The following is a 57,671-nucleotide window of genomic DNA, read 5'->3' as shown; positions in this document are numbered from 1 at the left end:
TGGTGCAATATTTGAGATAGGAAGTTTTGAGTTCGATCCGATTGAGGATTTTCAAAGAAATCAACAGGGTTGTTCTCTTCGATGATCTCACCGGCATCCATGAAGATGACTCGATCTGCCACTTCTTTTGCAAAGCCCATTTCGTGGGTCACACAAATCATGGTCATGCCTTCTTCAGCAAGCTCAACCATTACATCCAGTACCTCACGAACCATTTCAGGGTCGAGTGCAGATGTTGGTTCATCAAACAGCATGACTTGTGGATTCATACAGAGTGAACGAGCAATTGCTACACGTTGTTGTTGTCCACCAGATAGTTGACCTGGAAACTTATCCGCTTGATCTGGAATCTTAACGCGTTCTAAGTATTTCATTGCAATAGCTTCTGCCTCTTCTTTAGGCATTTTCTTTACCCAAATAGGAGCAAGCGTGCAATTTTCTAAAACGGTTAGGTGAGGGAACAAGTTGAAGTGTTGGAAACACATCCCGACTTCTTTTCGAACTGCCTCAATGTTTTTAAGATCTTCAGTTAATTCGTTACCAGATACAAAAATGTCGCCTTTCTGGTGCTCCTCTAAGCGGTTAATGCAGCGAATCATTGTTGACTTACCAGAGCCGGAAGGGCCACAGACAACGATTTTTTCGCCTTTGTTTACAGTAAGGTTAATGTTCTTTAATACGTGAAATTCGCCATACCACTTGTTCATATCGTTAATCTGAATCATTGGTTGGGTAGTGTCTTGTTGTTGCGTCATAATACGTCCTTGAGCTTTAAATTATCGTTTGTGACCAGTGTTTAATCTGTTTTCAAGCCAGATCGAGTATCTCGACATGCTGAAACAGAACACCCAGAACACTAACGCGACAAATACATAACTTTCCGATGAAAAACCTAACCACTCTGGGTCGGTGTTTGCTGCTTGTCCTATCCCTAGTACATCAAACATACCAATAATTAGAACTAGACTGGTATCTTTAAATAAACCAATGAAGGTATTTACGATTGATGGAATTGTGATTTTAAGCGCTTGAGGCAATATGATAAGCCCGGTCTTTTTCCAATAACTTAGACCTAGCGCATCTGCTGCTTCATATTGGCCTTTAGGGATTGCTTGTAAACCGCCTCGGACCACTTCCGCCATATAGGCAGCACTAAACATAACTACACCAATCAGTGCTCTTATCAATTTGTCTGTTTCAGACCCTTCAGATAAAAACAGCGGTAGCATTACAGATGCCATGAATAACACCGTGATAAGCGGGACACCACGCCATATCTCAATATAAACAGTACACATACTGCGTATAATCGGCATATCTGAACGACGGCCTAACGCTAGTGCAACACCTATAGGGAGAGAAACTACGATTCCGACAAGAGCGATGATTAGAGTAACTAATAATCCGCCCCAACGGTGAGTAGACACAACCTCTAGCCCAAAAACACCACCGTAAAGTAACCCAGCAATAATAAATGGATAGATGTTTACAAAGAATAACCATATCCACATGCGCTTAGGCGTTTTCTCATAGGCCAATAGAACAGTGAAAATTGCTAATGTTGCGTAAAAGAACTTTGGTCGCCACAGTTCAGCTTCCGGGTAGAACCCGAACATGAACTGATCCCAGCGTACACTAATGAAGACCCAACATGCACCTTCACGGCTACAGTCATCACGTGTCGTACCAATCCAATCAGCATTGATAAATGCCCAATCTAGTACACCTAAAAGCATAGATCCGACTAAGTAGGCAAGTATGACGGTTACAACTGAATTTACTGGGCTATTAAATAGATTTTTTCTAAACCAGCCTACAACGCCAACGGTGTTACCAGGTGGCGGAAGATCAGGTTGAAATTGATGTATGCTCATATTATCTCTCCACCAGCGCCACTTTACGGTTATACACGTTCATCAATGCGGACGTTAATAGACTCAACGTTAGGTAAACACCCATAGTCATTGCAATGATTTCAATCGCTTGCCCTGTCTGGTTGAGGGTAGTACCTGCAAAGACAGAAACAAGGTCGGGGTAACCAATCGCCATAGCCAAAGATGAGTTTTTGGTTAAGTTTAGATATTGGCTTGTTAGTGGTGGGATGATAATTCTAAGTGCTTGTGGAATTACAACGAGTTTAAGCGTTCGTGAGCGAGGTAACCCTAAGCTCATTGCCGCTTCTGATTGACCGTGACTTACCGCATTAATACCTGATCTAACAATCTCCGCAATAAACGCTGCGGTATAGATGGAAAGGGCTAATAGAAGAGCGGCTAACTCAGGGATAATACTGATACCACCTTTAAAGTTAAATCCTTTTAGTTCAGGGTATTGAGCACTAATCGGTGAACCCATAAGGAAATAGACGATGACAGGTATTACGACACAAAGGAGCAGAATAATTCGGCCCATAGGTGTCTGTTGCCCTGTAAGCTTTTGTTTGTTTGTTGCCCAAATACTGATGAAAACAGTCGCAATGACGCCAATTATAAACGCAGCGATAACAATGCCACTGCCTTGCTCCATAACAGGAGCAGGGAAATATAATCCACGTACGTTAAGGAAAATAGCTTCACCCAAGCTCATACTTTGCCTTGGTGATGGTAAAGCTTGTAGTACTGCAAAATACCAGAAGAAAATTTGTAAAAGCAAAGGGATGTTACGGAAAATCTCTATGTATACAGCAGCTAATCGACTTACTAACCAGTTGGATGACAGGCGGGCGATACCCATTGAAAATCCAATAACTGTGGCAAGTATAATCCCCATAAATGAAACTAATGCCGTATTGAGTAACCCGATGAAAAAGGTTCGTCCATACGAGTATGTTTCGTCGTATTCGATGAGTGTAAGGCCAATCCCAAAACCTGCTTCTTGGTCTAGGAAACCAAAACCTGTCGCGATACCACGAGCATCAAGGTTGGTTAAGGCATTATTGACTATAGAGTAAAAGAAAAAGAATAGAGCCAGTACGGCAATGATCTGAAAGACAACAGACCTAAAAGTGGGATTGTATAGCAGGCTAGCACTCTTTCCCGTAGGAGTCGGTGCAGTACTTTGATTGGGTTTCATACAACAATAACCTCAAAATCCATTTTTATTATAAAACGTACTTATTTTCATAATAGTTTGTACTTTAAACTGTAGATTCAGTATTTAACTATAGACTTACTAATTAACTACAGATAGCAAAAGGGCGGCCTAGACCGCCCAATTTTATCGCTATTAACGGATTGGTGGAGCGTACATAAAGCCGCCAGCATTCCAAAGCGCGTTAACTCCGCGTGAAATCTTAAGCGGTGAACCTGTACCTACAGTACGTTCGAAGCTTTCACCGTAGTTACCAACTTGTTTGATTACTTGGTAACCCCAATCGTCACGGATACCTAAACCTTTACCTTTAGGACCATCAACACCAAGGATACGTTTAACGTTTGGATCGTTAGACTTAAGCATTTCATCTGCGTTCTTAGAAGAGATACCGTATTCTTCTGCGTTAATCATTGCGTTAAGTGTCCACTTAGCAACGTTGAACCATTTGTCATCATCTTGACGAACTACAGGACCTAGAGGTTCTTTTGAAATGATTTCTGGAAGAACGACAGCAGCGCTAGGGTCTTTTAGATTTAGACGAAGAGCATATAGACCTGATTGGTCTGTTGTTAGTACATCACAACGACCAGCATCGAACCCTTTAGAGGTTTGAGCTGCCGTATCAAATACTACTGGTTTGTATGCCATACCTTGATTACGGAAGTAATCGGCAAGGTTAAGTTCGGTAGTTGTACCTGATTGAACACAAACAGATGCGCCATCAAGTTCTTTTGCACTAGTTACGCCAAGGTCATTCATAACCATGAAACCTTGACCATCGTAGTAGTTAACACCAACAAAGTTTAGACCTAGAGCTGTATCACGGTGTAGCGTCCATGTTGTATTTCGCGAAAGAACATCAATTTCACCTGATTGAAGAGCAGTGAAACGTTCTTTAGCAGTTAGCGGTACATACTTGACTTTAGTTTTATCGCCTAGAACTGCCGCAGCTAGTCCTTGACAATACTCTACATCGATCCCTTCCCACTCACCTTTTGAATTTGGGTTAGAAAACCCAGGTAGACCAGTACTGACACCACAAGTTAGAAAACCTTGTTTAGTAACTTTATCCAGAGTGCTCTCTGCAGCAGAAACTGTAGTCGACATCAGGGCAGTCGATGCAGCTACAACAGAAGCAAGAAGTGTTAGTTTATTTGTCATTTGTATCCTTCCTGTATGATCCATGTTAAACCAGGTGACACCTGATACAACGTGCTAAAAATGTTGTTATTGTTTTTAGGTTGAAATTTCGCGACTTTCGTTCTACGGATTTCAACTCTTTTTAAGCGTAGGTAAGGTTTTGTATTTTCTCAAATATTTAATAGCAAAAGTTATTTGACAAGAATCACATTACCGAACAGTTGTTAGAATGACGAAATGTTACTAGCTTGTAAATAGTGCAACAGTGCACCTGAAAAACGCAACAGAACGAATGCAATTAACTTTCATGTAAACAAGGTGTAAAAATATGTGTATTCTTTTCTATGTGGCATTACGAGCTGGACTTGTGGGTAAATTCGGTTAAAAATAAATGCAAACAGGCTGTGGGATGAAATCATTGCCCCAATTCTGTTAGGATGTAATTAATAGATATATAACTAGTTCAGGGATTGAAATGCAGTATTTTCCACTTTTTATGGACTTAGAAAACAAACCTGTATTGGTTGTTGGTGGTGGTGAAGTCGCGTGTCGAAAAGTAGACGCGTTGCTTAGAGCAGGGGCATTGGTGACCATTACATCACCTAAAATAGATGATTTCCTACAAGTGCTTGTATCTGAAAATAAATGCCAGTGGGTTCAGCATTTTTATTCATCTGACTGTATTCGAAAAGAATATGTTCAGGTGTGGGCAACGACCGATAATCCAGAGTTAAATCATCAAGTTTATAAAGATGCAAAGAGTCATGGGATTCTTGTCAATGTTGTTGATGATCTCCCGTACTGCGATTTCATCACACCTTCCATGGTAAACCGCGGACGCATACAAATTGCTATTTCAAGTGGCGGAGCATCGCCAGTATTAGTCCGTAATATACGTGAGACACTGGAGACAGTGCTGCCTCATAATTTATCTTTGATTGCTGATTTCGCAGCATCAAAAAGAAATTCGATTAAAGAAAATCTGACGTCGGTGTCTCAAAGAAGAAAGTTTTGGGAGCAATTTCTAAACTCTTCGGCGGTATGTAATGCAAATAGTCGAGAACAACTTGAAAAATACTATGTAGAGTTATTTGAGTCGGGTATTGATGAGACTGGTTTCTGTTATTGGATCTGCTTTAACGACGATGTTGAGCTGCTTACAATGAAAGCTATGCGCTATATGCAGCAATCAGAGTTAATATTGCATCATGTAGATTGTCCACATGCGTTTATCGATTTATCTCGTCGAGATGCCGATCGTATCAGTTTTAAATCACCGATGGATTTGGCCGACAAACTACAAACTGCTCGAGAGCGAGATATGCGAGTTTGTGTCTTTATTTCAGAAAATAGTCACGAATACGCTTTGTTGATGAAAAATGATGAGTTTTTGCTTCCTGGAACTATTAAGTAATCAATAGGTAGGGTCTTGGGCTAGTAGTACGAATCTTTTATTATTCATTGACTACTGAAAATCTAAAAAGCTTCAGATACAAAAAAGCCGCTATTGTTTGGAATCACCAAGCTAGCGGCTTTTTATTTGAGACGATTAAGATAAGACGATACTAGTCTCTAAAGTTATCAAACTGAAAAGGCTGGCCAAGCTCGCCATTTTTTACCAAAGCCATCGCTGCTTGAAGGTCATCGCGTTTTTTACCGTTAACACGAACTTTCTCACCTTGAATAGAAACTTGAACTTTGATTTTTGAATCTTTCACAGCTTTAACAATTTTCTTCGCAACAGGTGTATCAATACCTTGCTTAAAAGAGACATTCTGATGCCAGCTTTTACCAGTTTGCTCTGCTGTTAAAGATTCCATCGACGCAGGGTCAATTCCACGCTTTGTTAGCTGTGAGCGTAAGATATCGCGCATTTGCTTTAGCTGAAAATCACTTTCAGTAGAGAGTTTTACGTTCTCATCTTTTAGAAGCTCAAAGCTAGCGGTAACGTTTCGGAAATCAAAACGAGTAGTGAGTTCTCTAGAAGCATTATCAACAGCGTTTCTAAGCTCAACAGTATCGATTTCTGAAATAATATCAAATGAAGGCATGTTTCTGTCCTTGTGTTAGGTTTTAACGTGCTTTAACCGCAGTAGCGAGCATATCAAGCATAGTCTTAGTATCATCCCAGCTTAGGCAAGGATCGGTTATCGATTGGCCGTAAGTTAGGTTGTTAAGGTCAGTCATTGGCTGATTGCCTTCAACAATGAAGCTCTCTGCCATGATTCCAGCAATGCGATTTTGACCAGATTGGATTTGTTGGCAAATATCTTTTGCTACGTCCAATTGCTTACGGTGCTGTTTTTCACAGTTAGCGTGACTAAAATCAACGACTAACCGTGGAGCAAGATCAACGTTACTAAGCTGGCTACATGCTTCTTCGACTGATTGAGCATCGAAGTTTGGACCTTTGTCACCACCTCGTAAGATAATGTGACCAAATGGGTTACCACTTGTACGGTACACAGTCATACGCCCATTTTTATCTGGCGAGTAGAAGTAGTGAGATGCACTTGATGCACGTATCGCATCAATGGCAATCTTAACATTACCATTGGTACCGTTTTTGAAGCCTACAGGACAAGATAGGGCCGAAGCCATTTCTCTATGTATTTGAGATTCTGTAGTGCGAGCACCAATTGCGCCCCATGAAATAAGGTCAGCAATGTATTGACCTGTAATCATATCGAGGAATTCAGTCGCTGTTGCAAGACCAAGCTTGTTGATATCGAGAAGTAGCTTACGAGCTTTATTTAGACCAGTTTCAAGCGCGTAAGAGCCATCAAGATTAGGGTCGGTAATCAAGCCTTTCCAACCAACAACGGTTCTTGGCTTCTCAAAATAAGTACGCATAACAATAAACAGTTCATCACTGTATTGTTGCTGAACTTCAGCCAGTTTCGCTGCATAGTCTAGTGCTGCTTCAGTGTCATGTACTGAACACGGCCCAACGATGACCAAAAGGCGTTCGTCTTGACCTGTTAAAATGTTTTCAATCTGGCGACGAGAATGAGCAATTTTGCTCGCAACGTCTTCAGTAATAGGATGAGCGCTTCCAAGCTCTGCCGGAGTCGGCATAGGACCCAAAGGTTGGGTTCTTAATTCATCTGTTTTTAATGGCATGCGATTGCCTGTACCTTTTATTTCGAAGCCGTAAAGATAACGGAAATGGGGCTAGGAATAAACTGTTTAGCTCGATTCTTTCCGACATATGACTATATAGCTTCCCCATGGCTTTACAGAATGATAATTTTGCTTGTGTTTCCAGTACTCAGTCGGTATTTTCGATAAAAATAGCCGGCAAATAGACATGGAGCAGTAATGAGTCTTCCAAATAACAACAGTTTAGTGAGCGATTTTGAACTGGGGGATGCATTTCCACTTTCTCAAGAACGAAGTACTGAAGAGCAGCAAAGTAGCGGTAATCATATTTATGTTTCTATCGCTGATCTGATCATGGATAAGGTGTTCTATCACCCTTCACTGGTTGATAACAACAATGATCTGCTTGATATTGAACAAGCTTCTTTGACTTCAATTCTTTCAAACCAAAGTGTTAAAGAACATTTTGTATCAACGATGTGCACGCACATTGAAGGTGCAATTAGTGAACAGCATAAAGCGGTACGTATTTGTTTAAGTAATAGTGATAGTAGAGGCTTTAGCTCTCTTATTGCTGGCACGCTTGAAGAGAAAGAAGAAAACCCTGCGCTTGGGTTACGTGGTGTTATTCGATTTGCATCAAGCTCGTATGCGTCTGCCTTTGCACTAGAATGTGAGGTGATCAAATCGCTACGTGAAAAAGACATTGATGTAGAGATTGTCGTACCTTTTGTACGGACTCTCGCTGATGCAGCGACTATTATAGATAAGTTAGCGGAGCAGGGGCTGCCAAGAGGATTAAACGGTCTGAAAGTACTGTTTAGTGTCGACGTGCCTTCTGCGGTTCTACTTGCTGATCGTTTACTGCATTACTTTGATGGTGCGGTGGTTAACTTGGATAACTTAACCCAGTTTACACTTGGTATAGATAGAACTGCTGAAAAGTTAGAGCATAGCTTTGACTCTGAAAATGAGGCTGTTATTCATCTTATTGAGTTAATTTCAAAAGCGACATTAACGGCTAAAAAACCATTAGTTCTGGTTGCTCACGCGATACAGCCACACAAAAAGCTTCACGCTTATCTTGTAGAGCAAAATCGTATCGAAGTGATTATTACAGGCTAGTAATGCGGGCTAGTGGTTTTTCGTAGATGCCAAAAATGCCACACTTTTAAGACCGTTTTTTAGACATGTGACATTGTAACTAGAAGCCTAGGTTTAATTGAACCTAGGCTTTTTATTGCCTTACTGTTTGCCAAAATCGGTAAGCTATCTCGTTATAAGACTGAGAACGTTGACAACTTGCTTTAAGTTGGATTAAGTGGTCGGATGACTTTTGTGAAAGGACATCACTATGTTATCCCAGCTTCAAAAAGCGAACATGTACTTGGCATTCTTTGGATTTTTCAAAGTTCCCTTTATTTGGCTATCCAGACCCAAGATAGTGCAACTAGACAGTTCACGTGTAGAAGTGAAAATCCCGTTAAAACGACGCAGTAAGAATCATCTAAACAGCATGTATTTTGGTGTGTTGTGTTTAGGTGCAGATGTCGCTGGTGGCTTTATGGCAATGAGTAAAGCTCAAGCTCGAGGAGAGAAAATCTCACTAGCGTTTAAGTCTGTAGAAGGGGAGTTTTTGAAGCGACCAGAAGCGGATGTGCATTTTCACTGTGAGGATGGGGCGCTCATTGATCAAATGTTAGATGAGACAATTGCAAGTGGCGAGCGTGTCAATCAAGCCGTAAAGATCACTGCGACCAGCCCAACCCTACATGGGGATGAGCCGATGGCGGTGTTTTATCTTACTTTGTCTTTAAAGCGGGTCTAGCTCTCTGTCGTCTCTTTAACTGACTTGTTGTTTTCGAGTTCAATTGATTCGATTGCAACAATCTTGCTTCGATTAAGAATGATCTTCCAGCGGTAGTAGCGGACCTCGTCATTATGGTTATTTTCCCTAACAATAAGGTTAAGTAGATGCCTTTTCTCTACTGACTCTTTGGTTACTTGCCCGTTATTGAGTTGGTAGAGTTTGTTAGAGCCTTTATCCATCAAGCGAGTCAGGCCACGCATGCTTAACTGCAATGTTTCTCGAGTCTCTTCGTAACCACTCATGAATCGAGAAGTCGACATTTCGGTTTCAGAGCGGTAATGAAGAATCTGCTCTTCACGTTGTACAACCCGTTTTTTACGAATTAATGAGATACGATCAGGAAGCTTACTCATTGCGGTGTAGTCGAGCCATTCATCCTTTTGTCCAACGGCTTTATTTGTCGTTGGGTCAATGTACTTCCGACGCCACTTTGCTTTCCCTTTTCGAATCACTCGCCATAAAACATCTCTTAAATCATCTTTAAATATTTCTCTCAGCGCATAGACAAATGACATAGCCACGATAAAGGAAGCGGTGATTTCTCCCCAATAGTCACGGGCTACGACGGCAATAATGGTAACGAAGACCATCACAAGCCCAGTCGCAATTCCTTTGACTGCGCGCTTCATATTTTTGCCTAAGGAGGTGACCTTTTCTTTTAGAACGATTGGGTGCTCAATTAAGCGACGTAGCAAGCGCATTTTATTACTCATGCGCGTTACGTCATCTCGGACTTTCTTTGAGTTGTAATTATTGAGCTTTCTATGGGCCGTTTCTTTTTCAACAATAGTGATAAGACGTTCTTTAACCGTCTTATAGTCACCATCTCGTGGCATGTGAGCCACCAAAGACATGAACTTTTGACCCGTATACCAAGATAAGTAATTATCGATGTTGGCGTAGTAGCGCTTTAAGCTCTCTTCAAAAGGGATAGCACGTCTAAGGCGCTTAAGTATATCAAGTGCAAGTTCAATAACTTCATCTACGTCATCAGCATTGACAGCATCAGTGTTGTGCTTGTTAAGCTCACCGACGGCTTTATCGAGTGCGATAACATATTGATATGCGAACAAACTCAAACTGACACGATATTGAGTTGTTGAGAGTCGACCACGCTTGGCAAGTCTACTATGTACCAGTGGCAGTAGTGTTTTGTCACTAAAATAGGTTCTTTTTTGATTAATAGAACTATAGTAAAAGGCACTTTCGCTTAAAACTTCAGGAGATAAACCGAGCTCACCAGGCACAAATAAGTAGAAATCTAAATCTGATTTTTTGGTCAAAGCCATAGCGTGAGAAATTTTGAGAGTGATTGCGTCATGTTTATCGACGGTGACCAAATAGTGCTCCTGAAATTTATCTATAAATTAATGAATAGAACTAGGGAAAGGATAACAGAGTTTAGTTATAATCTCCGTAAATTTAAAAAGAGACAGATAAAATGATTAATGTTGGTCAAGTGAACAACTTAGAAGTAGTAAGGAAGGCTGATTTCGGCGTATTTTTGGACGCTGGCGACTTCGGTTCGACGTTATTACCGAAAAAACATATGCCTGAAGGTGTAGAAATTGGCCAGTTCATCGATGTATTTTTGTATTTTGATTCAGAGAACCAACTAGCCGCCACCACTGAAAAGCCTATTGCGCAAGTAGGAGAGTGGGGACTAATGGATGTGGTTGGTGTTAATAGCACTGGTGCATTTGTTAATTGGGGTGTAGTAGCAAAAGATCTATTGGTTCCATATAGTGAACAGCGTGGCACTCTGCGTGAAGGCTCGAAAATTCTTGTTTATGTTTATTCAGATAAAGCGTCTGGTCGAATTGTTGGTACAACGAAATTCAATAAACTACTTGATAAGACACCTGCGGCATACACTGTTAATGAACAGGTAAATTTGATCATCGCTGAACGTAGTGATTTAGGCTATAAAGCGATCGTAAATGGTGAGCACTGGGGCATGATTTTCCCGTCGGACGTGTTTGGTAAACTATTTATTGGTAAGCAGCTTAAAGGTTACATCAAATCAGTAAGAGATGATGGCAAAGTGAATTTATCTTTGCAAAAGATTGGTGTTGCTAAGATGGATGAATTGAGTACTAAGGTACTTGATTTACTAGAGAAGAAAGGTGGCTTCTTGCCGCTAAACGATAAGTCTTCTCCTGATGCTATCTTTACGACATTTAGAACGAGTAAAGGCACGTTCAAAAAAACTATCGGTGGCTTGTATAAGCAAGGAAAGATTGTTATTGAAGCTGATGGGATCCGTATGGCTGATTCTTCTGCATCTGAACAATCGGCTGCGGATTAGAAAGTGCGGCTGTAGGTAAGAAGAGCTAATTTCGAAAAAGGGCCCAAAACATCCTGTTCTGGGCCTAGGGGAAGGGCTCTATAGGAGCCTACGCTAATTGTTTCGTACCTTTAATTCACTATAAATTATAGTACAAGATATTGGGTATATGCGTAGGCACTAGAATTTCATACTATCGTTTTACGGTTTAAAACAGATTTTTATCTCGGACTAGTTCTCGAGGTAAGCCATTTTTAACTCGATTGCCAACCCATTTACCTAATCCAATCACATCGTTACCTAGTTTAACTATGACTTCACCTTTACCCGGCGTCATATCTGGTCGAACATCTCTACCCATAAACCAATCGCGAGCTTCCTCAATAGAAAGAACTACATAATTTTTTTCATGACCTAGTGTAAGAGTTGTAGCCACTTGATGTTGCCAGCGATAACCTTTTTTATGGGTTTCAGCAATTTTTATACCCATGCGAGAGAAACGGAACTGTCCAATCATTGGCTCTAGAGCGTTTGGAAATAACCAAACATCTTTCTCTCTTAGCCAAACACTGCTGTCGTTGGGAAGATCAATGTCAAGTGTTTCTTTAAGTTGCTTTCCTATGTCCACTTGAACTTTATTCACTGCTTTTTCGAAGGGGAACTTACCCATGCGCTTTTTAACTTCTGGAGGTGTTGATTCTCCAGTCTTACGAATGCGAGCAACAAAGAAGCCTTCACAGTCATAAACTTGTGGAAATATGTGTAAAAAGCCCTCTGACGTTGTTGCTAGTGAAGCATTAGGGAATAAGCCGCTTAAGTCTTCAAATTCAACTAAGTCACCAAAAGTCTGTTTTAAATGATGGCAAACCTGTTGGTTCTCATAAGTACTCAAAGTACACGTTGAGTAGACTAGTACGCCATTTGGTTTCAATGCATGAAAAGCACTTTCGATGAGTTCTTTTTGAGTATCAGCAATACTCTTTACTGAAGACAGGCTCCAGTTCTTCATAGCATCAGCATCTTTGCGAATTGTGCCTTCACCAGAACATGGAGCATCAATCAATACAGCGTCAAACTGAGCTGGTAGCCACCCGCCAAATACCTTGCCATCAAAATTACTAAGAGCCGCGTTTTTAATACCACAGCGCTCAATGTTTGCGTGCAACACTTTCACTCGGCTCGCTGAATATTCGTTGGCAACTAAGATGCCACTGTTATTCATTAAGGCGGCTATTTGAGTTGTCTTTGAACCAGGAGCTGCCGCCATATCAAGGACACTTTGATAATTGGCTGAAGCGTCATCAAAAAGAGCGGTGACAGGCATCATTGAGCTAGCTTCTTGAATATAGAAAAGCCCAGACATGTGCTCAGCCGTATTTCCAAGAGGAACAACAGACTCATCGACGGTTATCCAAAAACCTTCCTTGCACCATGGAACAGGTTCCAATTCCCACCCTTTGACTTTGGCTCGTTCGATAAAATCAGTGACTGTAATTTTTAAGGTGTTGACACGAATGCTTTTGCGTAAGGGACGCTTACATGCATCAATGAAGTCCTGCATGTTAAGTGAGGATGGAAGAATAGCCTCAATTTCGCTTAAAAACTCTTCAGGTAGTTGGATGTTGGAATGCACAGCAGTAGCTCAGATATAGAAGTTGGGCGGATTATAACTAAATTCTATACCGAAGAATAAAAAAAGCAGCGAATTCGCTGCTTTTTATTGGGATAAACGCTAAGGCTTAGGGATAGGCGTTCGCCATTTAGTCCATTTATCTTCTGGGCTAGGGTATAGGAAGAAAGATTGGTCTTCCGTTGCAATTGGCTGAAGTTGCTTACCTTCTGGTGTTGCAAAGGTAATCCCACCCTTCAAAATACTATCAAGTGTCCCTGACTTAATATTTGCACCAGTGATTCCGATTGAAACATCTAACCCCGAAGTATTCCAAAAAACGCTGTTAGCACGAACAAGATGAGCGTATTGGCTGTCGATTCGAAGCGTCGAGATGATTCGGTCTGCGAATTCACCTAACTTAATATCAATGACCTGACCCACTTGCATGTCACGGTAAAGAATTGGTGTTCCAACAGACACTGAACCGCGATTTTCGCTTTGCAAAGTGAAGGTCACTCCTGGTTGATCTTTAGGAGTTTGTTGTAGAGTAAACTGGTTTGATTTTTCACCGTGCCCTGGTTGTACCAAAATGGAAGGGCTTAAGATACTTTCGAGGTTTTCTACACCGGATAAACCAATTTTCGCTTTGGAAACCCAGAAGTAGCTACCATCCCGTGCGATATGTTGTGAATACTCAGGAAGGACACGCGCTTTCAACTCAACCTGTTGATTGGAAAAGTTGGGAGTTACGAGCGTTACTTCACCAATTTTAACACCATTGTATTTCAGAGATGTCCCTTTAGTGACCACATTCTTATCGTTGGTTAACAGCGTTATGACGTGTCCGAACTTACGAGCTTGATTAAAGTCTGAGTACAGCTTCCAGCTATCACTGATTTTATTTTCAACTCCTGCAAGGTTATCAAAAGCGATACCACCTTGGATAAGCGTTTTTAAAGGGGCTGCTTTTACACTGATTCCGGCTAGAGACGCATCGATTTCGACTCCAGACCTATTCCAAAATACAGTTTGATCGGTTAACAAGTGTTTGTACTGGTTTTCAATAGTAGCTTTAATTTTGATACCACCATCGACAAGCATGAAGTCTGCAATGCTACCGACTTGTAAGTTTCGGTAGAGTAGAGGACTTCCTTTTGAAATCGCTGGCAGCTCTTTAGCAAATAGAGAAATGCTTTTTGAGCCAGATAAGTTATATTTGGCAAGTTCCGCTAATGATTGGCTCGCGTAGAGTTGGTAGCTTTGATTTGCCTTTTTATTTCCTTCACTAACAAAGCTGATTGAACCGGTTAATAGCTGTTTCGCCGGTGGAACTGAGATGCTCAAGCCGGATTCTGTAAGTTCGGCTGAAGCACTTCCTGTTACGTAGAAGCGATTTTTAGAACGGATTAAATGCGCATAGTCATTGTCGATTAATGTACTGAGATGAACGTTATCATCAATTAATTGAACGTTTGTAATCGAGCCGACACTAATCCCTTTATAAAGAATACCCGCTCCAACATCTAGTCCATAAGAATTGTCAGCAATTAGGTTAATCGCGACAGAGCGTGATTGGTCTTTATTGAATTCATTTTTTCTAATAGCAGTGAAGCGTCTAGAACGTTCGCCTTCTTCCGGGATAATGGATAAATAATTCCCTTTGATTAGATTACCAATGTTCTCGACGCCAGTTAGAGATACCTTCGCTTCTTCCAATAGGAACGAGCTTTTAGCGGTTAACATATCACTAAAGGCAGGTTGAATCGCAGCGGATGCAATTATCTGTTCACGCCCCTCGCTAAGTTGGAGACTAGTAATTTGACCAACCTCCAAACCGCGGTACATGATAGGTGCACCTGTTGAGCTGATATTGCTGTCATCTGGTAATACGATTTTGATCGGAATACCTCGACCAGCTGTTTTTAGGTCTTTATACAATCTGTATTCGGTAGTCTTGGATATTGCTTCGCCACCCCCGGGTGAATCTACAGCTATAGATCCGGATAAAAGAGCACTAAAGCTCTCTAGACGAACATCAACGCCTTCAAATCCAATGTTGGCGCCGATACCACTGACGTTCCAGAATCGACTTTCATCAGTAATGATATGTCTATATTCATCTTGTATCGATGCTTTGATAATGACGCTTTTCAAATCATCATCGAGTTGATAATCGTAGACTTCGCCAATGGGGATCTTTTTATATACGATTTGAGAACCGATGGAGATGCCACCGAGATCTCGAGCCTTTAAACGAATATTCAGACCTTTACTGGTGAGCAAATCAGAAGGGGGCCTATCAAGGGCCGTAAACTCTGTTTCAAGCTCTTTTGAGGTGTCACTTGGATAAATGGAGATATAGTTACCCGAGACCAAAGCATCAAGGCCTGATACACCGGTTAAACTCGCTGTTGGTTTAACTAACCAAAATTTGGTCTCTTTAGATAAAAGCTTGGTGGCTTCAGGGTAGATATCAGCGTCGACGTAAATACTTTCTAAGTCTTCCGAAAGATTAATGTCTCTAACCATACCGACTTCAAGACCCTGATAGCGAATAGTCGTACGGCCTGCGACAAGTCCCTGAGCATCTGAGAAGTATATCTCGATTCGTTGTCCTGCATCTTGAATCGACTTTACAACAAGCCAACCAGCCAGAACGAACGTGAGAATAGGCAATAGCCAAAGGGGAGAGATACCTTTGTTGCGTTTAACATTGGGCGAAAACGACGGTTGTGTTGCTCCATTACTCATTATCTGACTCTTTTTTCTTTGATTCAGGGAGGTTATCCCATATCAATCTAGGATCTAAGCTTTCTGCAGCTAGCATGGTCATAACCACAACTACGCCAAAAGCAACGGCCCCGAATCCCGGGGTGAAATTTAATATTTGTCCTCTATCAACCAAGGTTAACATGATGGAAATAACGAACAAATCGAGAACTGACCACTTTCCGATCCACTTGACTGCGTAATACACCATCATTCTTTGACGATTGAAAACGCTTCTCTTTAAGTGAATGGCTAACAATAGATAGGTAAGGCCAATAATTTTTGCAATTGGAACGACGATACTCGCAATAAATAGGATCGCGGCTATTCCGTACATATCGCTATTTACCAGTTCAATAACACCAGACATGATGGTGTCTTCTTGGCGTTGTCCATTAGTATATAAAATGGAGATAGGGATTAGATTAGCAGGGAACACAGCAACGGTTGCTGCTATTAAGAATGCCCATGTTTTTTGGATAGAATAGGGTGTACGGTGGTGAAGTGGTTGATGGCAGCGGACGCAAAGTTCAGCCTCTTCTTGAGACAAGTGGCAGTTGTGGCAGTGAATGTTTTTTTCCATAAAATGGTAATCTGATTCTTGATGCCATGATTCCCAATAGCGTCTAACACTGACCCTTGTAATTAGAAGAACGGTAAATAGCTGCAGAAGTACTAGGCCATATAACCCAGGCCCTATGTAGATATCTGAATAGTCTTGTAATTTAAAACACGATACAGCGATACTAACGAGGAAAACGTCGATCATCACCCAGTGCTTTAGCCCTTGAACTATCGTGAGAGAATAGCGGAGCAGTGTAAACGAGCGGATCTTCAACGCGATATGGGTCGTGACTACAGAAAGACACACCGTTAATGGTGCTAATGAGCTACAAAATAGAATAAGAAGTGCTAAGCCGATATAACCTTCATCGATTAAAATGAGCGTTCCTGAAGGTAGGGTCGCTGGAATTAATACCCCAACTAAACGGATACTAATAAAGTCGAAAAAGTGTGATGGGATAAACAGCACAAGGCAGGTGAGAGCGATTGCCAAGTTACCTGAAAGTGACGGAGTACCACCACGGTACAGTTGAGTACCGCATCTTGGGCAATATGCTGAGCTTCCTTGTTTTACGGCTACGACGTCAACTGGCAATTCACAGCCTTGACAGAGACGTACGCCTACCGGATTGGAAGAGTGTTTAGTCAGCGATCCCACCATTACTCCTATAAAAATAAGTTCTAAACAAGATTAAAAAATTAAGTTCTAAACAACACGAGTCGTTTGAAGTAATTAAGACAACAACGCATAGGTGACACTGTCACGTTAGGCATGGGATTGTACCGGCCCATACAGAGTCTGGTACAAACCTTGTTGCAACAGTAATTCACCATGAGTGCCTGTTTGGCTCACTTGACCGTCTTCTAAAACGTAGATTAGGTCAGCTTGTCTAACCGCAGAGAGTCTATGAGCAACAATTAAGGTTGTACGTCCATTTAAGAACTCATTTAACGCTTTATGCAGTGCAGCTTCAGTTGCCGTATCCAGTGCTGACGTTGCCTCATCTAATATGACGAATTTTGGGTTGCTTAAGATCATTCTCGCAATAGCCAACCTTTGGCGTTGTCCGCCGGAAAGCCTGATCCCGTTTCGACCAACTTGAGTATCTAGTCCGTGATTCAGTGTCTTGATGACGTCTTGCATCTGCGCAACTTCAAGAGCTCTCCATAGTGACAAGTCGTCAATATCACTACCAAGCGTGAGATTATGCCTCAACGTGTCGTTAAAGAGTATAGGTTGTTGTAAAACCACGGCAATTTGATCTCGAATTATCTCATAACTGATATCAGTTGCTGGAGCACCGTTAAACCGAATTAACCCAGAGCTAGGTTGGTACGCACCTATAAGTAATTGAATTAACGTCGATTTACCACCACCGCTAGCGCCAACAAGCGCTACTTTTTTTCCAGCTGGTATAGTGAGTGATAAGTTATTAAGCACTTGATTTTCATCATTATAAGAGAAATTAATGTTACTAATTGTGACGTCAACTTCTTGCTCATCGGTGAAAGGGTTAATTTTGCTTACTGGTCGATGCTCTTCTTCTATTGCCAATAACACGTTGATACGGGAAAGTGCAGCCTTGGCACTATACCAAGAAAATTGGATACTGAGCAGTTCTTGAACTGGGCCAAGCATAAACCAAAGGTAAGCAAAGACCGCGAATATTTGGCCAATCGTTAGGTCGCTAAATAGAACCATAAGCATTGCCATTGCTCTAAAAAGCTCAAACCCTAATAAAAATAGAAGAAATGAGAAGCGGCCTGCGGCCTCTGACTGCCAAGCGTACTTGTCGGCGTCGACACGGATCTGATCAGCGTCTTTTTTCAGCTGCTCAAGGAAAAGCTTCTCTTTATTGGCCGCTCTTAGTTGATAGATACCATCAAGTGTTTCGATCAGCCTGTTTTGAAACCGTTCGAAGGATTGGTTCTCGTACTTTTTCAAGTGTTTTACTGTGTTTCCTAATTTTCGAGAAAAGTAGATAACAATGGGGTTCACTAAGAGGATAAACAGCCCTAGCCGCCATTCGAGCCAAAGCAAAACCATGGCTGTGCCTAGAACCGTTAATAGGCTTATGATGAACTTACTTAACGTTCCGCCGATGAATTTGTCAATGGTCTCTATGTCAGTGACTAAGTGGGCGTTAATGCCACCACTTCCTTTCGTTTCGTACTGTTTGATACTGATGCGGCCAAGCTTATCAATCATCATAGTACGAATATTGTAAGTAATTGTTTTTGATACCAAGGTAAATTGACGACTTTGTAAGATATTTAGCGCCTGACTTAATGTACGCATCAATATGACTGCTAGTAAGGTCAAGACAATATAGCCAGTTGGGGTTTGAAGTTCATTAGGCAGTAGGTGGTTCATTATAGCCAAGCCTGAACCCGGCTGGTTAAGCAATACTTCGTCGACCATCAAGGGCATAAGTAGAGGAATGGGCACACTGATGAGTGCTGCGACAACAGCTATTGAATTTGCAAAGATGAGCAAGGACTTGTGCTTTTTTACTTGAATTAATAACCAAGAGCGGCTAATAGTATCGTTTGATGTTGTCATAGAGTCGAAATATCCCTATTTCAGTATTGAAAATTCAGCAGATTTTGTTGAGATTAAATTTAGATTTTCAATTGGAACCATTAATGAAAATAGAACATTACCACCGACTAACCAAGCAAGCGGTCGCACTTTTAGAGTCAGAATCAGACCTCGTCGCCAATTTAGCGAATTTAAGTGCATTGTTAAATATGGAACTGGTTGATTTAAATTGGGTCGGATTCTACCTGTTAAAAGAAGAGGAACTGGTATTAGGGCCATTCCAAGGTAATCCTGCTTGCGTTCGAATTCCTGTAGGTCGTGGCGTTTGTGGAACGGCAGCTGCTAGCAATACGGTCCAACGTATTTACGATGTTCATCAATTTGAAGGACATATTGCTTGTGATGCCGCAAGCAACGCTGAATTAGTTATACCATTCTCAATAGGCGGAAAAATAGTAGGGGTATTAGATATAGATAGCCCAACTATTGGTCGTTTTAATGAAATTGATGAGGAGGGATTAACATTTTTAATGCTAGAAGTAGAAAAGCTGCTCAATTCGCAGGCTAACAAGGCATAAATTATCTATCTGGAGTGGTTTTTCGTTTCTAGGTCACTATAATACCACCCATATTTACTTTATCGCTTGCGGATAGGCCGCAATAACCAGGAATCCTAAATGGAAAATACTGAAAAGTTAAAAAACAGCAAAGAAGTTATCGCATATATTGCTGAATGTTTCCCTAAGTGCTTTACTTTAGAAGGTGAAGCAAAACCTTTGAAAATTGGTATTTTTCAAGATCTTGCAGAACGCTTGAACGAAGATGAAAAAGTAAGTAAGACTCAGCTTCGCGCAGCACTAAGACAGTACACATCTTCATGGCGCTACCTACACGGTGCTAAAACAGGTGCATCACGTGTTGACCTAGACGGCAACGCATGTGGTGAACTTGAAGAAGAGCACGTAGAACACGCTAAAACTGCATTAGCAGAGAGTAAGGCACGAGTTCAAGCTCGTCGTAAAGAACAAGCGCAGAAAGCGCGTGAAGAAGGTAAAGCGGCTAAGCCAAAAGCTAAGAAGCCACAGGCTCGTCGTCCAGCACCTAAAGCACAAAAAACAGAACAAAAGCCAGTAGAAACGCGTGCTGTAACTGCCGATGATATGAAAGTTGGCAATGATGTAAACGTTAATATGGGCAAAGGAAACATGGCAGCGACCATTGTTGAAATTAATAAGGAAGATGTGCGAGTTCAACTAGCAAACGGCCTGCAAATGGTTGTGAAAGCGGAGCACTTGCGCGCATAAAGGAGATACTCCTACGCATGAAATGCCGTTCAAAATTGACTCTGATCGCTGCTGGCCTATGGCTAGCAGTGTCATCAGCTCAGGCTCTTGAAGCCAAATTAAGCAAAGAGGACTTACCCGTTCTCGCTCCTGAAGTTCAGCATGAAACCGCTAGCAAGCGCGTTACATCACGCTTTACTCGTTCTCATTACAATCACTTCACTTTAGACGATCAGTTTTCTCAAGCTATATTTGCTCGTTATGTTGAAATGCTCGACTACAATCGAAACATTTTTACCCAAGCAGATATCGACTCTTTCACACAATGGTCTGTCGGTCTCGATGAGCAGCTTAAAGCTGGTAAAAATCAGATAGCATTTGATGTCTATAATCTATCGATGAAAAAGCGCTACGAACTATTTGAATATGCGCTAACACTTCTTGAAACTGAAATGAAATTCGATGTCGATGAGTCTATCGAATTGGATCGCTCTGAAGCGGCTTGGCCTGCCGACATGGCAGAAGTTAAAGAGCTTTGGCGTAAGCGTGTTAAATACGATGCGCTTAATCTGAAAATGACGGATAAAGAGTGGCCTGAAATTAAAGAAGTTTTAGGTAAGCGTTATAACAATGCGATAAAACGCTTAAGTCAGACCAATAACGAAGACGCATTTCAGTTATATATGAATGCCTTCGCTCGTGAAGTGGATCCTCATACAAGTTATCTCTCGCCTCGTAATGCCGAGCAGTTCCAGTCAGAAATGAATCTTTCATTGGAAGGCATCGGTGCTGTACTGCAAATGACGGATGATTATACGGTTATTCGTTCATTGGTTGCTGGTGGTCCTGCTTCTAGCAGTAAACAATTAGGTGAAGGTGACCGAATTGTTGGTGTTGGCCAAGACGGTGAAGAGGTCGTTGATGTTATTGGTTGGCGTTTGGATGATGTTGTTCAGTTAATTAAAGGGCCGAAAGGAACTAAGGTTAATTTACAAATATTACCAGACGGTAAAGACGCCAAAAGTCACGTTGTAACAATTGTTCGAGATAAGATTCGCTTGGAAGATAGAGCGGTAAAATCTGAAGTTATTGAACGAGATGGAAAGAAAATTGGTGTTCTAGAAGTCCCGAGCTTTTATGTCGGTCTTGCTAAAGATACTGATAAGTTAATTGTTGAACTGGTTGCTGACGGTGTTGACGGAATCATTGTTGATTTACGTAACAACGGTGGCGGTGCGTTAACAGAAGCAACAGCGTTATCTGGGTTGTTTATTGAAAGTGGTCCTGTCGTTCAAGTTCGTGATAGCTATGGACGTGTCAATGTAAACAGTGATACTGACGGTAAAATTAGCTATGAAGGCCCGCTAACAGTATTAGTGAACCGATACAGTGCATCAGCTTCTGAAATTTTTGCGGCAGCATTGCAAGATTATGGTCGAGCAATCATTCTTGGCGAAAACTCTTTTGGTAAGGGTACAGTACAGCAGCACCGCTCTTTGAATCATATTTATGATCTGTTCGAAAAAGAGTTAGGTTACGTACAATACACCATTCAAAAGTTCTATCGAATTAATGGTGGTAGCACTCAAAACAAAGGCGTCATTCCTGACATCTCTTATCCAACCGCAATTGATCCTGCGGAAACCGGTGAGAGTGTAGAAGATAATGCTTTGCCTTGGGACCGTATTGATCGAGTTAAGTACGATATCCTTAAAGATAATGCAGCTAAGATCGGTAAACTGACAGCACTGCATGATGTTCGTATCGCTAAAGACATGGAGTTTCAGTTTATTGCTGAAGATATTGAAAAATATCTGGCAGATAAAGATGACAACACCATTTCACTGAGTGAAAAGGCGAGACAAGAAGAGAGTGATAGAGCTGACGATTTGCGACTTGCTCGTGTTAATCAGCGTCAAAAAGTACACGGTGAAGAGCTTTTTGAAACGCTAGACGACATTCCTAAAGATTATGAAGCACCTGATGCTTATCTTGATGAATCTGTCGCTATTATGGTTGATATGATTCGTTAGATTGCCACTTTAAAAGTCAATTTAAACCAAAAGCGAGCACTAGTTGCTCGCTTTTTTTATGGATAAAATAATGTGATCCATATCAAAATAATGGCGTTATTTGTGATGCGTGCCTAAGCTTTAATAAAAGTGAGGAGCATATGATGAAATGGATAACAATATTTTTAGCGTGTGTTAGTTTTTCAGTATTTAGTGAGAATTCTAATAAAGACGGTGACTTAACTCAGTTTGATTTGCCTTTTTTGTTAGGTGATTGGTACTTGGTCAATCCAGATCCTGAAAACTCAAGTGATAACTTCATGGCGATCAAATTATCACTTAACTCCAACTACTCTTTTCAGATCGACATACAAAAGAAAGACTACAGTGTGGACCATTGGGAAGGGCTTTATGCCGCCAATGAAGACACTATTATTCTTGGGTTAAACACATCAGAGCCTCAAGTTTATAACTACTCGGGTAACCACAATCTTCTTAATATGAATGGTGTGATGTTTACTAAAGCTCTGCCCAATGCATTGGCTGGTATGTGGTCAAGTGAGCAACTAGCAGGTGATGATCTCCTTGCAAGTAATGTTAGCCAAATGGACCTTATTTTACAGCCTGACTTTGTATTTCTATTTAGAGTGAGTAATCAAGAAGGAATGGAAACGGTCCATAAAGGAGTTTATTACACGGAAGGTGATCATCTTGTATTGCTCTATGAGAAAGGCGAACATGATACGCGGTATACACTGAATCATGATCGATTAACACTTGAGGCTGAAGAAGGTGGAATGTACGCCGTATTAAATAGAATACGATGAAATAACATACAACAGTCACTAACCCATATACTAGGCAAGTATGTCGTACCACTGCTATTAACTAGCGTTATCTAACAAGGCCGATGTATTATTCAGCACCTAAACGAGGTATTTACATAAAATACCTCGTTTTTTTTGTTTAGGGGTTGTAACTGTTGCTCACACATCGTAGAAATAGAGCATATGTTTTCAGTCACAAGGACAAAGACAATGGCACATACTCCCCAAGCCAAATACCGCAAAGATTATCAAGCACCTTCATTTACAATTACCGATCTCGACTTAACTTTTGATTTGTTTGATAAAGAAACATTGGTCACTGCTTCTACTTCGATCAAACAGCTATCGGATAGCACAAGTTTACAGCTAGACGGAGAAGGGCTTGTATTAAAAGAAGTTCAAATAGATGGCAAAGCTTGGAGTGATTATGAGCTAAGTGAAACGGGCTTAACGATTAATTCAATGCCTGGTGACTGTCAGCTGACCATTGTTACTCAGTTGAACCCTGAAGAAAACACAGCTCTAGAAGGTTTATACAAATCGGGTGGTGCATTTTGCACACAGTGTGAAGCCGAAGGTTTCCGCCGTATTACTTACTACCTTGATAGGCCCGATGTACTGGCTAGATTTACTACGACAGTTATTGCCGACAAGAAACAAAATCCATTTTTATTAAGTAACGGTAACCGTATTGAAGAAGGTGAAGCAACGAACAATCGTCATTGGGTCAAATGGCAAGACCCACATCCAAAACCTGCTTACTTATTCGCTTTAGTTGCTGGTGACTTTGATGTTCTTCGTGATAAATACGTCACCAAATCAGGACGAAATGTTGAACTAGAAATTTTCGTTGATAAAGGTAACTTAGACAGAGCCAACCATGCGATGGTCTCGCTCGTTAACTCGATGAAGTGGGATGAAAATCGCTTTAACCTCGAATACGATTTAGATATTTACATGATTGTAGCCGTCGACTTTTTCAATATGGGTGCAATGGAAAACAAAGGCTTGAATGTATTTAACTCAAAATATGTTCTCGCTAATGATCAAACTGCGACAGATACAGACTATCTGGGAATCGAAGCCGTCATTGGCCATGAGTATTTTCATAACTGGACGGGTAACCGAGTCACTTGTCGTGATTGGTTCCAGCTAAGCCTAAAAGAAGGTTTAACTGTGTTTAGAGATCAGGAATTCTCTTCTGATCTAGGATCTAGAGCGGTTAATAGAATCAATAACGTTCGTATTATTCGTGGTCCACAATTTGCCGAAGACGCAAGCCCAATGTCCCACCCAATTCGACCAGATAAAGTCATCGAAATGAATAACTTCTATACACTGACTGTGTATGAGAAAGGAAGCGAAGTCATTCGAATGATGCATACGTTACTTGGCGAGCAAGCATTCCAAAAGGGCATCGCTCTCTATTTTGAACGTCATGATGGAACGGCGGCTACTTGCGAAGATTTTATCTCCGCTATGGAAGATGCATCGGGCATCGATCTTAAACAGTTCCGCTTATGGTATAGCCAATCAGGCACACCGAAAGTTGTTGTGACCAGTGACTACGACAGCCAAGGTAAAATCTATTCGTTAACAATAAAACAATCGACTAACGCGACACTCGATCAGGCAGATAAAAAACCATTGCATATTCCGTTCGATATTGAACTGTACAATGCGGTAGGTGACGCAATTCCGCTACAGTGTAACGGATCAAAAGTATCGAATGTATTGAACGTGACTCAAGACGTGCAAACATTTATTTTTGAAAACGTAGAAGAAAATCCGATACCTTCTTTGTTGCGAGAGTTTTCCGCACCAGTAATTCTGGAGTATGACTATTCAGACCAAGAACTTATTTTCTTAATGAGTAACGCACGTAACGAATTTGCACGTTGGGATGCAGGGCAGATGTTACTTGCGAAGTACATCAAGAGTAATGTTGCCAATATTCAAAAAGGCAAAGATGTTGTTGTAGATGCTCAAGTTGTAGATGCGTTTCGCGGTGTGTTGTTAAGTAATAAATTAGAGCCTGCGTTCATTGCAGAAATGTTAGCACTACCAAGTCACAATGAAGTGTCGGGTTGGTACGAAGAAGTTGACGTAGATGCAATAGCAAAAGTGCTTAGCCAAATTAAGAAAACGCTGGCTCGTGAACTAGAAAATGAGTTGAATGCGGTGTACAACGTAATGGCTCAGAAAGAGTACACAATAGAGCACAGCGCGATCGGACAAAGAGCACTTTGTAATATTTGTCTTTCGTACTTATCCTATACATCTAATGGACAAAGCTTAGTTACAGCACAGTATAAAAACTCAAATAACATGACAGATACCATTGCAGCGATGAACTCTGCAAACGGTGCAGAGCTAAAGTGTCGTGAAATGTTAATGGCTGACTACAGTGACAAGTGGAGCCATGATGGTTTGGTCATGGATAAATGGTTTGCGCTACAAGGAACTAACCCTGCAAGTAATGCTCTCGATGTCATCAAACAAACAATGGATCACTCAGCGTTCAGTATTAAAAACCCGAATCGCACACGTAGTTTGATTGGCGCATTTTTAAATGGAAACCCAGTTCAGTTTCACGACAAGTCGGGTAAAGGCTATAAATTCGCGGGAGAAATCATTCGTGATTTAAACAGCAGTAACCCACAAGTAGCCTCGCGTTTGATTGATCCATTACTGAAATATAAAAAGTACGATCAAGCGAGACAAGCGTTGATTAGAAAAGAACTTGAAGCATTGAAATCATTAGATAACCTCGCTAAAGACCTTTACGAAAAGGTGACCAAAGCACTAGAGTGTTAAGATAGAAAGTCAAAGGTGGTGGATAGCCACCTTTGACTCTTGTTTTTCGTTCCAGAGTAGAGCCTTTTGATTGTGAAACAGTATAACTTCTCTTTAAATATTACTTATCAAGCTTTTCTAGATCACTATTCTGGCGCTGCAAGTGTCGTACACGTAGTGACAGATTCAGGGTTAAGACTGCAATTACCAGCGGTAAAATTTAGAGCTTTCTTAAGCCAAATTGGCGTGAAAGGTCGCTTTAGACTGACAACTGACCACAACAATAAGTTTTTGAAGTTAGAAATGCTCTGAACAATTGATTTAACAGCGGTTTAAACAGTACTCCTATCACATTATCAAACATTCCTCCTGTTACACGTAAAACTTTCATTAACTATTTGCTAATAAAACTTTTACAATAAAATCATGCATTACCTGCTTTAAGCACTATGCTTACAGCATTCCCTACATAAAAATACAATTCTAATTGTGGAGCGTAAATATGACCGCGCGTGAAACTTTAATGCCGGTTCTTCTTGAAAAGGTATATAAGCTAATTCAAGACAAACTAGAGCTTGCTCATCAACCCTTAGTGACACAACTTGCACAACATCTTTTTAGCAATATTGCGAAAGAAGATTTGATGGAGCGAAATGAATCAGACCTGTATGGTGCCGTCGTGAGTTTATGGCACCATATTAATGAGAAAAAACCTGAAGACATTTCTGTACGTGTTTTTAACCCGGTCGTTAGTCGTCAAGGTTGGCAGTCTACACATACCATCGTAGAGATGGTTGTGCCGGATAGTCCGTTTCTTGTTGATTCAGTGAAAATGGCATTGAGTCGTTTGGATTTATCGTCTCACTTAATGCTTCACGGGCCGACTCAAATTGAACGTAATAATAAAGGGCAAACTATCGGAATTAATAGTGGTGATGGGGTGTTCCAATCCCTTTTTCATATTGAGGTTGATAGGCTCAGCAGTAAAGAGACAATGGCTTCTTTAAAAAAGGAGCTACTCAGCATTGTTATTGATGCGGGTTATGTTGTAAAAGATTGGCTGTTAATGGTTGAAAAACTAGAGCAAGTGACCAATCAGGTCGTTAGCCAAAAAGAGACAATTGAACAGAAAGATGATCGTTACGAAGACACGATCAAGTTCTTGCGTTGGTTAGGTGATCATAACTTTACCTTCATGGGCTACAAAGAATATGACCTTGTTAATGTAGATGGTGACACTGTTCTTAAGCCAACGGAAGAAACCGGTCTTGGTCTTTTTGCTGAAGAAAGTCGTGTAAGATCTGTGAAGCTATCAGACTTTACCGACTCCGCACGATTAGAAGCGATGAAAGAGTTCTTACTCATCGTGACCAAAGGCAATACTCAATGCCGCATTCATCGCCCAGCCTATACCGATTACATTGGTATCAAAAAATTCGATAAAAAAGGTAAGGTAATCGGAGAGCATCGATTTACCGGCCTTTATACATCTGCGGTATATAACCAAAGCGTTGAAAGCATTCCTCTGATCAGAGAAAAAGTAGAACGCATATTAGATCTTAGTGGTTACCGTGATGGATCATACTCATACAAAGCACTGCATAATATTTTAGAAAATTACCCACGCGACGAATTACTTCAGGCGAAAGATAACGAGTTACTTGAAGTCGGTATGGGTGTCGTACAAATGCAAGATAGAGATATGTTGCGATTATTTGTACGTAAAGACCCGTTTGGACGCTTCTTTAGTTGCATGGTTTATGTAACCAAAGATCGTTATAACACTGAGTTGAGACGCCAAACACAACGTATTCTTCAACAATACTTTGGCTGTGAACAAGAAGTGGAATTTACCACTTATTTTTCAGAAAGCCCGCTGGCTAGAACCCATTACATTGTACGTGTAGATAATAATAATATGGATGTAGACGTTAAAACGATAGAGCATAATTTGATGGAAGCGTCGTCTACGTGGGATGACCGACTTTCAGATGCCATTGTGGCCAACTTTGGCGAAAGTAATGGTTTGCCAATGTCTAAAGATTACATGCGTGCTTTCCCACGTTCGTATAAAGAAGACATGATGCCAGGTTCTGCGGTTGCAGATATTGAGCGACTCGAAGCACTGAATGATGATAATAAGCTGGGTATGCTTTTCTATCGCCCACAAGAAGAAGCGGCTGATTCAAAAGCGGTGAAGTTAAAACTGTATCATCGAGACGAACCAATACATCTATCTGATGTTATGCCTATGTTGGAAAACTTAGGGTTACGTGTCATTGGTGAATCACCTTATGAAGTCAGAAAGGTTAACGGACAGACGTATTGGATCTTAGACTTCTCAATGCTGCACAAGAGTGACAAATCAGTAGATCTTCGTGAAGCAAGAGATCGTTTTCAACAAGCATTTGCTGCAATTTGGGAAGGAGAACTAGAAAGTGATGGGTTTAACCGACTCGTGTTGGGTGCATCATTATCTGGTCGTGAAATCTCAATATTAAGAGCTTATGCTCGTTATATGCGTCAAGTTGGTTTCCCGTTCAGTCAGCAATATATTGAAGATACATTGAGCCATTACCCTCACATTGCTAAAGGGTTAGTTGATCTATTTGTTAAGCGTTTTGATCCAAAATCGAAGGGTAGCCAAAAGGGTCAAACTGATCTAATTAAGAAACTAACCGAGCAGTTGGATCATGTTGAAAGCCTTGATGATGATCGAATCATTCGTCGTTACATGGAGATGATCACTGCAACGCTGAGAACTAACTATTATCAGCTTGGTGAAAATAAACAGTCTAAACCTTGGTTGTCATTGAAAATGAAGCCAAGTGACATTCCAGAAATCCCTCAACCAGTGCCTGAGTTTGAAATATTTGTTTATGCACCAGACATTGAAGGTGTGCACCTACGTGGCGGAAAGGTTGCTCGTGGTGGTCTACGTTGGTCTGATAGACAAGAAGATTTCCGAACTGAAATTTTAGGCCTTGTTAAAGCTCAACAGGTTAAAAATACTGTAATTGTTCCTGTGGGTGCAAAAGGTGGTTTCGTATGTAAACGCCAGCACAACTTCACAGGCCGCGATGAGATTTTTGCAGAAGGTCAACGTTGTTACAAACGCTTCATCCGCGCGTTATTAGATGTGTCAGATAACGTGATCGACGGTGAAGTGATTCCACCTAAAAATGTTGTTCGTCATGATGAAGATGATCCGTATTTGGTGGTTGCTGCCGACAAAGGCACAGCGACATTCTCTGATTTAGCAAACTCAGTATCTGAAGAATATAATTTTTGGCTAGGTGATGCTTTTGCTTCAGGTGGTTCAAATGGTTATGACCACAAAGCAATGGGCATTACCGCTAAAGGTGGTTGGGAGTCGGTTAAACGTCACTTCCGAGAAATGAACATTAACTGTCAAACCACTGACTTCACTGTTATTGGTGTTGGTGATATGGCGGGGGATGTGTTTGGTAATGGTATGCTGCTTTCTAAGCATATTCGTCTTCAAGCGGCATTTAACCACTTACATATCTTTATTGATCCAAATCCAGACTCAGCTAAGTCTTGGAAAGAACGAAATCGCTTATTTAATCTTCCACGTTCTGGTTGGGATGATTATAACGAGAAACTAATCTCGAAAGGTGGGGCTATTTTCTCTCGTCGAGCAAAATCTATCTCTTTAACACCAGAGATCCAAAAGATGCTTGGTACGAAGAAAGGATCTATGGCACCAAACGAGTTAATTAAGAAGATCCTTTCCATGGAAGTTGATCTACTTTGGAATGGTGGGATCGGAACCTATGTGAAAGCATCGGCCGAAACACATACCGATGTAGGTGACCGTGCGAATGATGTATTACGTGTTGATGGACAAGACGTTAAAGCTAAAGTGATTGGCGAAGGTGGCAACCTTGGAATGACCCAACGCGGTCGTATTGAGTTTGCATTGTCTGGTGGCCGAGTTAATACCGACTTTGTTGATAACGTAGGTGGTGTTGATTGCTCCGATAACGAAGTTAATATCAAAATCTTCCTAAACGGGCTGGTTACACATGGCGACCTAACCGTTAAGCAACGTAATAAAATCCTTGAGTCAATGGAAGAGGAAGTAGGCGAAATAGTTCTTGATGACGCGTATTGCCAAGCGGAATCAATTTCAGTTACCGAGCATCAAGGTGTTTCGTTAGTTAAAGAACAAATTCGATTTATCCATACTATGGAGAAATCAGGTCATTTGGATCGTGCACTTGAATACATCCCTGATGATGAAACTCTTCTAGAGCGTGAAAAGCAGGGTAAGGCATTAACGCGTCCAGAATTATCGGTGCTTATTGCATACGGCAAAATGACGCTCAAAGAAGATCTTGTACATGAAGACATTGCCAAAGATGAATTTCATGCGCAAAACCTAATCACTTACTTCCCTACGGAGTTACGCCGTAACTACTCGCAATATATGGATAATCATCCACTTAAAGCAGAAATTATAGCGACAGTGCTTGCGAATCAAATGGTTAATGAAATGGGCTGTAACTTCGTGACCCGTTTGCAAGAAGAAACAGGATCAACCATTGTTGATATTGCGAACGCTTATGTCGCCGCAAGAGAGATCTATGGGCTAGGAGACGTATTACTCAAAACACGTGCTCTTGATAATAAGGCTGACTCTAAAACTCAATATGATGTTTTGTTCTACGTTCGTCGAACACTCAGACGATTGGCCCGCTGGATCTTAAGAAACCGTCCTGGAAAACAATCCGTTAAACAGATGATTGAACTGTATCAATGTGACGTTCATGCCATTACTAATCAATTAGATACGATGTTGGTGAGTGAAGAAGTGCAAGAGCATGCCGAGATGGCTCAACGTTGGATTGATAACGGTATCTCAGCAGAATTAGCAAAATATGTATCAAGATTGTCTAGTCTTTACTCAGTACTGGATATATCCACAGTAGCCCGTGAAAAGGGCAAATCTATCGAACAAACAGCTAAATTGTATTACAACTTAGGCGATAGACTGTCTCTTCATTGGTTCTTGAAACAGATTAACGGTCAAGCAGTCGACAATAACTGGCAAGCATTAGCGCGAGCGGCGTTTAGAGAAGATTTAGATTGGCAACAACGACAACTAACCGGCCAGGTTATGAGTTGCAGTTGTGATCCAGATAAACTCGATGTCATCAAAGCACTTGATGAATGGATAGTAAGTAATGAAGTGTCATTGCACCGGTGGGAAAACATTTTAAATGAGTTCAAAGTCGGTTCAGTCCATGAATTTGCTAAATTTTCAGTCGCTTTGAGAGAATTGATGCTATTAAATTTGAATTGTGCAGCAAATGAGTAAATAATAATGCCCCGTCGATACGGGGCTTTTTATTCTTTCGGAGGCACAATGCTTTACCGTCTAGCCAGAACTGGCTTTTTCCAACTTGATGCCGAAAAGGCACATGATCTTGCAATTCAAAATTTCAAACGTTTAACGGGAACGCCATTAGATCTTTTCTATCGCCAACATTTACCAGCGCGTACTGTTGAGTGTATGGGACTGACATTTAGAAACCCAGTAGGTTTAGCTGCGGGTCTCGATAAAAATGGTGAGTGTATCGAAGCTTTCGATGCGATGGGTTTTGGATTTGTTGAGGTTGGTACTGTTACTCCTCGTCCACAATCTGGTAATGATAAGCCAAGACTATTTCGCTTAGTTGAAGCTGAAGGCATTATCAATCGTATGGGCTTCAATAATCTAGGGGTTGATAACCTAGTTGAAAATGTTAAGAAAGCAAAATACAGCTGTGTATTAGGCATTAACATTGGTAAGAATAAAGATACGCCAATTGAAAAGGGTGCTGAAGATTACCTTATCTGTATGGAAAAGGTTTATCAGTATGCTGATTACATTGCGGTGAATATCTCTTCTCCAAATACTCCGGGACTACGTAGTCTTCAATATGGTGAAGCATTAGATGATCTGTTGGTTGAGTTAAAAGCTAAGCAAACAGAATTAGCAGCTAAATATGATAAATATGTTCCGCTTACATTAAAGATCGCACCGGATCTTAGTGATGATGAGATCAGTCAGATTTCTCAATCATTGATCAAAAATAAGATCGATGGTGTGATCGCGACGAACACAACATTAGATCGTTCAATTGTTGAAGGTATGAAGCATGCAAACGAAGCTGGTGGCCTAAGTGGCCGTCCTGTTCAAGCGCGCAGTACTGAAGTTGTTCGACGTCTTCATGAAGAGCTAGGGGACACATTACCGATTATTGGTGTTGGTGGTGTTGATTCTTATGTATCTGCAAAAGAAAAGTTGATGGCCGGTGCTCAGCTTGTCCAAGTTTATTCTGGTTTTATCTACCATGGACCGAAGCTAGTCCAAAATATCGTTAAGAATCTTTAATTTACAACGATCGAATAGAACCTATAGAGATCAATAATAAATGATGACGTTGTAACGTTTGTTTATATGCTCTTGTAGGCACTTTCTAAGAGGAAATGAGAATTCATTTCCTCTTTTTTTTTAGCGATTCACTCGTAGAATTATGCTAATCGATAGCGAAAGGTAAGCAAGCATTTTACCTAATGGCTTGATAATTCGTAAATTAGAGAGTGATACGATGCTTAAACCCAGCGACAAATGGACTTGGTACTACGATGACAAGGAGAGCAACCTAATGCTGGACCTTGGTGATGACATTGTATTTAAAACCAATCTTCCTCGAAAGCTACTGGTTGAGTGCGCTGTTGGTATTAATGAATTCTCTGTTGATGATGCGTCTGCATTTCAAACATTCAAAGAACAAATCTCCTTACTTCCTTTAAATGAGCCTCGACAAGCTGAATTGGCGCTCTATTGTGTCGCTGCAAAACGCTTTCATAAGCCTGTACAACCTAAGAGTTGGTTTTTTGATAACCAATATGGTGAATTTACACCCACTGAAGGTGATATTGTTAGGTTAACGAATCAGCATAGTGATGGTTGTTTCATTATTCTAGAAGTAGGCGAGTCTGCTAGTTTGATTGCCTCTATAGAGACTGAAGCATTTGAGCTATCGTCTACTAAAGCACTTGTTTTTGGTCAGGCGATTAAAGTGATGCATGATCGAATGCAGTTAGCTAATAGCATGTTCCAGAGCCAGCCGATTGCATTAGTCGGCTAGCCGTAACACTCGTTCCTTTACGTTATTTAATCGGCCATTGGCCGATTTTTTTTGCCCGAAATTCCTGCCTGGCGATGTTTATTCTTCATTTTTCGTTCGTTAATCATTCCAATTAGCGTGAACTATCTCGTTTATCTAAAAATAATTTCAATTCTGAATTGAGATAAAGGGGCTACTCGTTCCCCTAAAACCCTCAATAGTTCCCATTTTAGCTAAAAATGTAACTAACTTTCACTCGGAATCGCAAGTTGGTATAGTCCAACTTTAGTGCGAATAAGTATTCACTATCTATACAGGCCTTGTAAATAGGTTGCTTTTGGCCACGACTAAGCAAACAGCTTGAAAATAAGAAACAAAATGACAACTGATGGATAAATGCTCAGTTATTTGGGTGACGAGTGAGAAATTTAGGCGATCGAATAACTTTATAATTGGATAGGTAGGTATATAAATTGATAGTCAGGTATAATGCGGGGTCATTTTTTAATACTTAAAGAGCACTATGCATCAATATCTAGCAGTTACCTCAAACGGCCTTGAAAACTTATTGGTTGAAGAACTGATCAAGTTAGGCATTCAAAATCCAAAACCTGTTCAAGCAGGGGTGAAGTTTAAGGCATCAACTGAGCAAATTTATCGTTGCTGTTTATGGAGCCGTTTAGCTTCTAGGTTTGTACGTGTTCTTTCTGAATTTACCTGTAACGATGATATGGACCTCTATTTATCAGCAACAGCTGTTAACTGGGTGAACCATTTCCACAGCTCAAAGAAGTTTGTTGTTGATTTTAACGGTACAAACAACGAAATTCGTAACAGCCAATACGGCGCAATGAAAGTGAAAGACGCCATTGTTGATTGCTTTACAAAGAAGAACTTACCAAGACCGTCGATCAGTAAAGATCAAGCAGATCTTCGTATTCACGTTAGACTTCACCGTGATAAAGCGATATTAGGTATCGATATGGTAGGCGGGGGGTTACACCAACGTGGTTACCGTCCTGAAGCGGGACGTGCTCCTTTACGTGAGACACTTGCTGCCGCAATTATCCTAAGAAGTGGTTGGGATGCATCAGTACCTTTCCTAGATCCTATGTGTGGCTCTGGTACGTTAGTTATTGAAGCTGCAATGATGGCCGCTAATGTCGCACCGGGTATTAAACGTCAAAAGTGGGGATTTGAAGCACTTGAAGACTTCGAATCTGAACTTTGGACAGAAGTAAAAGCAGAGGCTGCAGTGCAAGGTCGTCGTGGTGTCAATAAAGTTGACTGTAAGTTTTACGGTTATGATAACGATGAGCGAGTGTTGAAAACAGCACGTGATAATGCACGCAGAGCAGGTGTTGAGAGCCTAATTGAATTTGAAGTTAGCGATGCTGCTCAACTTAAGCGTCCAAAGGAATTCGAATCTGGCGTGATCGTCTCTAACCCACCTTATGGTGAGCGTCTGGGTACCCATCCTGGTTTGATCGCACTGTATACAGCGTTTGGGGCTCAACTGAAGTCCGAGTTCGGTGGTAATACGGCTTCTATATTCTCTAGCTCTGACGAACTACTAAGCTGCTTACGTATGCGTGCAGATAAGCAGTTCAAATTGAACAACGGTGCGTTACCGTGTCACCAAAAGAACTACTCTATTTCAAGCCGACGTTCAGACTCTGTTGATGCAACCAAAGCCGATTCGGTAGTAGCCCCAGATTTCTCGAACCGTTTGAAGAAAAACATCGGAAAGATTGGTAAATGGGCTCGTAAAGAGAAGCTCGAATGTTACCGAATTTATGATGCTGACCTACCTGAATACAATGTAGCAATAGACATCTACTTAGATCATTTAGTGATTCAAGAATACGCCGCACCAAAAGATGTTCCAGAAGAAACGGCAAAGCGTCGTTTAACTGATGTGATCAGAGCTGCAATAGATGTAACAGGGACAGAAGCCAATAAAGTTGTTCTTAAAGTGCGTGAAAAGCAAAAAGGTCGCTCTCAGTACCAAAAGCTTGGTCAGCAATCAGAAAGACTTGAAGTACACGAGTACGGCGTGAAGCTAATCGTGAACCTTCATGATTACCTTGATACAGGTTTGTTCCTTGATCATAAAATCACTCGTCGAAAATTGGGCGAACTGGCCAACGGCAAAGATTTCTTAAATCTATTTGCTTATACAGGTTCTGCAACGGTACATGCAGCTTGTGGTGGCGCAAAGTCTACGACGACGGTCGATATGTCAAATACCTATCTAGAGTGGGCTAAAGACAATATGACGCTGAATGGTAAAGTAGGGCGTGAACATACTTTCGAACAAGCTGATTGTCTTAAATGGTTAAGCATGACAGATAGCCAATATGATCTTATCTTCATTGACCCACCTACGTTCTCTAACTCTAAGCGTATGGCGCAGTCTTTTGATATCCAACGTGATCATATTCAGTTAATGACAGACCTAAAGCGTTTATTGCGCGAAGAAGGAACGATTGTATTCTCAAATAACAAGCGTCACTTCAAAATGGATCTAGAAGCACTAAAAGAGCTGGGGTTAGAGGCTAAGAATATTTCTTCCTCGACACTTCCATTAGACTTTTCTAGAAATAAACATATTCATAACTGCTGGTTAGTAACACACGCTAGCTAGTACTAATAGGGTGATGATTTGATCACATTATACAGTACTGAAGGATGCCATCTCTGTGAGATGGCTTTTGAACTTCTAAAAGCAAGCCAAGTCTCCAAAGAGATTCAGATTGTTGATATTGCTTTTGATGAAACTCTATTTTCCCGTTACGGGGTCACTATTCCGGTTGTGAAATTTGAACAGTCGGAACTCAATTGGCCTTTTGACTCACAAGAATTACAAAGTTGGTTAGATAAAAATGGCATTACTCACCATTAATAACGGATCGCTAGCATTTGGCGATCACCCTTTACTCGATCACTCTGATTTCGCACTTCAAGAGAATGAGAGAGTTTGTCTTGTCGGCCGCAACGGTGCCGGTAAGTCAACGCTAATGAAAGTTCTATCTCGTAATATCCTGATGGATGACGGCAAGTTAACAATCACTCAAGACGTGGTTGTTTCTCGTTTAGAGCAAGATCCACCAAGAAATGAACAGGGCACTGTATTTGATTATGTCTCTGGTGGACTAGCAGAGGTAGGAGAACAGCTTAAGATCTACCACGATCTTCTTGATCTTATCGCTATTGATCCAAGTGAATCGAATATAAACAAGTTATCGCGTGTACAGGATAAGCTTGACCACAGTAATGCGTGGCGATTTGAAGAGCGTATCACCAACGTACTCGCTTCTCTAAAGCTTGACGCTTCAACTAAGTTAACCGACCTTTCTGGTGGCTGGCAACGTAAAGCGGCGCTTGCTAGAGCGCTTGTGAGCGACCCTCAAGTACTGTTGCTCGATGAACCAACAAACCACCTTGATGTTGCGACGATTGAATGGTTAGAAAACTATCTGAAAGATTTCCGTGGCTCAATTATCTTTATCTCGCATGACCGTGCGTTCATTAAATCAATGGCAACACGCATTGTTGATCTTGATCGAGGCAAGTTGAACTCTTTCCCTGGTGATTACGAAAATTACCTAATTGAAAAAGAGAACCTTCTACGCGTTGAAGAGATGCAAAACGCCGAGTTCGATAAGAAACTTGCTCAAGAAGAAGTTTGGATTAGACAGGGTATTAAAGCTCGTCGTACTCGTAACGAAGGGCGTGTACGTGCGCTTAAAAAGCTGCGTGAGGAACGTAGTAATCGTCGTGAAGTTCAAGGTAAGGTTAACCTTAATATTGATAGCGCAGCGCGTTCTGGCAAGATTGTATTTGAAGCAGAAAACCTTAATTACGAAATTGAAGGCAAGAAGATAGTTTCTAACTTTAGCTTCAATATCATGCGTGGTGATCGCATAGCTCTGATTGGGCCGAATGGTTGTGGTAAGAGTACGTTACTTAAGCTGCTATTAGACAAGTTACAACCTGATTCTGGTCGCCTACACTGTGGTACCAAATTGGAAGTGGCGTATTTTGACCAATATCGTGAGATTTTGGATCCAGAGAAGTCTGTGATTGATAACTTGGCCGACGGTAAACAAGAGGTCATGGTTGGTGGTCGCGAGCGTCACGCATTAAGTTATTTGCAAGATTTCCTGTTTGCACCTAAACGAGCGCGTACTCCAGTTAAAGCATTGTCTGGCGGAGAGAAAAATCGTCTTCTTCTTGCTCGTATTTTCTTAAAACAGAATAATTTGCTTATTCTCGATGAACCAACCAACGATTTAGATATCGAAACTTTGGAACTTTTAGAAGATTTGCTTGCCAACTATCAGGGTACGCTACTTCTTGTAAGCCACGATCGTCAGTTTGTAGACAATACAGTGATGACAAGTTGGATCTTCGAAGGTAATGGAGTAATCGAAGAGTTTGTTGGTGGTTATCATGATGCTCAGCAACAAAGAGCACAGGTTAACAAGGCTCGTTTGGCGCAAAAACCAACAGAACCTAAGAAAGTAGTTGAGGAAACTCCCAAAACGGCAGTTTTAAAGGCTAAACCTAAGAAGTTATCTTATAAGCTGCAACGAGAGTTAGAATCTTTGCCACTTCGTTTAGAAGAATTAGAGCAGGAAATTGAAAATCTACAGACACTGGTTAATGACCCAGAGTTTTTTGCAAAGTCTGTAGACGTAACTCAAACCACATTGGATAAGCTATCTGCAACAGAGCAGGAGCTGGAATCTGCTTTCGAGCGATGGGAAGAGCTCGAAGCTATGCAACAGGAAAGTTAATTTTGATTAGTAGTAAAACATTTAAGTTATCGACCATTGCGGCAACTGTTTTAGCCGCCACCTCTGCTAATGCAGCTCTTTATACTATCGTAGAGGTTCCTCATGAAGGTATTAGCTCTCGTGATAATGAAGAAGTTCATGGGGTTGCTATTCAACCTGGCGTTGCTTTAGATAATTCGAATCCTACACCATTAGAATTACCGCTAGGTTGCTTTGATACAGATGCGGTAAATTGTGTTTCTAATAGCTTTAAATTAGCTGGAGAAAGTCGAATTTCTGTCGATGGCGTCAGCTACAGAGAAGAGTCGCCATTTGGTATGGACCGAGGCTTTAGCCGTATCCAGGATTATGATGACTTTAAGTACTATTGTTACCGAGAGCTTCTTTATTCAACATGTGAAACTTGGGCTGATGAACATTGGAAGCCTTGGAACGATGAAAAAAATGGTAGTACAACTTCAAATTCATTAGCTTTTGTCGAGAGTGGCGCATACACCAACAAGTTCAATAATGTTATTAATAGCCTAACTGAGTCAGGTCTTCCTGTTGGGAATAGAAGTATTGTTGGAGGTACACGTAACGAAATAGTGTCTCCAATTGAACAGGCAGGCAGTGCAGATAACGGTGATTGGAAACAAGGTCGAGCTTGGGCGGTAGATTCTACGGATACTTTTTCAGTTGGTAGTATCGCAACAAGTGCGAACAATAATGAAGGGGAACATCATTCATCTAAAGCTGCAATTTGGCGCAACGGTGAAGCTCCACTTCAACTAAGTTGGCAATCAGGGGTACCAGAAAAAGATGGTGAATTGCTAGCTCAGGGAAGCCTTCGTGATGTTGTAGTTAAAGACAACAATATTTATGCGGTTGGGTACAATACGTTTAAAGATGACAACTATTATAACGCTTCTATTTTCATCATTGATGAGGCATATGACCCATCAACATCTGATTGGACTACCTTGCATGAGATCTCAGGAGCTCAACAGCGCATCGATGGTGATACCATTCACAGCAATTCCGTAGCAACAGGTATTAATGAAAACCTATTAGTCATAGGTACTGCAAAACGCAGTGGCTATTACCCACAAAATGGTGCCGCTGGAAATCGTTTGTTCGTGAGTGATGCGGGCAGCACATCCCCAAGCGCTACTTTTCTTTCCGGTGGAATATTCTTTGATGGTGCTGGTGGTAAAGCGGGTGCAGTTAATAACTACAATGAAATTGTAGGGCAAATTGATGCAGAAGATACTCGTGAGAACAATGGTAAACCACGCCGTTTACGCGGCTTTATCTATCCATATGATTTTGATAATACGAATGACACTCGCAGGGCTATCTTTCAGAATAAAGCACAGTACTTAGATAACTTAACAAACACTACTAGTGCAAACTCTAATCCAGGTGATCATAGCAATCAATTTCGCATCATTAATGCAACAGACATTAACGATGCTGGTGTAATTTCTGCAACTGCAATCAAGTGTGATGGCGGTTACGACAATACTACACACAACTCATACTGTGGTGGTGGTTCTAAAACTGAAGAAACAGTTGCAGTTAAGTTAATCCCTATTCAAGGGGCAACAAGTAGTGACATTGTCACTCGAGGTATCGAAGAGCCGGCTGTTGAAAGACAAGGTGGAAGCATAGGTTGGGCCATGTTTGCACTATTTGGCCTGCTAGGGTTCCGCCGAAAGTAGGTTAAATTGTAATCTAGAGCACAGCATCACATTTTTGGTGCTGTGCTTTTTTTTTACTTGAGAAAACTCAGTTTTTGATCGAATCTTAAAGTTGGAGCGAAAAACCTCCAGATAGATTTAGTAGTACGTAGAAACCATGTTCATGTATGAGGACGACACTATGAAGAGACAAAAGCGTGACCGCCTAGAAAGAGCTCAATCTCAAGGCTACAAAGCAGGACTAAACGGAAGATCTTCCGAAAACTGCCCGTATCAACAAATGGATGCGAAGTCTTACTGGTTAGGTGGGTGGCGCGATGCCAGAGACGATAAACAATCTGGCCTTTATAAATAACTTCTTTCCACATACAAGCTAGAGGAACATTAGCCCCGAAAGGGGCTATATAAATCAACCCTAACGCACTATAACTAAATTCTATGGTGTAAATAAAGCGACTCCGGTGAGTCGCTTATGAATTATCTACAAATTAAAATGTAGACGTATCTTGGAAAAGGCCAACTTTAAGGTCTTTTGCCACGTAAATCTCTTTACCATCTACAAGAACGCGGCCATCAGCAACGCCCATTACTAATCGGCGGTTAACAACACGTTTCATGTGAATTTCGTATGTTACTTTTTTCGCCGTTGGTAATACTTGGCCTGTGAATTTAACTTCGCCTACACCAAGAGCACGGCCTTTACCTTTGCCGCCAACCCAACCAAGGTAGAAACCAACTAACTGCCACATTGCATCAAGACCAAGACAGCCTGGCATTACAGGGTCACCTGGGAAATGGCAATCGAAGAACCAAAGATCGGGAGTAATATCAAGCTCAGCGATCACTAAGCCTTTACCAAAATCGCCTTCAGTTTCAGACATCTTACTTACGCGGTCCATCATTAGCATGTTTGGCGCTGGTAATTGAGGGTAACCAGGGCCAAATAACTCGCCTCGGCTAGAAGCTAGTAGGTCGTCACGGTCGTAAGAATCTTTTTTGTTTTGCATTATATCTATCACTCCAATTTCTGATATGTGCATGTTAGTGAACAGGTGTACGCTAAACAACTCCGATCAGTAAGATGAGAGCCAGTTTTTGAACCGCTCTACAATTCCTGGTGGATGTTCAAGTCTTTCAAAGTTTTCAATACGTTCAGCGATTTTACTAACGACACTGTTGTCGTCATCACCTCTAAAAGGTTGTTTCATTAAAATAGGGACGGCTTCATCCACATTAGATACAGGCCAGATATGAAACTCACCAGATTTGATGCTTTCAATAACGGATTTATCTAACGCTAAGTGTTTTAAGTTTGAGCGGGGTAATATCACCCCTTGATTACCAGTGAAACCTTGGTGTTTACAGACGTGATAAAAACCTTCAATCTTTTCGTTGAGTCCGCCAACAGCTTGAACACGGCCAAATTGATCAACGGCACCAGTTACTGAAATTTCTTGGCTGATAGGATATTCAGACAATGCACTAACAAAACAACACAGTTCAGCCAGTGACGCGCTATCGCCATCCACTTCACAGTAAGACTGCTCAAAAACAAGTGATGCTGAGTACGGCAGTGGTTCATCAAGCTGCAATGCACTGCTTACAAATGCTTGCATGATCATCATGCCTTTAGCATGAAGGTTTCCAGCTAGATCTACTTTGCGTTCTACATCAGAAACATCACCGTCGCCAAAGTGGATAACACATGAGATTCGAGCAGGCTCACCATACGATAATGGGTGCCCAGCAACATCAATAACGGTTAGTGCATTCACCTGGCCAACTTGCTCACCAGTGGTTTCGATGATGACTTGGCCATCTAAGATATCAGACAACGCTCTTTCAGGAAGATAAGACTCACGATGCTTTTTATTTTCAATAGCTTTATCAAGGTCTTCAAAAGTGATGGTTTCATTATTTGAAACAAGTGTTGCCTCTTGAAGTAAAGCCAGATGCCACATTAAGCACACTGGCACATAGCTTTGATCTTCACTATATCTTGCGCCTGCAAGCAATAAACGCTCAATCGAGGTTGGGTCAAGTGCAGGGAGCTTGTAGCTAGTACAAACCCAATTAAGGTATCCGAGATACAACTCAATTGTTTCTGTCGAAAGGGGAAGTTCCAATTCTAATTCACTAAATAAGCATAGGCCGGTATGAATATCTGCATCAAGATAATCTATTTCAGCCAGTTGCTCTCTATCGCCGACAATAACGATCTTAAGATTGTAGTGATTTTCAATAGGCTTTAACAATTCGTGTTTGCGGTCAAGATTAAGTGGTGAAACACTTTGCCCTAAGACAACCGATTTTAACTTGAGCCAACTAGCAGGGTTTGCTAGTAAAAAGGTAGCCGTAAGAATCAAATAGCCGTTGTTCGCTTGATCTAACAGCCCTTGAAAGTGTTGTTTCAGCTCGCCATCTTCAGCTTTATATTGACCAAAGACTGTAGTTGAATCTAACGTTTCGCTATAGATCACAGAGGTTGTTGATTCAACGCATGATCGAATTTTCTCAGAGATTAGATTGCGATAGAGCGCATTGTCTGGCGCATTAATCATCATCACTCTTGATACGCCAGATAGACCGATAAACTGATCAATGGCTCCAGACAGGCGGTTTTGAGTCTCCATAAACGCTTTTGGGGCTATTGAATTTATATCTTCAATTGTTTCTTTAAAAGCGTCGTATTGTGGCGTGACCGCGCGCCAGATTTCTTGATTCATTCACTATCGTCATATGACATATTAAGGGTTGAAAATTGTAACGTAAAAGGGCATTGCGGCATAGATAAAATGATCTTTCTCTAGAATTTTGAATAAGCTAATTGTTAAGTACCGCTCATCGAGTTACGCTGTCACCCTAAATAGTGAAAGGGCAGAGTGATGAAGTATCAACAACTTGAAAATCTAGAATGTGGCTGGAAATGGCAATACCTAATTAAAAAGTGGAAAGACGGTGACTCAATCACTCGTCATATTGACAGCAGTGAAGAAGAGACAGCAGTTAAAGCACTAAAAGAGTTAGAGCATGAGCCAACATTCGTTCTAGACTGGATAGAAGAGCATATGGCGTTAGAACTCGATAATAAAATGAAACAAGCAATTCGAGCAAAACGAAAACGTCATTTTAATGCAGAACAGCTTCATACAAAAAAGAAGTCCATTGATCTCGATTACCGAGTTTGGGAAAAGCTTAGTTACAGAGCTAATGAGCTGGGTTGTACCTTATCAGATGCTATTGAATACCTTCTTACAGAAGCTTCACGAAGCGAAAAGGCGAGTCGAACAGTCAACGATCTCAAACAAGATTTAAGTAAGCTACTTTCTAACTAATATTTTATTACGAGGACAAGCTATGTTATACGTCATTCTAATTGCGGCCATTATTATTTTTTGGCTAGTTGCTGTTGATCGTCCGGCATTAAAAGTAACCTTCGTTGCTGGTAAAATATCGAAAGTGAAAGGGCATTTCCCTGCCAAGTTTCGTCATAATGTAGAAGAGATCGCGAGCATCGTACCATTTGATGGAACTTTTAAAGTGTATCAACAGCGCACAGGGACTAAACTCGATTTTTCTGAGGCTGTTCCTAAAAAAGTGCAGCAACGAATTCGTAATGTATTTCCACATCAAGGCTTTAAAAATAAGTCGAGTAACAAAAGAGCTTAATGTTAAACAGCGTAATTACAAACCTATGCCTTATACCTCGACGAAGAGCGTTTGGTAAATTGGAAGATAAGCTCATGATGTTAAAGTGCCTCAATGGAGGTGCTTATGATAGCTCGAGTTTTAATGCTAGTAGTGTTAGCAGTGTCTTGGTCAATACAAGGTCAAGATGATGCTGATTATAATAAAACAGCAAGAAATATTAAGAAGGATTTAGTGAAGCAACTAAGAAGAATGGAGTTCAAGGAAACCGAATTCTGTAATCTTATGTTAGAGATGAAACTCGGTGAAAAGCACACAACCATTCGGCGTGTTCAGAGCACTGGGAGTACGTCACTTTGTCGTGCTAGTAAGAAGATACTTAAAATAAAGAAAAAATATAGCTATACAGAATCGCAAAAATATTTGCATATCCACGTTGCATCGAAAAACTTTTGAATACTCCCTTTATCAACTGTTTGTAAGCGATTAGTCTCTAACACTTATTCAATAATGAATTTGATTTGATATGCCTCGAAGTTTATAAGAGTTAGGTTTCGACAATTCCCCTGTTTATATAAAAATGACGTTATATACGGGGGAGGTATGAAAAGAAAGATTCAATTCAACAAAAGAAATCAGTCGATTAACAACGTTTGCATGACTATTGGTGGTGCATTCTTGGGCTTGTTTATCGTAAAATTAATATTGCCTAGTGAGCTTAACCACATGTCTTATATCTATCCATTTTTAGCAGGTTTAGGGCAGTTTTGGGGTGGGAAAAAGGTCGCTGATAAAAGACTATCCATAGAAAATGGTGAATTTTACCTTCATGGTTTGATTGCAGCTTTAAGGTATAGACGCCCACCCGTTTGGCGTGCGCACGTGAGAGTGACTTCATTAACCAAAACTGGATACTATCGGATTCGAGTGTACGAAAACGAGGTATCAGAAAATGACTGGAAGTTACTTTTGAGTAAGAGTACTTAGTGTAGCATTTAGTGAAAACGCGCTGGAGACGCTGTTCGTTGAACAACATATCTAAGCCGATATTATTTACTTAAAAATGCGTGGGTCAAACTCAAAGTCTAACTTCTCATGTTTATTAAAAATGTCGGTCAGTCTAGGGTGGTTCGGGTTCACTACGTAGTTGTGATCTCTAGGGGAAATAGTGGAGGGCACTTGTAACGCGGCAAATTGTGGTTCTACCTCGCTCAAGAACTGATCACCGATTTCTTGTGTCGGCTCACCGGCCGGAATGTCTCGCCAAGTAGTCGGCAAATCTTCGTTATCCAGCTTGACGATTAATTCATCTGGGATGTGAATACGGTAGAGATCGTACTGCGTGATGATGTTTGGATCGTTGTTTACGTGCACAAATACTTCCAATGCACATAAGGACTCGGACTCCGAAAAGTACAGGGCTTCCGTTCCTTTTGAGTTCCATCGGCCGCCATACAGCTTTGCGCCAATAGGGCTGAAGGGAGTGTCCGAAAACTTTTTCTGCGTAAGTCGGTACAGCTCCATTACGAAAATACCCCATGCTCAACGCGACCAATTAAGTCTTTAACAATCTCAAAGTCCACAGTGGTTGACACCATGTCCAACGGACGTTTTCCGCCTAGGCCGTACACGCTTTCTCTCATCCACTCGAGGGCACGTTGTTCGTCATTGAACAGCTCGGTAGCCAACTTAATGAGCATTGCCAATCGATAGATCGCGTCGCTTTCTTGGGTATTGAAGCGCTCATCATTTTTTAATCGGCGTTTAATGGTGCTGACCGGAATGTGCGTGACATGATGAAACTCACTTTGCGACAGCTTGGTACGCTCGATAATATTTCGGTAGACTTTGGGTTCAAATCCTTGGTGTACAGCGGCCGTATTAGCATCCTCGATCCCTAGGCCAGACCAAAAACTGATCTTATTTCCTCGTTGTGGACGAAACCGTTTTAGTTCGTTCATCGCCATGATTACTTCCTTAAGTTGGACCATATGACCTCATTATATTGGCTCATATGAGCTTATTTTGCAACAAAACAGCTAAAAGGTTACGTGTTTGAGCTTCATCTTCAGGTACTCAGTCAATTGGGCGGTGTGTTTGGCGCGGTGGTTCCTGTTTTGCTTGGATTATGGGAAGCCATTCCGGACAAGTTCAAACCAAGCAAATAGGGCTATTGTATGGATAGCGTGGTGTTTGGGGCGTTAAGCTCGTGGGGTTTATCACCGCAGTTCGTCGCATTGGCGACGATCATGGTGGTCAACATTCGTAATCAAAAATTGATTATCACCGAGTTATCCAAAGGGCTTCGAGGTGTATCAGACCGTGTACTTGTTCTAGAAACTAAGGACGCCCAAAGTAACAAGAGCCGAACGTTTACGAAGTAGTTCAAATCTAGACCGATAACACGTGGTATAAAGTAGGGTGCTTGTTAAGTTGGCTTTGCTTCATGTGTAATTGTCATATCCAGAAGCTGCCACTTTACCCTTAGCTATTATGACGAACAATAGTGGCATTTACGCCGAACTCCTTGATGCGGTTCGGTTTTTTTGTTTTATCGAATGGCTATAAATGCCATAAGTGGCATAATGGAAGAAATTGAAATTCTTAATTGCATGACATTAGAAAGTGTCATGGGACAGTTGACTTAAGTGAACGGAGAGCGATTTATGTGTTCTAAGGTTTTAAAGGTATTGTATGCCAGATAGAAACGCAATGGAGTGGAATGAAAGCGTCCTTATTGGAGACACTACTTTCCCTTCAGATGAGCTAGATAGAGCCAAGTATGCTGAATTTTTAACTAAGTTCTTGTCGTCACAAGGTTTTGACGAGGCAAGACCTTTAGAGGAAAGGAAAAGAAATTATGTCTTAAACCTTAATTCTACTTGGGGTTCTGGTAAAACCTATTTTTTGAAACGGTGGGCTAACGATATAAAAGAGCACTACCCAGTAGTGTATATAGATGCTTGGGAAAAAGATTATTCAGAAGACCCATTGATGACTGTCGTTTCAGCAATCATTAAAGATTTAAGCGATCAAGCAGGAAAGAGTCAGGATAAATTTAAGGCTCCGACTAAACTAATAGGACTATTAAAGGCCGCCGCCCCAGGTTTAGCTAGTGGCTTATCTAAGAAGTTTTTGGGTATTGACCCTGTTGCGATAATGGAAGCCCAAGAGAACAGTGAAGAAGGTGCTGATATTGAGTCAATAAGCGTTGAAGGTGATAATAACGAAAAAATTGACATAAGCTCAGCCGCTTCTAAAGTGGTAAGTCATCTAATAAATGAGCACGAAGCCAAAGGTGAGGCAATAAATAACCTTAAACGGAATGTCAGTGATTGGGTTTCCGCAGCTAAGGCTCATAAAGGTACATCATTTCCTGCGTTTGTTTTTGTTGACGAACTTGACCGATGTAGACCTAGCTATGCAGTGGAAATGCTAGAAACAATAAAGCACATATTTGACATACCTGGTGTTGTATTTGTTGTTGCTACGGACACCGAGCAGTTACAGCATGCAGTTAAGGCTGTTTATGGCGAGGGTTTTGATGCGAGAGTCTATTTAGGGCGTTTTTTCAATAGTCGATTTAGCCTAAAGGCTCCAGAGTTAAAGTCTTTGCTTGATGTTCATTGCGACGCTTATAAGCTTTCGAGTAGTTATTTACACGATAGAAAAATTGAGATATTACCCAATACTGACAATGGCAATGACACGTTAAGAAATGTTTCCATGGTACTGGACGCATTTCAAGTATCAGCGCGCACTGCAATACAAATAGCAGAAAGAATCATTGCGACTATCTCTAACATGCCTAAAAATTCATGTATTGACGTATTAATGTTAACAACTCTTCACTGCCTAAAAGAATTAGACAATGAGCTATTTGAAGAGATCGTATCGGGTAACTTTCAAAGAGTGAATAGGGATGGTGAAAAGACGAATATCATTTACCTTGCTGAATATTTGGAAACATATCTTCCTAAAACTAATGGCGTTGTTTCAATGAATTTAGACCCATTAAAAATCACGAATAGATTGGATGGTGGTACATTTAACTCTACACAAAACCCGTACCGTACGGGAGTGTTTCAATTTGATTATATAGACTATCTGAAGGGAGTTTTTGTTGAACACTTTGATTCTAGCAATAAGAGAGCTTCTGCATACCTGCTGCTTGGTGGTGGGACACAAACTCGGAATAAATTATCGCCATTACAGACGATTGCAGAGAAATTATTGAATCATTATAGTGAAAACTCCCGAGATATAACTAACTTGAACCATGGCATGGCAGGGGTTCTTTGGCTCCAATACCTCTATATTGCACACCCTTATGGTTCGATCGACAAAAATGAATACAAAGACTTTGTAGAACTCGCATCCGCTTTTGATTGGATGGGCAAAGAAGAACTACCAGAACCATAAAGCCAAAGTTATTTATTCCTCGAAAGTACCCAAGGAGCCGCTTGCATGCGGCGTCCGCCACGAAAAGGCATTAAATTATCTTTAACGTGGGTGATTCAATTCGCCCATGTAACTCTACAAGTTGACGATGTTCATCACGCCAATACACAAAGCTTTCCAATTCCTTAGGGCTAAATTCACGCCCAGACGGTGTTATAAACACGCCGCGTTGCTCACAGACACGAAACCCAGACCAACGAATATCATTAGGCAAATAGCCGAGAGACTTAATCAACAGCAATTTTTCAGCCATTGGGTTAATTGGAACGGTGCCATCAAGCCAACGCGAGACAGTATTTTTGTTTACGTGAAAGTATTCAGCGCCTTGGGGCAATGAATCAAACTGGCACCAGTAGAGTGTTACGAACGAATGATGAAACATAAGATGACTCACAAAACAGAGCGTTACAAAATGTAGCGTTCGGTAAGCGGTAAGTTTTTAAATGTCTACGACAGCAAGTGATAGCCATGGTAAAACGTCCTTAGTAATTAGAAACCACACGCAGAAGCGATTTAAGAGTTAGTTATCAGTGACTTATTAGTCTCAAACATACAGTTTCATCTATTGTTAAATCCCCACACCTCAGTGCGCATTATGTATATTATGTTAAATTGAGTTTGTGGGGTTCTATTAATAAGGGTCCTAATTCCTCGACTACTACCAGTACGAGACATCAATTGAACATAATCGTATTTACCATAAAATACCTAATAATCATCTATTTATCTGAAGATAATATCTGATTATTAGGTTTATGCTTTTGCTTGTTTTCTATTACCTAGACACTTCTAACAAAACTTCTGCTTCAATTTGCGATGAAATCTTCTGGAACTCGCCTGAGTCTTTAAGGTTCTTTACTAACGTATCTAGTTCACTATTAATTCTTGGGTGCACCTTTGAGTTGTTAGACAGGAGAAATACAAATGGAATTGATCCATAGCTACCTTTAAGTGGCACAATTTCTTTGGTTAGCTCTAGTTGCAGAACCCCAACTTTACCAACTAAGTTTGAGTGCAGAAACGCATCAGCTCTATCAAACTGTAGCATCTTCAAACATTGCTGGATGGTAGAAACTTGGATGTAAGGTACGCCTTGCTCAAATAAGATTTTTTCTGAGGTGCTATCGCCGTTTACGATGATAAGCCTTAGTTTTTTAATGTCTAATGGTGAATCGCTGTTCGTCATTTCTTCGTATTTTGAAGAGTTTACGGACACAAAGATGCGCCAATCCAAATAAAACAGAGCTTCTTTTGAAGGCTGGTAACTCTTAGTCCGTTCTGGAGTGATTGCAGTGAATATAGCATCAGCTCTTCCTTCCAAAGCAGTTTGCTGCGCCCTAGCCCATGGTTGAACTACTGAATCGACTTGATAATTAAGCCTTGCACCTAACAACTCATTCATCATCCTTACTAAGATACCTTCAGGTACATCATTATTGAGGTATGAGTAAGGAGCCCAATTATCGCTATAGCTAACCGTAATCTGTTTATTTGAAGCTAACGCCGATGATGGAAAAATCATGACTTGAACGATAAATAAGGTTAAGAGTAAAAAGTGTCGAAAAGAACTCATAATAAACTCAGACAATTAGTTAGCGTAACTTAATCGTAGCTGATGTCTGAGTTTTATGTAGTAATCAACCCTTAGATCACAGAGTCTAGTGCCTGTAAGATGTGTTGGCTTCTAATTGGCTTTGTTACGAACACATTCATTCCTGCTTGCAAACAATCTTGTCTATTTTGCTCCATTGCGTGAGCTGTCAATGCTATAACTGGAATGTCTGAGTTGAACGTTCGTATTAGCTTAGTGGCTGTTAGGCCATCCATTATCGGCATTGATAGATCCATAATAACGGCGTCCAAATTGTGGCTATTGAATTTGAGGTGTTCCACCGCGTCTCTCCCATTTGATAATGTTGTTACCGTGTAACCGGATCGCTCTAATAGTAGCTTTATGACCATTTGGTTTGTTTTAGTATCCTCTACGACCAACACGTTGTGAGACTTTTGAATGTTATATTGTTGAAGTGAAGAAGCTTTGTGTTCTAGGTTGTTCTCCGGTTTTCTATCGACAGGGATCTTTACAGAAAAACAGGAACCTTTGCCTAGTTTGCTTTCGACCGTAATTTTCCCGTTCATCAGTTCGATTAGGTGCTTTGTTATTGTAAGCCCTAAACCAGACCCACCAAACTCCCTTGTAATCGAGCTATCAGCTTGTTTGAATGGCGTAAAAAGAGTATCCAATCTTGAATGTTCTATCCCTATCCCTGTATCAGTAATAGCAATAATTAGCTCTTTATTAATGAGTTTTGCTGAAATATCAACGCAGCCAGCCAAGGTGAACTTGATTGCGTTACCAATTAAATTAAATACGATTTGAGATAGTCGAGTTGGATCTATCCAATAAAGGCTGCTATCGATACTATCAAAATCAATGGTTACTTTTAGCTTCTTTTGCTCTGCTTGGTTATAGTAATGCTCTAACGTTTTTTCTAGTTCCGTTCTTAATTCAACCCATTGATAGTTAATAGAAAACTGCCCTGACTCTATACGGGTCAAGTCTAAGATATCGTTGATCAATACAAGCAATAACTCCGCTGAAGACTCCATTTTGCTGAGTGCATACAACTGCTTACTATCAATGAGGTCATGTTCAAGAACGTCGATAAAACCAAGAATAGTATTCAAAGGTGTTCTTAGTTCATGGCTCATCATCGCTAAAAACTGGCTCTTTGCTTTACTTGCTTCCTCTGCTTTTTCTCGAGCTAACTTAAGCTCTTCAGTTCTAATTGCTACTAACTCTTTTAAGCTCTCTTTTTGTTCTATATCGATCAGTGCGCGCTCAAGAAGAGGTCTAAAACGTGACAACGTATCGCGCGTAGTGATCGGAAATCTTCCTTTGCTACTACCGAGTAGCATGATGACGGATTGAGATATTGCGGTGTTCATGCCTGTAATCAGAGCTGAATTTATTTGGTCTTTTACAAATGGGTTTAAATGGGAGAACTCTTCTAGCTGGGTTGGTTCGAAAAGAATAATGCACTCACCGTCGAGGACACGTAAAAACTTGTCACTTTGAGGCCATTTAAGGTTAACAAAAGCAGAGTTTGACGTTAGGAAAGTTTCAAATACTGAATCGTTTGAGGTTTTACTTAAAACAACAAAGTCTTCAAAATCAATATATAGAGCAAGTGTTCGCTTTAGCTCGTGAAAAATCTGATGTTTATTTTGTGACCCTGTAATGGAAGATATTGAATCTAAGATCGCCCTATTCTCTAACGCTAGATTCGCTTCTCTTTGTTGGCTTCTTTTTAGCTCAAGCAAGATCTCATTTAGTTCTTCTTTTGTTTTAATTTCCATAGAGCTACCAAGTAGAATGAAAGACTGCAGACGATATCATCAAGTTTCCATGGGCATTTTCGCCATCAATAAATCGCCCTTGCTCACCATAAGTAAATGGGCAAATAAAAGGGTTATTTTTCAGCTCTTTGCAGATTTCTTTATTTACTTCATGTATATCTTGCTCTAAGTAAAGCATTGGGCCTGCACACATGATGCAAATCGCGCCAATAATTTGATCATCAGAATGTATGTGTCGTTTAGTCTCTTTTAAAATTCGTGCTGCACGGGTAATGAGTTGTTGGCGGTCACCTGACATTAATGTTACTTCGTCTCCGACTGAAATATTGGTAAATAGCAGTAATCCTTTGTTATCACTAATACTTATTGGGTGAGATAACTTGTAGTAAGGACTTTCATAAACCTCACCTACTTTTCTACCGAGTGGAAACTCTGTGACTAATTCAAATACAAAATGCTTAGGTACATCAACGCCAGCATGGTCACTGATCCATTCAAGATATACGTCTTGTGCGGGTTGATGATCAATTTCAATCAGTTCCCTTTCGCTGCATTTAGTTGCAACGCCTGTAAATTCGGTCGGTGAATATCCAGCGCTTAGCCCAGCTGTAACATTTTGTGAAGGATAAAAAAGCTGCAATGCCATTCCTGAACTTGTCGATTTAGATTCGGTAAAAATGGACCACTTGCCTTTAATATGATTGTCAGCCGCGCTACCACCAATAATAGGAACTTGAGTATGGAAAATTTGATCAATTGCTTCGATTATTTTCTCTTCAACACCTGGGGTCGCATGCAAGATGATGAAACCGGGAACTTCACCTACTCTATTTGATTCTTTGAGTGCACGTTCTAACGCAAGAGACGTTGCATCTTCAATATTACACTGCTCTGTAAGTTCAATAAAGCCGGAGCCGTAGGCATGAGAAGCACTATCATAAATAGCGACAATGCCTACGACAGCACCAAAGTGGACACCTTTTTCTGTCATTATGCCTTGGCAGGTAGAACAGCCGATCAGTGACACATTCGGTAATAATGATGTGAATTCTTTGCGAAGATTTTCTTGGTTGTACTCTTGAGTGTAGTAACACACCACGCACGACAAATTATCTCGAGATAACGCACTTACGAGTTCTTTTACTGCGTCACGTTCATTAATGATATGTGTAACTTGGGTAATAAACTGCATACGTGTTCGTTGTGTTGAAAGAGTATTACGTTAAACAACAATACACACTTGAGTCCTGCTGTTTCAATCTGTTAATTCTTATTATGGATAATTTATGAGGTTTACATGATGTACGTCGTTATTTTCTAAGGTTATCTCCAAAGATATGACATCACTTTCCTTTTCTTCGGGCAATTTCCACTCGGTTGCCTGCTCATGCAAATGAATAGGCTCCAACATGGTTGAGATATCGATGTTGGAACTGTTAACTTCTATTTTTAATAAGTCTTGGGTGAATATTGCCTCAAGAGCAATGTTTTTCACATTAAATGTACAACTAATCTGATTTTCACAGTCGACCAATTGGACCTGTGAATGGTTAATAGTGCGCCATGTAAAAGCGCCAACCAACACAGACAAGGTGATGATTATTTGAACAAAACGTCCTTTAGTAAGGGGCTGTGCTGCCATTGAAATTGTTTCTCCATGCTATTAAGTTCAAATTTTTAAAAAAAACCCACAAAACCTGACCATTCGCAAGGTTACTGAGCTGTCATTAAATTGTTAATTCAAGTATAGTTTCGCGTTGAAAGTGCCACTTTTTAAAAGTTGATGATGGAATTGAAACGCCAATATAAGGGTTATATTTCCAAAGGATTTGGGTGGCATTACGACACTTGTTTTGTTGAAAGTAAAGTGTCGTGTTGGAAGTAAAGTGTAGTTAATAAAAAAATGGAAGCATGCAAATGAGCCAAGAAAAGCAGCTTGAACAAAACTACAACTATACAGTCGTTCGTCAATTTACCCTTGTAACCATTCTTTGGGGTATTGTCGGCATGGCTGTTGGTGTTTTGATTGCCGCTCAACTAGTTTGGCCCCAGCTAAACTTTGATACGCCGTGGCTGACTTACAGTCGCTTACGTCCACTGCATACTAATGCGGTTATTTTCGCGTTTGGTACGAGTGCCCTCTTCGCAGCATCTTATTATGTTGTACAGCGCACCTGTCAAACTCGTCTATTCGGTGGTCCGCTTGTCCCATTCACCTTTTGGGGATGGCAAGCAATAATTCTGTCTGCTGCAATTACTTTACCTTTAGGGTTAACCTCAGGTAAGGAATATGCAGAGCTAGAGTGGCCAATTGATATTGCTATAACACTTGTTTGGGTTGCATACGCGGTTGTGTTCTTTGGGACATTAATCAAACGTACTACTTCTCATATATATGTAGCAAACTGGTTCTTTGGGGCCTTTATTATCACGGTTGCTGTTTTACATATCGTAAACAGCATGGCAATCCCGGTATCACTTGGTAAATCGTATTCGATGTACTCAGGAGCTATAGATGCCATGATTCAGTGGTGGTATGGTCACAATGCGGTTGGATTCCTTCTAACAGCTGGTTTCTTGGGTATGATGTACTACTTCGTTCCTAAGCAAGCAGAACGCCCTGTTTATTCTTACCGTTTATCGATTGTTCACTTTTGGGCGCTAGTATCTCTATATATTTGGGCTGGTCCACACCATCTACATTACACAGCATTACCTGACTGGACTCAGTCTTTAGGTATGGTTATGTCATTGGTTCTTTTTGCTCCTTCTTGGGGTGGCATGATCAACGGTATTATGACGCTGTCTGGTGCGTGGCATAAACTTCGCTATGACCCTATTCTTCGCTTCCTAGTTGTATCTTTGTCTTTCTATGGTATGTCCACCTTTGAAGGTCCAATGATGGCAATTAAGACAGTAAACGCACTTTCTCACTATACAGATTGGACTGTTGGTCACGTTCACTCTGGTGCGTTAGGTTGGGTTGCAATGGTTACTATCGGTACTGTTTACCACTTAATCCCTCGCTTGTTCGGTCAAGAGCGTATGTATTCAGTATCTCTAATCAACGTTCACTTCTGGTTAGCGACAATTGGTACTGTACTTTATATCGTTGCTATGTGGATTTCTGGTGTTATGCAAGGCCTAATGTGGCGCGCTGTTAACTCAGACGGTACATTGACTTACAGCTTTGTAGAGTCAGTAGAAGCGTCTTACCCATTCTACTTCGTACGTTTTGTTGGAGGTCTAATCTTCCTATCAGGTATGTTCTTATTGGCATACAACTCGTACAAGACAATCACCGCGCCTAAAGATAGCCTTAAAGCTATCCCGCAACCGGCTTAAGGAGATTATAGAATGAGCAATAAAACTAAAAACTGGCATGAACTAATCGAGAAAAACGTTGGTTTATTAGCAATTCTAATTGTTATTGCGATCAGTTTTGGCGCACTAGTAGAAATCGCTCCGCTAATGTTCCAAAAGCAAACCAATGAACCAGTAGAGAACTTACGCCCTTATACAGCTTTAGAGATGGAAGGTCGTGATATCTATATTCGTGAAGGTTGTAACGTGTGTCATAGCCAAATGATTCGTCCTTTCCGTTCTGAAACTGAACGTTACGGCCACTACTCTCTTGCTGGCGAACATGTGTGGGAACATCCATTCTTATGGGGCTCTAAGCGTACAGGTCCAGATTTAGCTCGTGTTGGTGAGCGTTATTCTGATGAGTGGCATCGTGTTCACTTAATGAATCCTCGTGAGCTTGTTCCAGAATCAAACATGCCGGGCTTCCCTTGGCTTGATACAAATATTCTGGACGGCAAATTGACTCAGAAGAAACTAGAAATCTTCCGTAATCAATTTGGCGTACCGTACACGGATGAACAAATCGCTAACGCGCAGCAAGATGTTGAAGGTAGAACAGAGATGGATGCACTCATCGCTTATCTTCAGTCTCTTGGCCACGCAATGAAATAAGGCTTAATTATGGATATTATTACTTTTCAAAGTATTTGGACTGTTACCGTTTTTGCTTGTTTCATTGGTATCGTGTGGTGGGCATACGGTAAAGACCGTAAGTCTCGCTTCGATGAAGATGCGAATTTGGTTTTTGATGACGAAATTCCGGCAAAAACTACTAGTCAAGGAGTGACCAAGTAATGAGTACATTCTGGAGTATTTTTGTAACTGTAATCACTATTGGTACCTTGATTGGTTGTGCTGCCCTGCTTCGCTGGTGTTCTAACGACAAAACTGGCATCGAAGAAGGGCAAGATATGGGCCATGAATACGATGGTATTCGTGAGCTAAACAACCCATTACCAAAATGGTGGTCATACCTATTTGTTAGTACGCTTGTTTTTGCAGTTGTCTATTTCGCGCTTTATCCGGGTTTAGGTAACTTCAAAGGTGTTCTTGGTTGGACAAGTTCAGATCAAACTGTTCGTTCAATGGAAGAGTCTCGTGCGTCAATTGCGGCTTCGCAAGCTAACAAGCAACTCGACCAATATGCAAAAGAACTTGATGATGCAGACACCTATTTTGGTGAAGCATTTAAGAGCCTTGCTTATGATGCAAACGGCACTGATTTACGCGCAATCGAAGAGATCGCTGCAGATGAAGAAGCCGTTAAAGTTGGACAACGTTTGTTTTTACAAAACTGTTCACAGTGTCATGGTTCAGATGCACGTGGTCAAAAAGGTTTCCCTAACCTAACTGATAACGCTTGGCTATATGGTGGTGAACCAGAAGCGATCGTAACATCAGTTATGCATGGGCGTGTTGGTCAAATGCCAGGGTGGAAAGATGCCTTAGGTGAAGATGGTGTTGCTGAAGTTGTAACATACACCCTTAGTCTTTCTGGACGTTCTGTTAATGCTCGCGAAGCTGCCGCTGGTAAAGCTCGATTCGTAGTTTGTGCTGCATGTCATGGAACAGATGGTAAAGGTAACCCTGCTGTTGGCGCCCCTGACTTGACAGACCAAAGTTGGTTGTTTGGTGGTTCACGTGCAGACGTAACGGAAACGGTTATGTATGGCCGCTCTGGTGTCATGCCTGCTTGGGAAAACATCCTAGGTGAGGATAAGGTTCAACTTGTCTCAGCCTACGTTTGGGGGCTAAGCAACACCGAGCAAAAATAATAAGTAACATTTCAATAACAGCCCCTTTATTAGGGGCTGCTTTTCTTTTAAAGTAAATACGTTAAGTATTTGTAATTCATTAGTTTTATTTCATTGTATATTGAGAGTCATTATATGGAACAGCCTTGGTATAAGCAGTTTTGGCCCTGGTTTTTACTCTTCCTAACCGTTGGCGTTTCTATGCTAACATTGGTTCGAGTCGCCATACTTACCAATCATTCGGTTCACCTAGTAACTGAAGACTACTACAAGAAAGGGAAAGGTATAAACATCGATATCTCTCGAGTCAACGTTGCTAAAGAGTTAGGGCTTAAAGCGACAGTTCGCTCAGAAGGTAACGCTGTAGTGATTCAGCTAGATAAAGGGGAACTCGCTCACTACCCTGCGATCACAGCTATGTTCGCTCATCGTACACTTCCTGATCGTGATTTCACTAAGCTTGTTACGTCGGATGCATTAGGCCAATATAGAGTTACTCTTGAGAGTGAACTTCAAGGGCCGTGGTTTCTTGAACTGACCCCACATGACGAGCATTGGCTAATTCAAGGTCGCATCGAATTTCCTACGGAACAATCAATTAAACTGTCGAATTAATTATTATGTGCAAATCGTGTTATCACTGTGGTGAAGATGTACCAGCCAACACGGATTTTAAGGTAGAGATTTTAGAAGAAATCCGTTCAATGTGTTGCCCAGGTTGTGAGACCGTCGCACAAACTATCGTTGATAGTGGATTGATCTCTTATTATCAATACCGAACCGCCCCCGCTGACAAAGTTGATTTAGTTCCTGAGCAGCTATTGACCCTCATACATTATGACAATGATGAGGTTCAATCTGAGTTTGTGCGACATACCGAGAATAGCTCAGAGGTGACACTCTCTGTTGACGGTGTGTCTTGCGCTGCATGTGCTTGGCTGATTGAGAAACATTTAAGTAAGGTTAAAGGTGTTCAGTCGATACGAGTGAACACTACAACTAACCGAGCTCTGCTTGTTTGGGATAAATCTCAAATTAAGCTGAGCGAACTACTCTCTAAAATTCATAACCTAGGGTACAAAGCTGCCCCTTTTGAAGCCGATAAGCATGAAGCCTCTTATCATCATGCAATGAAGCAATACCTCTATAGATTGGGTATCGCTGGCATTGCCACGATGCAAGTTATGATGCTCGCAGTTGCACTGTATTTGGAAGTCTTTGGTGATTTAGAGCCTGAATTCAAAAACTATTTCCGTTGGGTAAGTTTGATCTTCGCAACGCCAGTATTAGTGTATTCGGCCCTGCCATTTTATATGAATGCTTGGCGTAGTATTCGTGGACGAACATTGGGAATGGATGTCCCCGTCTCTATTGCTCTAATTTTTGCCTACGTTGCCAGCGTTGTCGCTACTGTTACCGAACAAGGTGAAGTTTTCTTTGAATCTATTTCAATGTTTACCTTCTTCTTGTTAATTGGTCGTTTCCTAGAGATGCGTGCGAGACGAAAAGCAGCTGCAGCTAGCGGGAATCTATTAAAGTTAATACCAGCAGTGGCTACG

48 protein-coding genes and 2 pseudogenes (2 of these 50 only partly in view) are annotated in these 57,671 nt (G+C 41.0%); 30 read left to right on the top strand and 20 right to left on the bottom strand.

The window, feature by feature from the left end:
- From L4C54_RS01225 to L4C54_RS01210, 4 genes are all read right to left on the bottom strand, one after another.
- Positions 1–755: the 5' portion of an amino acid ABC transporter ATP-binding protein gene (locus tag L4C54_RS01225; protein WP_428801956.1), read on the bottom strand. It extends 4 nt beyond the left edge of the window; the window shows 755 of its 759 coding nt (coding positions 1–755); it begins with the start codon at positions 753–755; the stop codon falls past the left edge of the window.
- A gap of 21 nt (positions 756–776) precedes the next feature.
- Positions 777–1,874 carry an amino acid ABC transporter permease gene (locus tag L4C54_RS01220; protein ID WP_428801957.1) on the bottom strand — a complete coding sequence of 366 codons (1,098 nt, stop codon included), beginning with the start codon at positions 1,872–1,874 and terminating at the stop codon, positions 777–779.
- Between the two features lies 1 nt (position 1,875).
- Positions 1,876–3,072 (bottom strand): amino acid ABC transporter permease, encoded by a 1,197-nt coding sequence (locus tag L4C54_RS01215; RefSeq protein ID WP_428806758.1) that lies wholly within the window; start codon positions 3,070–3,072, stop codon positions 1,876–1,878.
- A 153-nt stretch (positions 3,073–3,225) separates the two neighbouring features.
- Positions 3,226–4,254, bottom strand: a complete 1,029-nt coding sequence (locus L4C54_RS01210; RefSeq protein ID WP_428806757.1) for an amino acid ABC transporter substrate-binding protein — start codon at positions 4,252–4,254, stop codon at positions 3,226–3,228.
- Between the two features lie 454 nt (positions 4,255–4,708).
- Between L4C54_RS01210 and L4C54_RS01205 the strand changes: the two genes are divergently transcribed.
- Complete coding sequence (locus tag L4C54_RS01205) at positions 4,709–5,647, top strand: precorrin-2 dehydrogenase/sirohydrochlorin ferrochelatase family protein (protein ID WP_428806756.1); 939 nt, start codon at positions 4,709–4,711, stop codon at positions 5,645–5,647.
- Positions 5,648–5,798: 151 nt separating this feature from the next.
- Here the strand turns inward: L4C54_RS01205 and L4C54_RS01200 are convergent, their stop codons facing one another.
- Positions 5,799–6,284 carry a YajQ family cyclic di-GMP-binding protein gene (locus tag L4C54_RS01200; RefSeq protein ID WP_428801961.1) on the bottom strand — a complete coding sequence of 162 codons (486 nt, stop codon included), beginning with the start codon at positions 6,282–6,284 and terminating at the stop codon, positions 5,799–5,801.
- A 22-nt stretch (positions 6,285–6,306) separates the two neighbouring features.
- The gene (locus L4C54_RS01195; RefSeq protein WP_428806755.1) at positions 6,307–7,356 is read right to left on the bottom strand and encodes a 3-deoxy-7-phosphoheptulonate synthase; all 1,050 of its coding nucleotides are present in this window, start codon (positions 7,354–7,356) and stop codon (positions 6,307–6,309) included.
- Positions 7,357–7,554: 198 nt separating this feature from the next.
- On the opposite strand from L4C54_RS01195, the gene L4C54_RS01190 reads away from it, so the two are divergent.
- Both L4C54_RS01190 and L4C54_RS01185 read left to right on the top strand, forming a co-directional pair.
- Positions 7,555–8,460, top strand: coding sequence for a putative PEP-binding protein (locus tag L4C54_RS01190; protein ID WP_428806754.1), 906 nt, complete (start codon positions 7,555–7,557; stop codon positions 8,458–8,460).
- A gap of 229 nt (positions 8,461–8,689) precedes the next feature.
- On the top strand, positions 8,690–9,163 hold the full coding sequence (locus L4C54_RS01185; protein ID WP_428801964.1) for a DUF4442 domain-containing protein: 474 nt from the start codon (positions 8,690–8,692) through the stop codon (positions 9,161–9,163).
- On the opposite strand, the gene L4C54_RS01180 is transcribed toward L4C54_RS01185, so the two are convergent.
- Positions 9,160–10,545 carry a hypothetical protein gene (locus L4C54_RS01180; RefSeq protein ID WP_428806753.1) on the bottom strand — a complete coding sequence of 462 codons (1,386 nt, stop codon included), beginning with the start codon at positions 10,543–10,545 and terminating at the stop codon, positions 9,160–9,162. The genes L4C54_RS01185 and L4C54_RS01180 overlap by 4 nt on opposite strands.
- Positions 10,546–10,646: 101 nt before the next feature.
- On the opposite strand from L4C54_RS01180, the gene L4C54_RS01175 reads away from it, so the two are divergent.
- Positions 10,647–11,513 carry a CvfB family protein gene (locus L4C54_RS01175; RefSeq protein ID WP_428801966.1) on the top strand — a complete coding sequence of 289 codons (867 nt, stop codon included), beginning with the start codon at positions 10,647–10,649 and terminating at the stop codon, positions 11,511–11,513.
- A 187-nt stretch (positions 11,514–11,700) separates the two neighbouring features.
- Here the strand turns inward: L4C54_RS01175 and rsmF are convergent, their stop codons facing one another.
- The 4 genes from rsmF to L4C54_RS01155 all read right to left on the bottom strand — a co-directional run bounded on the left by rsmF (position 11,701) and on the right by L4C54_RS01155 (position 19,000).
- Entirely contained in the window at positions 11,701–13,125 is a 1,425-nt protein-coding gene (gene rsmF, locus L4C54_RS01170; RefSeq protein ID WP_428806752.1) for a 16S rRNA (cytosine(1407)-C(5))-methyltransferase RsmF, read from the bottom strand.
- 99 nt (positions 13,126–13,224) lie between these two features.
- Positions 13,225–15,855, bottom strand: coding sequence for a PqiB family protein (locus L4C54_RS01165; protein ID WP_428806751.1), 2,631 nt, complete (start codon positions 15,853–15,855; stop codon positions 13,225–13,227).
- Entirely contained in the window at positions 15,848–17,098 is a 1,251-nt protein-coding gene (locus L4C54_RS01160; RefSeq protein ID WP_428801969.1) for a PqiA/YebS family transporter subunit, read from the bottom strand. The genes L4C54_RS01165 and L4C54_RS01160 overlap by 8 nt, the downstream gene beginning before the upstream one ends.
- Positions 17,099–17,203: 105 nt before the next feature.
- Positions 17,204–19,000 (bottom strand): ABC transporter ATP-binding protein, encoded by a 1,797-nt coding sequence (locus tag L4C54_RS01155; protein ID WP_428806750.1) that lies wholly within the window; start codon positions 18,998–19,000, stop codon positions 17,204–17,206.
- An 83-nt stretch (positions 19,001–19,083) separates the two neighbouring features.
- On the opposite strand from L4C54_RS01155, the gene L4C54_RS01150 reads away from it, so the two are divergent.
- The 14 genes from L4C54_RS01150 to rmf all read left to right on the top strand — a co-directional run bounded on the left by L4C54_RS01150 (position 19,084) and on the right by rmf (position 39,878).
- Positions 19,084–19,557, top strand: coding sequence for a GAF domain-containing protein (locus L4C54_RS01150; protein WP_428806749.1), 474 nt, complete (start codon positions 19,084–19,086; stop codon positions 19,555–19,557).
- 99 nt (positions 19,558–19,656) lie between these two features.
- Positions 19,657–20,283, top strand: a complete 627-nt coding sequence (gene proQ, locus L4C54_RS01145; RefSeq protein ID WP_428801972.1) for an RNA chaperone ProQ — start codon at positions 19,657–19,659, stop codon at positions 20,281–20,283.
- Between the two features lie 17 nt (positions 20,284–20,300).
- The gene (prc, locus tag L4C54_RS01140) at positions 20,301–22,295 is read left to right on the top strand and encodes a carboxy terminal-processing peptidase (RefSeq protein WP_428806748.1); all 1,995 of its coding nucleotides are present in this window, start codon (positions 20,301–20,303) and stop codon (positions 22,293–22,295) included.
- Positions 22,296–22,438: 143 nt separating this feature from the next.
- Positions 22,439–23,101, top strand: a complete 663-nt coding sequence (locus L4C54_RS01135) for a hypothetical protein (protein ID WP_428802142.1) — start codon at positions 22,439–22,441, stop codon at positions 23,099–23,101.
- Between the two features lie 210 nt (positions 23,102–23,311).
- The gene (gene pepN / locus L4C54_RS01130; RefSeq protein ID WP_428806747.1) at positions 23,312–25,918 is read left to right on the top strand and encodes an aminopeptidase N; all 2,607 of its coding nucleotides are present in this window, start codon (positions 23,312–23,314) and stop codon (positions 25,916–25,918) included.
- Positions 25,919–25,990: 72 nt separating this feature from the next.
- Positions 25,991–26,209, top strand: coding sequence for a DUF2835 domain-containing protein (locus L4C54_RS01125; RefSeq protein ID WP_428801975.1), 219 nt, complete (start codon positions 25,991–25,993; stop codon positions 26,207–26,209).
- A 190-nt stretch (positions 26,210–26,399) separates the two neighbouring features.
- Positions 26,400–31,241, top strand: coding sequence for an NAD-glutamate dehydrogenase (locus L4C54_RS01120; RefSeq protein ID WP_428806746.1), 4,842 nt, complete (start codon positions 26,400–26,402; stop codon positions 31,239–31,241).
- Positions 31,242–31,289: 48 nt separating this feature from the next.
- The gene (gene pyrD / locus L4C54_RS01115; protein ID WP_428801977.1) at positions 31,290–32,300 is read left to right on the top strand and encodes a quinone-dependent dihydroorotate dehydrogenase; all 1,011 of its coding nucleotides are present in this window, start codon (positions 31,290–31,292) and stop codon (positions 32,298–32,300) included.
- 217 nt (positions 32,301–32,517) lie between these two features.
- Positions 32,518–33,060, top strand: a complete 543-nt coding sequence (locus tag L4C54_RS01110) for a cell division protein ZapC (protein ID WP_428806745.1) — start codon at positions 32,518–32,520, stop codon at positions 33,058–33,060.
- Positions 33,061–33,562: 502 nt separating this feature from the next.
- Entirely contained in the window at positions 33,563–35,686 is a 2,124-nt protein-coding gene (gene rlmKL, locus L4C54_RS01105) for a bifunctional 23S rRNA (guanine(2069)-N(7))-methyltransferase RlmK/23S rRNA (guanine(2445)-N(2))-methyltransferase RlmL (protein ID WP_428806744.1), read from the top strand.
- Positions 35,687–35,704: 18 nt separating this feature from the next.
- The gene (locus L4C54_RS01100) at positions 35,705–35,944 is read left to right on the top strand and encodes a glutaredoxin family protein (protein WP_428806743.1); all 240 of its coding nucleotides are present in this window, start codon (positions 35,705–35,707) and stop codon (positions 35,942–35,944) included.
- Positions 35,925–37,841 carry an ABC transporter ATP-binding protein gene (locus L4C54_RS01095; RefSeq protein WP_428806742.1) on the top strand — a complete coding sequence of 639 codons (1,917 nt, stop codon included), beginning with the start codon at positions 35,925–35,927 and terminating at the stop codon, positions 37,839–37,841. Before L4C54_RS01100 ends, L4C54_RS01095 begins: the two co-directional genes overlap by 20 nt.
- Positions 37,842–37,846: 5 nt before the next feature.
- Entirely contained in the window at positions 37,847–39,544 is a 1,698-nt protein-coding gene (locus L4C54_RS01090) for a DUF3466 family protein (RefSeq protein WP_428807381.1), read from the top strand.
- A 160-nt stretch (positions 39,545–39,704) separates the two neighbouring features.
- Positions 39,705–39,878, top strand: a complete 174-nt coding sequence (gene rmf, locus L4C54_RS01085) for a ribosome modulation factor (RefSeq protein ID WP_248010103.1) — start codon at positions 39,705–39,707, stop codon at positions 39,876–39,878.
- A 133-nt stretch (positions 39,879–40,011) separates the two neighbouring features.
- Here rmf and fabA read toward each other — a convergent pair whose 3' ends face one another.
- Both fabA and L4C54_RS01075 read right to left on the bottom strand, forming a co-directional pair.
- A complete protein-coding gene (fabA, locus tag L4C54_RS01080; protein WP_428806741.1) occupies positions 40,012–40,530 on the bottom strand; it encodes a bifunctional 3-hydroxydecanoyl-ACP dehydratase/trans-2-decenoyl-ACP isomerase in 519 nt (172 codons plus the stop codon).
- Between the two features lie 66 nt (positions 40,531–40,596).
- Entirely contained in the window at positions 40,597–42,249 is a 1,653-nt protein-coding gene (locus L4C54_RS01075) for an AAA family ATPase (protein WP_428806740.1), read from the bottom strand.
- A gap of 159 nt (positions 42,250–42,408) precedes the next feature.
- Between L4C54_RS01075 and matP the strand changes: the two genes are divergently transcribed.
- From matP to L4C54_RS01055, 4 genes are all read left to right on the top strand, one after another.
- Complete coding sequence (gene matP, locus L4C54_RS01070; RefSeq protein WP_428801985.1) at positions 42,409–42,858, top strand: macrodomain Ter protein MatP; 450 nt, start codon at positions 42,409–42,411, stop codon at positions 42,856–42,858.
- 22 nt (positions 42,859–42,880) lie between these two features.
- Positions 42,881–43,192, top strand: coding sequence for a DUF3634 family protein (locus L4C54_RS01065; protein ID WP_428801986.1), 312 nt, complete (start codon positions 42,881–42,883; stop codon positions 43,190–43,192).
- Between the two features lie 105 nt (positions 43,193–43,297).
- Complete coding sequence (locus tag L4C54_RS01060; protein ID WP_428806739.1) at positions 43,298–43,627, top strand: hypothetical protein; 330 nt, start codon at positions 43,298–43,300, stop codon at positions 43,625–43,627.
- Between the two features lie 147 nt (positions 43,628–43,774).
- Positions 43,775–44,158, top strand: a complete 384-nt coding sequence (locus tag L4C54_RS01055) for a hypothetical protein (RefSeq protein ID WP_428806738.1) — start codon at positions 43,775–43,777, stop codon at positions 44,156–44,158.
- Between the two features lie 66 nt (positions 44,159–44,224).
- Here L4C54_RS01055 and L4C54_RS01050 read toward each other — a convergent pair whose 3' ends face one another.
- Both L4C54_RS01050 and L4C54_RS01045 read right to left on the bottom strand, forming a co-directional pair.
- Positions 44,225–44,695: an RES family NAD+ phosphorylase gene (locus L4C54_RS01050; protein ID WP_428806737.1), complete on the bottom strand. Its 471-nt coding sequence runs from the start codon at positions 44,693–44,695 to the stop codon at positions 44,225–44,227.
- Positions 44,695–45,138, bottom strand: coding sequence for an Xre family toxin-antitoxin system antitoxin (locus tag L4C54_RS01045; protein WP_428806736.1), 444 nt, complete (start codon positions 45,136–45,138; stop codon positions 44,695–44,697). Before L4C54_RS01045 ends, L4C54_RS01050 begins: the two co-directional genes overlap by 1 nt.
- Positions 45,139–45,348: 210 nt before the next feature.
- Between L4C54_RS01045 and L4C54_RS01040 the strand changes: the two genes are divergently transcribed.
- A complete protein-coding gene (locus L4C54_RS01040; RefSeq protein WP_428806735.1) occupies positions 45,349–45,555 on the top strand; it encodes a hypothetical protein in 207 nt (68 codons plus the stop codon).
- Between the two features lie 310 nt (positions 45,556–45,865).
- A complete protein-coding gene (locus L4C54_RS01035) occupies positions 45,866–47,593 on the top strand; it encodes a KAP family P-loop NTPase fold protein (RefSeq protein ID WP_428806734.1) in 1,728 nt (575 codons plus the stop codon).
- An 8-nt stretch (positions 47,594–47,601) separates the two neighbouring features.
- On the opposite strand, the pseudogene L4C54_RS01030 reads toward L4C54_RS01035, so the two are convergent.
- The 5 genes and pseudogenes from L4C54_RS01030 to L4C54_RS01010 form a co-directional block, all read right to left on the bottom strand.
- Positions 47,602–48,014 (bottom strand): annotated as a pseudogene (locus tag L4C54_RS01030) (DUF3653 domain-containing protein).
- Positions 48,015–48,407: 393 nt separating this feature from the next.
- Positions 48,408–49,205 carry a substrate-binding periplasmic protein gene (locus L4C54_RS01025; protein ID WP_428806733.1) on the bottom strand — a complete coding sequence of 266 codons (798 nt, stop codon included), beginning with the start codon at positions 49,203–49,205 and terminating at the stop codon, positions 48,408–48,410.
- A 71-nt stretch (positions 49,206–49,276) separates the two neighbouring features.
- Positions 49,277–50,992 (bottom strand): response regulator, encoded by a 1,716-nt coding sequence (locus L4C54_RS01020; RefSeq protein WP_428806732.1) that lies wholly within the window; start codon positions 50,990–50,992, stop codon positions 49,277–49,279.
- Positions 50,993–50,996: 4 nt separating this feature from the next.
- Positions 50,997–52,184, bottom strand: a complete 1,188-nt coding sequence (locus L4C54_RS01015) for an FIST signal transduction protein (RefSeq protein ID WP_428806731.1) — start codon at positions 52,182–52,184, stop codon at positions 50,997–50,999.
- Positions 52,185–52,265: 81 nt separating this feature from the next.
- Positions 52,266–52,634, bottom strand: a complete 369-nt coding sequence (locus L4C54_RS01010) for a hypothetical protein (RefSeq protein ID WP_428801994.1) — start codon at positions 52,632–52,634, stop codon at positions 52,266–52,268.
- A 275-nt stretch (positions 52,635–52,909) separates the two neighbouring features.
- Here L4C54_RS01010 and ccoN point away from each other — a divergent pair, with 275 nt between their 5' ends.
- The 6 genes and pseudogenes from ccoN to L4C54_RS00980 form a co-directional block, all read left to right on the top strand.
- Entirely contained in the window at positions 52,910–54,337 is a 1,428-nt protein-coding gene (gene ccoN / locus L4C54_RS01005) for a cytochrome-c oxidase, cbb3-type subunit I (RefSeq protein WP_428801995.1), read from the top strand.
- A 12-nt stretch (positions 54,338–54,349) separates the two neighbouring features.
- A complete protein-coding gene (ccoO, locus tag L4C54_RS01000) occupies positions 54,350–54,970 on the top strand; it encodes a cytochrome-c oxidase, cbb3-type subunit II (protein ID WP_428801996.1) in 621 nt (206 codons plus the stop codon).
- A 9-nt stretch (positions 54,971–54,979) separates the two neighbouring features.
- Positions 54,980–55,153 (top strand): cbb3-type cytochrome oxidase subunit 3, encoded by a 174-nt coding sequence (locus L4C54_RS00995; protein ID WP_428801997.1) that lies wholly within the window; start codon positions 54,980–54,982, stop codon positions 55,151–55,153.
- A complete protein-coding gene (ccoP, locus tag L4C54_RS00990; protein ID WP_428801998.1) occupies positions 55,153–56,133 on the top strand; it encodes a cytochrome-c oxidase, cbb3-type subunit III in 981 nt (326 codons plus the stop codon). The genes L4C54_RS00995 and ccoP overlap by 1 nt, the downstream gene beginning before the upstream one ends.
- A 114-nt stretch (positions 56,134–56,247) precedes the next feature.
- On the top strand, positions 56,248–56,727 hold the full coding sequence (locus tag L4C54_RS00985; protein ID WP_428806730.1) for a FixH family protein: 480 nt from the start codon (positions 56,248–56,250) through the stop codon (positions 56,725–56,727).
- Between the two features lie 5 nt (positions 56,728–56,732).
- Positions 56,733–57,671 (top strand): annotated as a pseudogene (locus tag L4C54_RS00980) (heavy metal translocating P-type ATPase); its annotated part runs 1,425 nt beyond the window's last position; the annotation flags it as partial.

The sequence above is a fragment of the Vibrio lamellibrachiae genome (genome assembly GCF_050337265.1).
In the GTDB taxonomy this organism is placed as follows: Bacteria; Pseudomonadota; Gammaproteobacteria; order Enterobacterales; family Vibrionaceae; genus Vibrio; species Vibrio kyushuensis.
This window is presented reverse-complemented; position numbering and strand designations above follow the sequence as displayed.

Bases quoted from the DNA above. Each gene is read 5' to 3' on its own strand.
- L4C54_RS01215 (WP_428806758.1), bottom strand. From the start codon at position 3,072: ATGAAACCCAATCAAAGTACTGCACCGACTCCTACGGGAAAGAGTGCT.
- prc (WP_428806748.1), top strand. From the start codon at position 20,301: ATGAAATGCCGTTCAAAATTGACTCTGATCGCTGCTGGCCTATGGCTA.
- L4C54_RS01060 (WP_428806739.1), top strand. From the start codon at position 43,298: ATGATAGCTCGAGTTTTAATGCTAGTAGTGTTAGCAGTGTCTTGGTCA.
- L4C54_RS01045 (WP_428806736.1), bottom strand. From the start codon at position 45,138: ATGGCGATGAACGAACTAAAACGGTTTCGTCCACAACGAGGAAATAAG.
- L4C54_RS01210 (WP_428806757.1), bottom strand. From the start codon at position 4,254: ATGACAAATAAACTAACACTTCTTGCTTCTGTTGTAGCTGCATCGACT.
- ccoP (WP_428801998.1), top strand. From the start codon at position 55,153: ATGAGTACATTCTGGAGTATTTTTGTAACTGTAATCACTATTGGTACC.
- L4C54_RS01165 (WP_428806751.1), bottom strand. From the start codon at position 15,855: ATGAGTAATGGAGCAACACAACCGTCGTTTTCGCCCAATGTTAAACGC.
- fabA (WP_428806741.1), bottom strand. From the start codon at position 40,530: ATGCAAAACAAAAAAGATTCTTACGACCGTGACGACCTACTAGCTTCT.
- pepN (WP_428806747.1), top strand. From the start codon at position 23,312: ATGGCACATACTCCCCAAGCCAAATACCGCAAAGATTATCAAGCACCT.
- L4C54_RS01150 (WP_428806749.1), top strand. From the start codon at position 19,084: ATGAAAATAGAACATTACCACCGACTAACCAAGCAAGCGGTCGCACTT.
- L4C54_RS01185 (WP_428801964.1), top strand. From the start codon at position 8,690: ATGTTATCCCAGCTTCAAAAAGCGAACATGTACTTGGCATTCTTTGGA.
- L4C54_RS01200 (WP_428801961.1), bottom strand. From the start codon at position 6,284: ATGCCTTCATTTGATATTATTTCAGAAATCGATACTGTTGAGCTTAGA.
- L4C54_RS01095 (WP_428806742.1), top strand. From the start codon at position 35,925: ATGGCATTACTCACCATTAATAACGGATCGCTAGCATTTGGCGATCAC.
- ccoN (WP_428801995.1), top strand. From the start codon at position 52,910: ATGAGCCAAGAAAAGCAGCTTGAACAAAACTACAACTATACAGTCGTT.
- L4C54_RS01135 (WP_428802142.1), top strand. From the start codon at position 22,439: ATGAAATGGATAACAATATTTTTAGCGTGTGTTAGTTTTTCAGTATTT.
- L4C54_RS01220 (WP_428801957.1), bottom strand. From the start codon at position 1,874: ATGAGCATACATCAATTTCAACCTGATCTTCCGCCACCTGGTAACACC.
- L4C54_RS01015 (WP_428806731.1), bottom strand. From the start codon at position 52,184: ATGCAGTTTATTACCCAAGTTACACATATCATTAATGAACGTGACGCA.
- L4C54_RS01190 (WP_428806754.1), top strand. From the start codon at position 7,555: ATGAGTCTTCCAAATAACAACAGTTTAGTGAGCGATTTTGAACTGGGG.
- L4C54_RS01025 (WP_428806733.1), bottom strand. From the start codon at position 49,205: ATGAGTTCTTTTCGACACTTTTTACTCTTAACCTTATTTATCGTTCAA.
- L4C54_RS01195 (WP_428806755.1), bottom strand. From the start codon at position 7,356: ATGCCATTAAAAACAGATGAATTAAGAACCCAACCTTTGGGTCCTATG.
- L4C54_RS01160 (WP_428801969.1), bottom strand. From the start codon at position 17,098: ATGGTGGGATCGCTGACTAAACACTCTTCCAATCCGGTAGGCGTACGT.
- L4C54_RS01075 (WP_428806740.1), bottom strand. From the start codon at position 42,249: ATGAATCAAGAAATCTGGCGCGCGGTCACGCCACAATACGACGCTTTT.
- L4C54_RS01020 (WP_428806732.1), bottom strand. From the start codon at position 50,992: ATGGAAATTAAAACAAAAGAAGAACTAAATGAGATCTTGCTTGAGCTA.
- ccoO (WP_428801996.1), top strand. From the start codon at position 54,350: ATGAGCAATAAAACTAAAAACTGGCATGAACTAATCGAGAAAAACGTT.
- L4C54_RS00995 (WP_428801997.1), top strand. From the start codon at position 54,980: ATGGATATTATTACTTTTCAAAGTATTTGGACTGTTACCGTTTTTGCT.
- L4C54_RS01040 (WP_428806735.1), top strand. From the start codon at position 45,349: ATGGATAGCGTGGTGTTTGGGGCGTTAAGCTCGTGGGGTTTATCACCG.
- rlmKL (WP_428806744.1), top strand. From the start codon at position 33,563: ATGCATCAATATCTAGCAGTTACCTCAAACGGCCTTGAAAACTTATTG.
- L4C54_RS01120 (WP_428806746.1), top strand. From the start codon at position 26,400: ATGACCGCGCGTGAAACTTTAATGCCGGTTCTTCTTGAAAAGGTATAT.
- proQ (WP_428801972.1), top strand. From the start codon at position 19,657: ATGGAAAATACTGAAAAGTTAAAAAACAGCAAAGAAGTTATCGCATAT.
- L4C54_RS01175 (WP_428801966.1), top strand. From the start codon at position 10,647: ATGATTAATGTTGGTCAAGTGAACAACTTAGAAGTAGTAAGGAAGGCT.
- L4C54_RS01155 (WP_428806750.1), bottom strand. From the start codon at position 19,000: ATGACAACATCAAACGATACTATTAGCCGCTCTTGGTTATTAATTCAA.
- L4C54_RS01065 (WP_428801986.1), top strand. From the start codon at position 42,881: ATGTTATACGTCATTCTAATTGCGGCCATTATTATTTTTTGGCTAGTT.
- L4C54_RS01110 (WP_428806745.1), top strand. From the start codon at position 32,518: ATGCTTAAACCCAGCGACAAATGGACTTGGTACTACGATGACAAGGAG.
- L4C54_RS00985 (WP_428806730.1), top strand. From the start codon at position 56,248: ATGGAACAGCCTTGGTATAAGCAGTTTTGGCCCTGGTTTTTACTCTTC.
- matP (WP_428801985.1), top strand. From the start codon at position 42,409: ATGAAGTATCAACAACTTGAAAATCTAGAATGTGGCTGGAAATGGCAA.
- L4C54_RS01205 (WP_428806756.1), top strand. From the start codon at position 4,709: ATGCAGTATTTTCCACTTTTTATGGACTTAGAAAACAAACCTGTATTG.
- L4C54_RS01010 (WP_428801994.1), bottom strand. From the start codon at position 52,634: ATGGCAGCACAGCCCCTTACTAAAGGACGTTTTGTTCAAATAATCATC.
- L4C54_RS01035 (WP_428806734.1), top strand. From the start codon at position 45,866: ATGCCAGATAGAAACGCAATGGAGTGGAATGAAAGCGTCCTTATTGGA.
- L4C54_RS01050 (WP_428806737.1), bottom strand. From the start codon at position 44,695: ATGGAGCTGTACCGACTTACGCAGAAAAAGTTTTCGGACACTCCCTTC.
- rmf (WP_248010103.1), top strand. From the start codon at position 39,705: ATGAAGAGACAAAAGCGTGACCGCCTAGAAAGAGCTCAATCTCAAGGC.
- L4C54_RS01055 (WP_428806738.1), top strand. From the start codon at position 43,775: ATGAAAAGAAAGATTCAATTCAACAAAAGAAATCAGTCGATTAACAAC.
- pyrD (WP_428801977.1), top strand. From the start codon at position 31,290: ATGCTTTACCGTCTAGCCAGAACTGGCTTTTTCCAACTTGATGCCGAA.